We start from the raw sequence: 54973 nt of genomic DNA on the forward strand, positions 1-54973 counted from the left end.
CGTTCGCGGTGCGCACGACGGGGCTGGTCACGGTGGTCACTTGGCGGCCTCCTCGTAGTGCACCCACTTCTTCTGCGACCAGAACAGGACCGCCGTGACCAGCGCCACCGCGACCACCAGCGTCCAGGCCATCGCGGCCGCGAAGCCCATCTGGGCCTCCTTGAAGCCCTTCTGGTAGAGGTAGCAGGTGTAGACGAGGGTGGCGTCGGCGGGCCCGCACCGGGTGTCGGAGACGACGTACGCGGAGCCGAACACCTGGAACGCGTGGATGGACTCCAGCAGCACGTTGAAGAACAGCACCGGGGAGATCATCGGCAGCGTGATGTTCCAGAACCTGCGGAAGGGGCCGGCCCCGTCCACCTCGGCGGCCTCGTACAGCTCCCGCGGGACCTGCTTGAGACCGGCCAGGAAGATCACCATCGGCGCCCCGAACTGCCAGATGCTCAGGGCCACCAGGGAGTAAAGGACGTAGTCCGGGTTGCCGATCCAGCCGCCCACGTCGACACCGAAGATCTTCTGTGTACGGTCCACGATCGCGTCGTCGGAGAACAGCGCCCGCCACACGAAGCCCACGGAGACGCTGGCGCCGATGAGCGAGGGCATGTAGAACGCGGCCCGGTACAGGCCCTGCCCGCGCCGGCTCTGCGCGAGCAGCAGCGCGACGCCGAGCGCCAGCAGCAGCTTCAGCGGGGTGGCCACGACGACGTACTTGAGCGTGACCTCCACCGACTTCTGCCAGCGCGGGTCCTGGAACATCGTGGTGAAGTTGTCGAAGCCCACCCACTCGGGCGGGGTGAACAGGTTGTACCGGGTGAACGCGTAGTACAGCGACGCGATCATCGGCCCCGCCGTGAGCAGCAGGAATCCCGCGATCCACGGCGACATGAAGAGGTAGCCGGCGAGGTTCTCGCGGCGCCGCCCGCGCCGCCCGGCGACGGGAGCGGCGGGCCGCTTCCCGGCCGGGCGCACGGGCGCTTCCTTGACGAGCGTCATGGTGGTACGTCCCCTCAGCCCGCGAACGCGGCCTTGGCCTCGCTGAACAGCGACTTGGCGGCGTCGGCCGGCTTGGACTTGCCCTGGGCGACCTCACCGCCGAGGCGCAGGAACGCCGCCTCGATGACATCGGCACCGGACGGGTGCGGGGTGATCTTCCCAAGCACCCCGGCCTGGGCGACCTCGTCCTCGTAGGCCGCGACACCCTTGTTGTTGGCGTCGGTCGGCTTGAAGGCGTCGTACTGCTCGGTCGTGGCGAGGATGCCGCGGTCGTAGCCCATGATCTTGCCGACCTCGGGGTCGTGGACCATGAAGGAGATGAACTGCGCCGCCTCCTTGGGGTGCTTGGTCCCGGAGAAGGCGCTCAGCATCAGCGAACCGAGGTACTGGCCGGTGTTCTTGCCGTCCGTGGTGGGGATCGGCGCGAGCCCGTAGTCCGACTCGCCCTCGCCCTCGTAGCGGATGGAGAAGTTGTCCCAGGTGAACTCGGACGCGGCGAGGCCCGCCGAGAGACCGGACTTGGGCTTGACCTGCTCGATCTTCTTCGGGTCGGCGACCAGCCCGGACTTGACGCGCTTGTAGCCGTCCGTCCACCACTGCGTCAGATCGTCCTCGGTGAAGCCGAGAGCGGAGTCGGTGAAGAAGGCCTTGCCGTTCTGACGGAGATACAGGTCGTAGAGGTACATGATGCTGAAGTAGCCGGTGTCACCGGCGATCTTCAGCTTGTCCTGGATCGTCTGGAGGGCGGCGAAGTACTCGTCCCACGTCCAGCCGAACTTCGCCTCCACGCCCGCCTTCTCGAAGGCCTTGAGGTCGATGACGAGCGACATGGTGTTGGCACCGACCGGAACGGCTATCTGCTTGCCGTCGACCTGACCGTTCGCCAGAACGCCGTTGCGGAAGTTGTCGAGGCTCAGATTCCCGGCGTCCGCCTGCTGCTTGAGATCCAGCAGAACACCGCGCTGGTCGTACTTGCGGAGGAAACCGACCGCATTCTGGAAAACGTCCGGCGGATTACCACCGGAGGCCTGGGTCTGGAACTTCTCCCAGAACGCCTCGTAGTCGGTGAATTCAGACTTGATCTTGATCTTCGGGTACTTCTTCTCGAAGAGCGCGATCGTCTTCTTGATGGCGATGGTGCGCGGCTCGCCACCCCACCACGCATAACGGAGTGTCACGGTCCCGTCTCCGGAACTCCCGCTGTCACCACCGCATCCGGTCGTCGCGGCCAGCCCCAGCGTCGCCGCTGTAGCCCCGGCCGCCTTCAGGATGGTTCGCCTCTCAACATTCCTGCTGGTTCCCACAGTCGGGTCCCTCCCCGCAGCGTCGCCGCCTGCATGAATCGTTTCAAGTAAGCGCTTGCTGGCACAAGCTACGGAGGCCCCGGAGGTGCGTCAATGATTCGGACAGGAATTTATTGAGAGTGTGGTGAGAGAACGGTGCGCCTCCAACCGGCGCACGCCACCGGAGAACTGACGACACCCCAGGTGAGAGCCGCGGGATCGACCGATCGAACAGCACGCAGGCAGTCGTACGACATCTGCGGACGGCCGGAAAAGGACGGGCGGCGAGGAGGGGCTCCGCGGACCGTCACGCGCGGCGGGACCCGCGACGCCCGGGTCGCACACCGGTCCGCGCACACGCCGACGGCCCGTCCGCGAGATCGCGGACGGGCCGTCGGTCCGGGTGGGCGATACTGGGTTCGAACCAGTGACCTCTTCGGTGTGAACGAAGCGCTCTCCCACTGAGCTAATCGCCCGGACGCAGGAAGAACATTACCCCATGTCAGCCGGTGCCCCGCGCCATGTCCCACGGCGTGACACAGAGGATCCGAACGCTCTGGGCCGCCGGTGAGGGCCACGGGTCTCCCGATGGACGCGACCGCCCGCGAGGGTCCCGGAGAGGCGGGCCGGACACCTCCCCCGACGTGACCGGGAACCGCCCGTCGGGATCAGCCCCCGGTGCCGGATGTCACCGCACCCGTGACCAGCAGTGACAGGTGCGGCACCCGCACCCGGTCCTCACTGGTCCTTGATGTTCCAGGGCATCTCGAAGCCGAACTTCCACAGGTAGACCCCGAGGATCACGCCGATGATCACCAGGCCGATCGAGGTCAGGATGATGTTGCGCCGGCGGACCCTCGGATCGAGGGCGCGGTGGGCCGCCTCGGTCACCTTCCGCTTGGTCCAGCGGAGCACGAGCTGGGCCCAGACGAACTCCGTCGCCCAGATCGCCATACCGCCGAAGATCACGACCCAGCCGGGTCCCGGCAGCGGCAGCATGATGATGCCGACGACCACGACCGCGAGGCCGATCACGAAGACCAGGACCTGCCAGCTCAGGTGCAGCAGCCGCCGCGACTTGATGAATTCCGGCGCTCTCGACCCGAGTCCCTGCTCGTCGTGCGCCCCGTCCGACTTCTCGCCGGTCTGCCCGTCAGGTGCCACGGCGACCTCGCGCGCCTCGTCACTCCCCGTATTCATACAGCCGAACCCTACCGGAGAGAAACCGGTCACCGGAATGGTCGTACCTCCGCAAGGGACCCTCGGCCGGAAGAGTTACGTAAACACACGCAAAACACTCAGAGGGGTTTACAACGGCACCGTAGGTGGCATGTCGATTTCGCCGACGTGCGAATCCCCGAGCGCACACTGAGCGAAAGGCCCTGGCGCTTATGAACACCACGGTCAGCTGCGAGCTGCACCTGCGCCTCGTTGTGTCGAGCGAGTCCTCCCTGCCTGTCCCCGCAGGCCTGCGGTACGACACGGCCGACCCCTACGCCGTGCACGCCACCTTCCACACCGGAGCCGAGGAGACCGTCGAGTGGGTGTTCGCCCGCGACCTCCTCGCGGAGGGCCTCCACCGGCCCACCGGAACCGGCGACGTCCGAGTCTGGCCGTCGCGCAGCCACGGTCAGGGCGTCGTCTGCATCGCCCTGAGCTCCCCGGAGGGAGAAGCACTGCTCGAGGCCCCGGCGCGGGCCCTGGAGTCCTTCCTGAAGCGGACGGACGCCGCCGTGCCCCCGGGCACGGAGCACCGACACTTCGATCTGGATCAGGAGCTCTCGCACATCCTGGCGGAAAGCTAGGGCGAGGGCGCACAGAGCCGCCCGGCGCCGTCCACTCGGGGAGACGGCTCGGGCAGGTACAACCGCATAGGGAACGACAGGCGCCGTGGCTGCGGAGCGCTCCGCAGCCACGGCGCCTGTCGTGCGGCCCGGCACCGAGGCCCGACGAGCCATTACCATCGGCCAGCATCGGCGGGCGTCCGCCCGACCCCCAGGCCAGGGAGCGAATCGTGCTGATCACCCACGACACCCGGTGCGCACTCGACACCGTGGTCGATCTGGTGAACACCGCACCGGAGGACGACGCGTCGCCGGACGCGCTGCCGGATGTAGCGGCGCTCGCGGAGTTCGTGCGAAACCACGAGATCAGCGATGTCGGGGTGCTCTCGGAGTTCGACCTGTCGGCCGTGCGCAAGATCCGCGGGCGGTTCGCCTCCGTGTTCGCCGCCCCGGACGCCCGGGCCGCCGCCACGCTGATCAACGACCTGGTCGCCGCCGCGGGGACCACGCCCCAGCTCACGGACCACGACGGCTACGAGTGGCATGTGCACTACTTCGCGCCGGGCGCCTCCGTCGCCGACCACCTGGCGGCCGACTGCGGGATGGCGCTGGCGTTCTTCGTGGTGGCCGGGGAGCAGGAGCGGCTGCGGCGCTGCGAGGCGCCCGACTGCCGACGGGCCTTCGTCGATCTGTCCCGCAACCGCTCGCGGCGCTACTGCGACAGCAGGACCTGCGGAAACCGCCTCCACGTGGCCGCCTACCGGGCGCGGCGCAAGGAGGCCGCCGGCTGAGGCCGAGCTGGCTGTGAACGTGGTCCCCGGCGGGTGGCGCCGGGGACCCACGGGTACGGCTCAGAGCAGCAGCAGATCGTGCAGCGCAGCCATGAGCAGCAGACACCCGATCACCGCAAGGAAGATCATCAGCGGTGGCTGGGAAAGGGCGAAGAGGCATCCACGCGGCTCGTCCTGAGGCGGCGCGGTATCGCTCTGTGTCGTGTCCAGCATCTCGCGGCGATGATGGCGCAGTCCGCGCCCCCTGCGCGATCAACACGCCCGGAATGAGCGGGAGTTCGCCGGATTCCGTGATGTCCGTTTCGAGTCGTGATCACTTGGGGTCCGGTGCCGGTCTCCCTGCGAACGTTTCAGTTCGCCGCCCGACCGTCAGATGCCGTGCTTCTTGAGGATGGCCTCGATGTCGCTGAAGTCGTCCCCTGCGGACTCGGTGGTCCTGGGCTTGGCCGCGGGGCGGGTGGCCGGGGTCCGCGCGGCCGGGCCGAGGGAGGGCGCCGAGGCCGTGGGAGCCACCGCGTCCTGCTGGGCGCCACGGGCCGCCGCCCTGCGCTCCTTGCGGGTGCCGCCGCGACGGCGCTCCACCGCGCGGGTGGTCGAGAACAGCACCCACGACAGGCCCAGCACGCCGAAGCCGGCCCACGCGGTCGGGCTGAAGGCGGTGTCCGCGAGCCAGTCCACGACGCCGGTCATCACCAGACCGAGCGGGACGAGGGAGTAGGCGGCGATACGGGTGGCCGCGAGAAAACGCTTGCGGTACGCGGTGACCGCCGCGATGCCCAGGCCGGCCGCGGCGACGGCGGAACAGACGGTCTCGGCAATCATCCGGTCCTCCAGGCAGGCTTCGATCGGCAACGTACCGCTTCGTCCCTGTCCATCCTGCACCTCGCGACCCCCACCGGGCCATGCCCCGGCAGGACATCAGGGACATCTCCGGGTCGCCTCCTCCGCAGGTGCCGGTCGGGGGGAGGGGTGAGGCGGACTCCGCGGGGCGGGCCGGTGAGGCGGTCCGACAGGGGGCGTGCCGGTGAGGCGGCCGGTGTGAGGCGTGGTGCGGAGGTGGCGGGCGTGGGGTGTCGGGGAGGTGACCGGCATGGGGTGTCGAGGAGGCGGCCGACGTGGGGCATACCGGTGAGGGGGCCGGCGTGGGGCGTGCCGGTGAGTGGCCGGGGTGGGACGTACGGGTGCGGCCGCCGACGTGGGCCGTATCGGTAAAGCAGCCGGTGTGGGCCGTACCGGTGCGGCTGCCGGTGTGGGCCGTACCGGTGCGGCTGCCGGTGTGGGCCGTACCGATGAAGCGGCCGGCGCAGGACGTACCGATCGAGCGGCCGGCGTAAGGCGTACCGGTGCGGCGGCCGCCGTAGGACGCGTCGGTGGCGCAGGTCATGCCCGGTGCAGAAGCGTGCCGGTAAGGGCCGCCGGGGGCCGATTCGGGTCGGGTGGTCGTGGGCTGGGAGACTGGGGGCATGAGCGACCCCTCCCCTGTCCGTCCCGCCGTGCCCGTCCTCGACGTCTGGTGCGAGTTGCAGTGCCCGGACTGCCGTGACGCGCTGGACGACGTCCGGGCCCTGCGTGCCCGTTACGGCGACCGTCTGGAGCTGCGGCTGCGGCACTTCCCGCTGGAGAAGCACAAGCACTCCTTCGCCGCCGCGCAGGCGGCCGAGGAGGCGCTGGAGCAGGGCAGGGGCTGGGAGTACGTCGAGGCCGTGCTGGGGCGCGTCGGGGAGCTGGACCGCGAGGGGGAACCCCTCCTGGTCGAGGTGGCCCGTGAACTGGGGCTCGACGCCGAGGAGTTCGACACCGCGCTGATCGACGGCCGGCACATCCTGATCGTGGACGCCGACCTGGCCGAGGGCAAGGCGATCGGGGTGAGCGGGACACCGACGTACGTCATCGGCGGTGAGCGTCTCGACGGCGGCACGTCCCAGGACGGGCTGCGCGGGCGGATCGAGGAGATCGCCGACCGGCTGCTCGCCGGCCAGGAGTGAGCGGGCCTCAGAGCAGGCTCTTGTACATCGAGTAACCCACCGTCGCGTACCCCAGCGACTCGTACAGCCGCTCGGCCGGGGTGTTGCCCGCGAAGACGTTGAGGCCCAGGACCCGTCTGCCGGAGGCGATGGCCTGGGCTTCGGCCAGCAGCATCAGGGAGCGGCCGTGCCCGCGGCCCCGGAAGGCCGCCTCGGTCTCGACGTCGTAGACGAACGCCTTGGCGTCGACGAACTCCACCCACAGGACACCGACCCGCACGCCGTCGTGCTCCAGAACGCTGAACAGCGCCTCCGGCGTCCTGAGGCCGCGCTGCACCAGCTTCTCGTGGTCCTTGAGCGACCTCGCCCGGGCCTCGGCCTCGGGCACCCCGCGCTCGCTCCAGTCGCCGGCGTACTCGGTGATGCCGCGCTCCGCCCAGGGCCAGAACTCGTCCTCCGTCATGGGCCGGCCCCGGGTGCCCGCGGGCAGTTCGGGCGCGTCGGCGCCGAGCGGCTTCTCCATGCCGCGGTTGCGGTGGACGTACCCGAGCACGGTGGCGAGCCGCAGCGCGGGTCCGGCGTCGGCGGGGACCCGGATCTCGACCTGTCCGCAGCCCCAGCCCCGCGCCACCTCCTCGGCGGCGAGCGCGGCGACGGTGCCCCGGCCGCGCCCGCGGTCCGGCTCGTCGATCCGCAGCTCCCGGATCTGGGCGACGGCAGGGCCGAAGGCGGGATGGGTCGCGAGGTGTATCGCCCCGACGGGACGGCTGTTCACGCACACCGTGAAGTGGCGGGACAGCGCCCCGTCGGCGCCGCGCTGGAGCGGCTCGGTCGGCCGCAGAGTGGTGGTCATCACCCGGAGTTCTACCCGCTGCCGCGTGCCGGAGCAGCTCAATATTCCCCGGCTTTACGGTTCGAGGTCGTCCCCGGCCCGCTCCTCGAAGATCCGCATGGCCTTGGCGGTCACCGGGCCGGGCGCGCCCGGCAGTTCGCGGGCGTCGACGCGGTGGACGGCCTGGACGTCCCGGAGGGTCGAGGTGAGGAAGATCTCGTCGGCCCGCTCCAGGACGTCGAAGGGCAGGTCGGTCTCCTTGGCCCCGGTCCATTCGACGGTCAACGCGCGCGTGATGCCCGCGAGGCAGCCGGAGGTGAGCGGCGGGGTGTGGATCTCCCCGTCCAGCACGACGAAGACGTTGGACCCGGTGCCCTCGCACAACTGCCCGACCGTGTTGGCGAACAGCGCCTCGGAGGCCCCGTCCTCACGCGCGCGTGCGAGTGCGACGACGTTCTCGGCGTACGAGGTGGTCTTGAGCCCGGTGAGGGCGCCCCGCTCGTTTCGGGTCCACGGGACGGTGATCACGGCCGTGGAGTCGGGCCGCGGGGCGGACTCGCCGAGGGCGACCACCAGGGTCGGCCCGTGCTCGCCCCGGTCGGAGCCTAGGGGGCCGTGGCCGCCGGTGTAGGTGATGCGCAGCCGCCCGAGCGGCATCGGGTTCGCCTCGAGCACGGCGGCGCAGGCCCGGCGGACCTCGTCGTGGTCGGGGTCGGGCAGTCCGAGACCCCGGGCGGACAGCGTCAGCCGGTCCAGGTGCCGGGTGAGGGCGAAGGGGCGGCCGTCCACCGCCTTCACCGTCTCGAAGATGCCGTCGCCCACGGTCAGTCCGTGGTCGAAGACGGAGACGCGGGCGGTCTCCGTGTCCTGGAGCCTGCCGTCGAGCCAGATCTTCACGTAAGGGTCCCTCCACTCACCTCGTACGCCCCCGACGCTACCGCGAGCAGCCGGGACGCCTTCAGCTCGGTCTCCCGCCACTCCCCCTCGGGGTCCGAACCCCAGGTGATGCCGGCGCCGGTGCCGAAGCGCAGCACTCCCCCGGCGCGGTCGATCCAGAAGGTGCGGATGCCGACGGCCAGCTCCCCGGTGTCCCGGTCGGCGTCGACCCAGCCGACGCCTCCGCAGTACGGCCCGCGGGGCGTCGTCTCCAGGGCCTCGATGATCCGCAGGGCACTGGACTTGGGCGCGCCGGTGACCGAGCCGGGCGGGAAGGCGGCGCCGAACAGCTCGGCCCAGCCCGTGCCCTCGCGCAGTTCGCCGCGCACGGTCGACACGAGGTGGACGAGACCGGGGTGCTTCTCCACGGCGCACAGGTCGGGGACGGTGACGCTGCCCGTGGCGCACACCCGTCCCAGGTCGTTGCGCACCAGGTCGACGATCATCACGTTCTCGGCGTAGTCCTTGGCGAGCAGGTCGTCCTCGGTCCGCCCGGTGCCCTTGATCGGCCCGGACTCCACGACCCGCCCCGCCCTGCGCAGGAACAGCTCGGGGGACGCGGTGGCGATCTCCACCCCGTGCCCCGGCAGCCGAATCGTTCCTGCGTACGGCGCCGGATTGCCACGGGCCAGCAGTGCGGTCAGCGCGTCCACGTCGGCGCCGGGGGCGAGGGGCGCGGTCAGGACCCGGCAGAGATTCGCCTGGTAGACCTCGCCTGCGGCGATGTGCGCGCGGATCCGCCGTACGCCCGCCGTGTACGCCTCGCGGTCAAGCGATGACGTCCAGTCACCGGCGGCCGGACCCTGCCAGGCCCCCGGCACCGGCGCGGGCACCGGCTCATGGCGTACGTCGGCGAAGCGGGCGCAGGTCAGACCGCCCTCGAAGTCCGCGGCGACGGCCCAGAAACCGGTGGAGTCCAGCGCCGCGGGGTCGCTGGTGACGTCGAGGAGACCGGTGGCGACGCGGTCGCCGAAGCGGGCGAGAGGAGGGAGGTCGGGCACGCTGTCGAGTCTATGGCGGGTGTCCCGCGGGTGACCTGGGCATGTCCTTGTGGCCGCCCTGACCACGGACGTCGACATGCGCACCGCAGCACGCTGCGCAAACGCGTTTTTGTACTGGCACCGGAATCCGCTAGAGTTCAACTCGTCGCCGGGCCGCGAGAGCGGAACGAAACGACAAGCGGACGTAGCTCAGTTGGTAGAGCGCAACCTTGCCAAGGTTGAGGTCGCGAGTTCGAGCCTCGTCGTCCGCTCGATGGAACCAGGGGATCTTCCCGAGCCCCTGCACTCCTGGTGGAGTGGCCGAGAGGCGAGGCAACGGCCTGCAAAGCCGTCTACACGGGTTCAAATCCCGTCTCCACCTCCAAGGACGATTAGCTCAGCGGGAGAGCGCTTCCCTGACACGGAAGAGGTCACTGGTTCAATCCCAGTATCGTCCACTGGATCTTCGCTCGTCGAAGGTCTGACCCGCGCGATTAGCTCAGCGGGAGAGCGCTTCCCTGACACGGAAGAGGTCACTGGTTCAATCCCAGTATCGCGCACGCAGCACACACGATCACGATCGTGGTTCCCGCGCGATTAGCTCAGCGGGAGAGCGCTTCCCTGACACGGAAGAGGTCACTGGTTCAATCCCAGTATCGCGCACACACCGAAGCCCCCGGCCCTGCGGCCGGGGGCTTCCTCGTTCCTCGCGTCAGCTCGAGAACAGCATGTGGCCGAAGCCGCGGTTGCGGTGGTGGCCGCCGTGATGACCGCCGTGGCCGCCGTAGTGACCGCCGCCGTGCTGCGGGGCGCCCCACGCCGGTGCGCCGGGCGCGGCGGGGTACTGCGGAGCGGCCGGTGGCGGGGGAACTACGGGGCCGCCGCCGTACTGGCCCTCCAGGCGGGTCAGCGCCTCCAGCTCGCCGTAGTCGAGAAAGATCCCGCGGCAGCCGCTGCACTGCTCGATCTGGACACCGTTGCGGTTGTACGTGTGCATCGGGGCGTGGCACTTCGGACACTGCATCGTCGGCTCAACTCCTCGCCGGTTGATCCTGCTTAGCGTTACGCCAGGACAGACTCTGTCCGGCTCTGGTCGGTTGCACCCTACTTCGCGAAACCGTCCGCCAACTGCGGCGGGGTGGAACCCATTCGGTCACAGGCGTCGACGACCGCTTCTTCCACGTCGTCCAGCGCCCGCTCCGCGTCGACCGCCTTGGCGACCGCCCGGGCCGCGGTCTGCACGGTGAGGGCGCGGGCGGGGACGTCCAGGGCGGGCCAGGGGTCGCCGTCCGCGGGCACCGCCGGTCCGCCGGCCGCGCGGTAGGCACCGAGGAAGCGGGACCAGTCCTCGGGTGACAGCAGGCCGCAGGCGTACCAGGCGGCGGGGCGGGCGAGGTCCCAGGCGGGCTCCCCCACGCCGAGGTCGTCCACGTCGATGAGGCGCCAGGGGCCGTCGGGGGCGGGGTGGTGGACGAGCTGCCCGAGGTGCAGGTCGCCGTGGCAGAGGGTCGTGGTGTCGGACATGGGCGCCTCGGCGCGGGCCCAGGCCGGGAGGGTGGCCCAGGCGCGGAGCACGGGAGCGGCGGCCGGGTGCGGTCTGCGCCGGGCGGCCTGGAGAAGGCGGGCCACGGCGAGGGCGGCCTTGACCGGCCCCCTCATGGCCGGCAGGCCGGGCGGGGCGGGGGTGCGGTGGAGCCGGGCGAGGAGGGTGGCGGCCGGTTCCCAGGGGGCGGCGTCGGGGTTCTCCGGGTCCACGGGTTCGCCGTACGGCCAGAAGGTGACGAGTCGGCCGTGCAGGTCCACGGGGGTTTCACCGAGCGGGGGCAGCAGGATGCCGGGGAGGCGGGCGGCCGTGGCGAGGCGGGGGGCCAGGTCGGCGGGGGTGGTGCCGGGGGCGTGCGCCTTCGCGACGGTGTCCGCGTGCCGTACGACGGTGGCGTCGGGGCGGTCGGCGAGCGTGGCCGCGCCGCAGGGACAGGCCGACGCCCTCCTGAGGTGAGCCTCGTCCCTCGCCCTGAGGGTGAGCTCGGCGAGGAGGGGGTGGGTGGTCACGGGGCTCCCTGGGCGACGGGGTGGTCTGTCGGCGACAGTATTGCTGCGGTGGGCTTGGGCGAGGTGCCTGTGGGGGGTGCCGGGTTCGGTTGTGTGGCGGGTGCGGGTGCGTTGTGGCTGGTCGCGCAGTTCCCCGCGGGGGCGCTGCGCTGGGCTTGGGCCGGGCGCCCAGGAGAGTGCCGCGGAGGGTTGTGGGCGGGTGCGGGTCGGTGGGGGCTGGTCGCGCAGTTCCCCGCGCCCCTAAGGGGGTTGCAGTCCTCTGCGTCACGAAGGGCCGTGTGCCACCGTGGGCTGTTTACCGCGTACGGCGGTGAGGGGACGGGGTGGGGGGTGTCCGCCCGCAGCGGCCGGCGTCCGTTGCAGAGCAACAGTGAAAGGGGCCGAGGCGCCGGACCGAGGACGGATGCCCCCGCCCCGGCACCGGCCCACCCACCGGACCCGAGGCGCTGCACGAGCCCCCACCGAACCGGCGGCTGCGCCGCAGGCATCAGGGGCGCGGGGAACTGCGCAAAAGACGCCCGCCCCCACCCAGCCGCACCGAGCCGAACCGCGCCAAACCCCCGGAGGTAAAAGCAATGCCGGCGTAGCTCCCCAGCTACGCCGGCATTTTGCCGTCCGCCGCACCCCCGTCCCCACGGGGTTTCATGGGTTGATGTCCCCGCCCGGACCGCTCTTCCGGGCCTGGGGTCGCCGCTCAGCGCCCCAGCATCACTCCCACGGACGACGCCTGTGTGGTCACTGTCTCCCAGCCGTCGAAGACGACGAGGAGCAGGACCGCCAGAGGAAGGGCCATCAGCGTCGCCACCAGTGGGTGGCGACGGCCCGTACGGCGGGGCTGGCGTGTGCGGGACAGTGTCCGCGGTGCCGTAAGAGCCATGGTCCCTCTCCTGACCGTTCTGTTGTCGTTGGCAGCGGCGGGTGTCTGACCTCGGGGGACGAGTGCTGCACCCGCCGCTTGACCTCAAATCTAGGCGTCACGGGTCCACCGCACGTCATGCCCTCGTACCGATTGCCGGGCCTCCCCGAGGATGAGCCATGACCAGCGGAGTACTCCCATGGGTGGAGACGGGGACCTAGGTCTCCGGGTCTTCCCGGAGGGGGCGTCCGCTCTGCCCCGCTTTCTCCGAGCTGTCCTCGCGCGGCACCGGCTGCTCCACCAGCGCCAGCACCCGGGTCGCCATGAACCGGGCCGTCCGCACCACCGATCCGTTTCGCGTGACTTCGCTCACTTCCACCACACCTCGACGGACCGCCGTCTCCACTCGTCGGCCCGCCCTGCTCGCCACCACCTCATAGGTGCGCGTCGTGTCCCCTGCGTCCACGACTATCTCCACGCGATCACCCTTCACGGGTTCAATCCCCCTTCTGCGACGGGTGGTTGGGATCACATCCGAACCGAAGTCCGTCCGCCCTCCGGCTCCCTGACCACCCCTCAATTCTCCCACCCGGCACTGACAATCGATCGGGACGAGAGGGCGCGGCCTCTGCGCGCGGCGGCCCGCGGAAACGTAAGCTGTGGCTCGTCACACGGACCGGGCAGCGGGGATGAACATGGCGATGATGCGCCTGAGGCGCGAGGACCCGCGCGTCGTCGGCTCGTTCAGGCTTCACAGACGGCTCGGCGCGGGGGGCATGGGGGTCGTCTACCTGGGCTCCGACCGCAAGGGGCAGCGGGTCGCACTGAAGGTCATCCGGCCTGATCTGGCCGAGGACCAGGAGTTCCGGTCCCGGTTCGCGCGCGAGGTCTCCGCGGCCCGGCGGATCCGTGGCGGCTGCACCGCCCGGCTCGTCGCGGCCGACCTGGACGCGGACCGTCCGTGGTTCGCCACTCAGTACGTGCCCGGCCCCTCCCTCCACGACAAGGTCGCCGACGAGGGGTCCCTCGGCGCCGCCGAGGTGGCCTCCATCGGGGCCGCCCTGTCGGAGGGGCTCGTCGCCGTGCACGAGGCGGGGGTCGTGCACCGCGATCTCAAGCCGTCGAACATCCTCCTGTCCCCCAAGGGCCCCCGGATCATCGACTTCGGCATCGCCTGGGCGACCGGGGCCTCCACCCTCACCCATGTCGGCACCGCCGTCGGCTCCCCCGGCTTCCTCGCGCCGGAGCAGGTGCGCGGCGCCGCGGTGACTCCGGCCACGGACGTGTTCTCGCTGGGCGCGACCCTGGCGTACGCGTCGATGGGCGACTCGCCCTTCGGGCACGGCAGTTCCGAGGTGATGCTGTACCGCGTGGTGCACGAGGAGGCCCAACTGCACGGTGTGCCCGACGCGGTCGCTCCCCTCATCCGCGCGTGTCTGGCCAAGGACCCCGAGGAGCGCCCGAGCACCCTGCAGTTGTCGCTGCGGCTCAAGGAGATCGCGGCCCGCGAGACCCAGGGTCTGCCGGATCTGCGTCCGCCCGCCCCGCGGGCCGGTGAGGCGGACCGGCCCACCGGACGCATCGCCGACACCTACCCGGAGCGGGCCTCCCAGCGCCGGCCGCAGGGACCGTCGGGCACGTCCGGTTCCCAGGGGGCTTCCTCGGGCCGCGGTTCCGGACCGGCGCGGGGCCAGGGCCCGGCGCGAGGCGGGGTCCCGTCACGTGGCGGCAGCACTCCGCGCGGCAACGGCGTGCCCTCGTCCCGCTCCGGCTCCCGGCCCACTCCCGCCTCGCGGAACACGACCCGCTCCGGCAGTGGCAGCCGGCCCGCGCCGCGCAGCGGTACCGGCCGCCCGCCCGCCAGGAACACCAAGACGGGGCTGCGTCCCGCGAACCCCCGCCTCCTGCGCCAGCGGCTGTTCGTGTTCGTCGTGGTGACCCTGCTCGTGGCACTCGGCATCGCCGCGGCCCAGGGCTGCCAGGGCCCGTCGAGGGGGCTGGGCGTGCACCGGGATGTCGTACGGCAGCAGGTGCAGGAGGCACCGGGCCACGATTGAGGCCGGCCGAGGGCGCTCAGCCGTCGGTCACTCCGGGGCTTCGATCCAGTGCACGCAGACGAGTTCCTGTCCACGCAGTTCCTGCTTGAGGCAGAGGCGGGCCCGGATCACCGCGGGTTCCTTGTCCCGGTCCCGGTACTCGGTCAGGACCCGGCCGTCCTCGATCCAGGAGAATCCGTACTTGCGGGTGTAGTCGACGTCCAGCCTGCGCTCGATCTCACGGCTCGCGAGTGTGTAGTTCTGGGCGGCCTCGGGGTGCTTCCTGAACACCTCGGTGATCTCGGCGAGGAACGCGGCGTCCAACCTGGTGTCGTAATCAGAAGTGGTCACGGCCGTCTCCCTGAGGGGCATGGTCGGGAACGTCCCCCTGTCTCCAGCCTGCTCCGCGCCTCAGGCGCCCGCCAGTCGGCCCGACGGGGGCGTGTTCAGGACTGCGGACGCCCCGTCGCCACCGCGTAGAAGGCGACCGCGGCCGCCGCGCCCACGTTGAGGGAGTCGACGCCGTGGGCCATCGGGATGCGGACCCATTCGTCGGCGGCGACCAGGGCCTGGGTGGTCAGGCCGTCGCCCTCGGCGCCGAGCATCAGCGCGACCCGGTCCATCCTGTGCGGGGCGGCCTCGTCGAGGGTCTTGGCCTTGGCGTCCGGGGTGAGGGCGAGGAGGGTGAAGCCGGCCTCGCGGACCGAGTCCAGGCCCTTGGGCCAGGTGTCGAGACGGGCGTAGGGGACGGAGAAGACCGCGCCCATCGAGACCTTGACGCTGCGGCGGTACAGGGGGTCGGCGCAGTCCGGGGAGAGCAGGACCGCGTCCATGCCGAGGGCGGCCGCCGAGCGGAAGATGGCGCCGATGTTGGTGTGGTCGTTGACGGACTCCATGACCACCACGCGGCGGGCGGTCTGGAGCAACTCGCCCGCGGTGGGCAGCGGTTTGCGCTGCATGGAGGCGAGCGCGCCGCGGTGCACGTGATAGCCGGTGACCTGTTCGGCGAGCTCGGGGCTGACGGCGTACACCGGGGCGGGGAGTTCGTCGATGACGTCGCGCATGACGTCGACCCACTTGGCGGACAGCAGCATGGAGCGCATCTCGTAGCCGGCGTCCTTGGCCCGGCGGATGACCTTCTCGCCCTCGGCGATGAACAGGCCCTCGGCCGGCTCGCGTTTGCGGCGCAGTTCGACGTCGGTCAGGCCCGTGTAGTCGTGCAGGCGCGGGTCGTCGGGATCCTCGACGGTGATGAGATCGGCCACAGGGTGATACTGCCTTGTCCTGGGTGCGGTGCCAACGGCTGGGAACGGGTTGGGTTACCCCGGGTTACGTCAGGCCCGCGGCCCCACGCCGACGACCTCGCCGACGACGATCACGGCCGGGGGCTTCACGTCCTCGGCGACGACCACCTCACCGACCGTCGCCAGGGTCGCGTCGACCCGGCGCTGGGCGGCCGTCGTCCCCTCCTGGACCAGGGCGACCGGGGTGTCGGGCGACTTGCCGTGCGCCACCAGGGTCTCGGCGATCCTGCCGATCTTGTCGACGCCCATGAGGATCACGAGCGTGCCGGTGAGCCGGGCGAGCGCCGGCCAGTCGACCAGCGAGCGGTCGTCGTCCGGCGCCACATGACCGCTGACCACGGTGAACTCGTGGGCCACGCCCCTGTGGGTGACCGGGATGCCGGCCGCGCCCGGGACCGAGATCGAGCTGGAGATGCCCGGCACGACCGTGCAGGGGATGCCGGCCTCGGCGAGGGCATGCAGCTCCTCCATCCCGCGGCCGAAGACATAGGGGTCGCCGCCCTTGAGCCGTACGACCGACTTGCCCTGCTTGGCATGCTCGATCAGGGCGTTGTTGATGGCCTCCTGGGCCATGAAACGGCCGTACGGGATCTTCGCCGCGTCGATGACCTCGACGTGCGGCGGGAGTTCGGCGAGGAGGTCGCGGGGCCCGAGGCGGTCGGCGATGACGACGTCCGCCTCGGCGAGCAGGCGACGGCCGCGGACCGTGATCAGGTCGGGGTCGCCGGGGCCGCCGCCGACGAGGGCGACGCCGGGGGTGCGGGTGCGGTGGTGCGGCGCGACGAGGGTGCCGTCGCGCAGGCCCTCGACGACCGCGTCCCTGATGGCCGCCGTGTGGCGGGGGTCGCGGCCCCTGGCGTTCGTGGTGAGCACGGCGACCGTGACGCCCTCGCTGTGGCCCGTCGCCGGGGTCCAGGCGGTGGCGGCGTCGGCGTCGTCGGAGCGGACGCACCAGACGCGGTGCCGCTCCGCCTCGGCGGAGGCGCGGGTGTTCGCCTCGGTGTCGCTGGTGGCGATCAGGGCGTACCAGGCGTCTTCCAGGTCGCCTTCCCGGTACGGCCGCCTTTCCCAGGTGATCTCGCCCGCGTCCGCCATCGCCTCCACGGAGGGGGTCGCCGCCGGGGACACGAGGAGGACGTGCGCGCCTGCCGCGATCAGGGCCGGGAGGCGGCGCTGGGCCACCTGGCCGCCGCCGAGGACGACGACCTTGCGGTCGGTGAGGCGGAGGCCTACGGGGTAGGCGGGGTTCTCGGCCATGAGGGGCGACTCCTCTTTACGGCTGTGCAGTGGCCCTGACGTGCGGATTTTACGGGGTGGCGGGATGAGGCGGCTCAGGTGTCCGGTGGCTGGGCTTCGCGGCCGGGTGCGGGTCCGCGGGCCGGGAAGGAGCGCGTGGACACCGTCCGTGGACCTACCTACGCGAGGGGGACGCGTGGACACCGTCCGTGGACCCACGCGAGGGGAACGCGCGGACACCGTCCCCGCGTCCCCCTCTCGCACGCCTACTTCTCGGTGACCCCCGCGGAGTCGAACGTCGCCACCTCGTGCATCGCCCTCGCCGTGCTCTGGACCAGGGGCAGGGCCAGCAGGGCGCCCGTGCCCTCGCCGAGGCGGAGGTCGAGGTCGACCAGGGGGCGCAGGCCGAGCTTGTTGAGCGCGGCCACATGGCCCGGCTCGGCGCTGCGGTGGCCCGCGATGCAGGCCGCGAGGACCTCCGGGGCGATCGCGCGGGCCACCAGGGCGGCGGCGCCCGCGCTGACCCCGTCGAGGATGACCGGCGTGCGCAGCGAGGCTCCGCCCAGGAGCAGGCCGACCATCGCCGCGTGTTCGAAGCCGCCGATCGCCGCCAGAACGCCGATCGGGTCGGCGGGGTCCGGCTGGTGGAGTTCGATCGCGCGGCGGACGACCTCGGTCTTGCGGGCCAGGGTCTCGTCGTTGATGCCGGTGCCGCGGCCGGTGACCTCGGCGGGGTCGGTGCCCGTGAAGACCGAGATCAGGGCGGCGGACGCGGTGGTGTTCGCGATGCCCATCTCGCCCGTGAGGAGTGCCTTGTTGCCGGCCGCGACCAGGTCGCGCGCGGTCTCGATGCCGACCTCGATGGCCTGCTTGGCCTCCTCACGGGTCATCGCGGGACCGGTGGTCATGTCGGAGGTGCCGGCCCGGATCTTGCGGGGCAACAGGCCGGGCGTGGCCGGGAGTTCGGAGGCCACGCCGACGTCCACGACGCACACCTCGGCGCCCACCTGGCCGGCGAAGGCGTTGCAGACCGCGCCGCCGCCGAGGAAGTTGGCGACCATCTGGGCCGTCACCTCCTGCGGCCAGGGGGTGACGCCCTGGGCGTGCACGCCGTGGTCACCGGCGAAGATCGCGACGGCCGCGGGTTCCGGGATCGGCGGCGGGCACTGCCGGGACAGCCCGCAGAGCTGGGCGGAGATGATCTCCAGCATGCCGAGCGCGCCGGCGGGCTTGGTCATCCGCTTCTGCCGCTCCCAGGCCTCGCCGAGCGCCTTGGCGTCCAGCGGGCGGATCTGCGAGACGGTCTCGGCGAGCAGGTCGTGCGGCTCCTCGCCGGGCAGGGCGCGTCGGCCGTACGTCTCCTCGTGCACGACCCACGACAGCGGGCGGCGCTTGGACCAGCCGGCCTGCATCAGCTCGGGCTCGTCCGGGAACTCGTCGACGTACCCGACACACAGGTAGGCGATGACCTCCAGGTGGTCGGGCAGGCCGAGGGCGCGGACCATCTCGCGCTCGTCGAAGAAGCTGACCCAGCCGACACCGAGGCCCTCGGCGCGGGCGGCGAGCCAGAGGTTCTCGACGGCGAGCGCGGCGGAGTAGGGGGCCATCTGCGGCTGGGTGTGCCGGCCGAGGGTGTGCCGGCCGCCGCGGGTGGGGTCGGCGGTGACGACGATGTTCACCGGGGTCTCGAGGATGGCCTCGATCTTCAGTTCCTTGAACTGCTTCGCCCGGCCCTTGGGCAGCGACTTGGCGTAGGCCTCGCGCTGGCGCTGGGCCAGGTCCTGCATCGCGGCGCGCGTCTCGGCGGAGCGGATGACGACGAAGTCCCAGGGCTGCGAGTGTCCGACGGACGGGGCCGTGTGGGCGGCCTCCAGGACGCGGAGCAGCACCTCGTGCGGGATCGGGTCGCTGCGGAAGCCGTTGCGGATGTCGCGGCGCTCCCGCATGACCTTGAGGACGGCCTCGCGCTCGGCGTCGTCGTAGGCGGGCGCGGCGGGGCCCATGGACTGCTGGGCTTCTGCCACGGGAGCCGTGCTCACTTCCTGGGCTTGCTGGGCCGCCTGGGCTTCCTGGTCTTCTTGATCGGCGGCCCGGGTGTCCAGGTCGTCCGCCTGCTGGGCGGCTTGGAGGTCGCCGCCCGCCTCGCGCGGGGCCGGAACGACGGCCTGCTGTGTGTCGTCCGCGGGGAGCGAGAGGGGGTGGGGCGGGGTCGGCGCGAGGTGCGGTGTGGTCGGCACGGAACCGTCGACCGGCACGAACTCGCCCAGGGCCTGGCCGGGTTGCGGTTCCAGGGGGACACCGGCGGGCAGCACGACCGGGGCCTCGGCGGGCCCCTGAGTCGCGAACTGGGGCCGCGCTTCGGGCAGTTCCGCCGCGAGCGGCTGAGGCGCGGGCGTCTGCGGACCCTGCGGTGCCTGGCCCGGGACGGCGGCGGCCCCCTCCTGCGCCACGGGCTCCGGCTGCTGGGCGCCGACCGCCGGAACGGCCGGGTCCATCGGCGGTACGCGGGTGTCGGCGACGTCCGCCGCGACGGGCTCCGGGGCGGGCTGGACGAGGCCCGGCGCCGGTACCGGGGCGGGGACGGCCTGCGGGTCCTCGGCGGACAGGGCGGCGGGGGCGGGCTCCTGGGGCCCCTCGGCCACGGGTGCCGGCTGCTCGGCGGGGAGCGGCTCGGAGACCTCGGCGACGGAGTCGTCCTGTGCGGGCGCGGGGAGGTCCTCGGCGGCTGCGGCGACGGCGTCCACGGGCTGCGGAACCTGCGCGGCCTGTGCCGGGGCCTCAGCGGGGGCCTGGAGCGTCACGGCGTCCGGGGTGGTCGGGGCGACGGGTTCCGCGGCGGGAGATGCGGCTTCCGGAGCTGCGGGCTCCGGGGCGGGTACGGGTTCCTGGGCCACGAGGGGCTCCTGGGCGGCGAGGACTTCCTGGGGGGCGTCCGGAGCGGCCATGACTTCCGGAGCGGGGGCCGGATCGGCGGCGACCACGGCTTCCTGAACGGGGGCCGGGCCCGGAGCAACGGCTGCCTCGGCGGACGGGTCGGCTTCCCGCACCGCGACGGCTTCCGCGTCCTGGACCGCACCCGTCTCCGGAGCGACAGCCGCGGCCTCCGCCGGTACGACCTCTTCGGGCACAGCAACGGCCTGCGGAGCAACGGCGGCCACGGCCTCCGGTGCCTCCGCTTCCGCCGCGTCCGGCTCGACCGCGGCGACCTCGGGCCCGGAAACGACGGCCTCGGACACAACGCTCTCGGACACAATGCTCTCGGACGCAACGGCGTCGGACACAACCGCCTCGGCGACCGGCGCGGGCACCGACGCGGGCACCTCGGTGTCCTCCACGACCGGAGCGACCTCAGCGGCCTCGACCGCGGGCGCCTGGCCCGGCACCTGAGCCACGTCGGAAACGGGCACGTCGGGCAGGACCTGCTCCGCGAGCACGTCCGCCCCGGCAGCCGGGGCAGCCTGAACCGCCTCGGGCAGTGAACCGTCACCGAGCACCTGCTCCGCGCCGCCGTCCCCGCCCACGACAGCGGCGGGCGCGCCCTCCCCGGCGTGGGCCGGTTCACCGGCCGGCACCTGCGACGGCTCCGGCACGGCCACGGCCTCCGGCACCGGGGTCTCCGCGACCGCGTCCACCGCGACCTGCGCCGCACCCATCGGTTCCGAGGCCGGAGCCGGTTCCGGAACAACCGTTTCGGCAGCCGGGGCCACCGTGCTCACCTGCGTCTGGACGGCGGCCTGCGCCGGGGCGCCCCACGGGGCGGCGCCCTGCGGCTGCGAGGTGTCGTAGTACTCGGGGCCCGGCGCGGCCGCGGCCGGCTGCCGAACCGGTGCGCCCGCGGGACCGCGGTCGGCGAGGGAGCGGACCGGGCTCGCGGAGGCGTCGGGGATCGGCGGGCCGAGGTGCAGCGGCCGGCGGGGCGTGATGGGCGGGATCGGCACCGAGGGGGCCTGCTGCTGGGGCGTGCGGACCGCGCTCATGTCGTGCGCTCCGCTGTCCCGGCCGGACATCTCATGCGGGCCCGGCTCGTGGACGGTCTCGACGACCGGCTCCGGGGCGGGCGGGGCGACCTCGTTGCCCCAGGGGCTCTGGGCACCCGGCAGCAGCAACAGGTCTTCGTCCTCGGCGGTGGTCTCGGAGAGGTAGGTGTACGCACCCGGCGCGGGGACGCCCGGCTGTTCCACCATGCCTGCGTTCTCCGGCAGTCCCTCGCCCGGGACCTGGCCGGTGTCGGTCATGCGTACCCCTCGCCCATCGGTTAGTGCTTCTACGACCAGCTCACCGGGGACGGCGCACCGACCGCCCCCGTGGTGAAGAACGAGCGTGCGTGCCCAGCGGCACGAACGGCCCGCCGAGAAAGACGACAAAGCCATTAACTGGCATTGTCCCGGCCGTTCCCCCGTCGCGACAGGTTGATCCGCGACAGCCCGCTGTGGACTGCGCCACGTTGCGCGTCCTCCGGTTCTGCCGTACCACACCCATCCCAAAACGGGCGCGCTTTCCGGACATTGACGAACGAATGCCGGTCCACGGGGCGCGGTACAACGGTCGGCCAGCCTACCGCGCGCAGTACGACAACAGGATCACCGGGGACGGTGGACCACCGCCGGCGAGGTCAGCCGGTACGGTCCGGCAGCACCGCGCTGAGCAGGAACGCGACGCTCCGTTCCGTCTCCGTCCAGGCCCTGGTGTCGAGTTCGACGGACTGGAGGAGGGCGCACTCGACGCGGTAGCCGTGCTCGGTGAGGTCCCGGCCGACGAGTTCGGCCTCGTCGCGGGTGGCCGCGTGGGCGACGATGCGCTGCGGACGCCGGTCGGCGACCGCGGAGACCACGGCCACTCCCCCGCCGCCGACGCGGACGACGTCGGGTTCGGGAAGGTTCTCCAGGACGTGCGGGGCGGTGCCGGGGACGATCTGGACCTGGAGTCCGAAGGCGCGGGCGTTGGCCTCGGTGCGCTCGCAGGCCCTCAGGTCGCGGTCGACGGCGATGACGGCGGCCCCGGCCCGGGCGGCCTCGGTCGCGAAGGCGCCGCTGCCGCAGCCGATGTCCCACACGAGGTCGCCGACGCGCGGTCCCAGCCGGGCGAGTTGGGCCGCACGGAGCGGCTCCAGTTCGCCTTCGCCCATGAGGCCGCCGTAGGACTCGGCGGGCAGGGTCCAGCCGCGCGGGGCGGCGGCCGGGTCGCGGCCGGCGATCCAGCCGCCGTCCTCCGTGACGGCCGCGGTGCCGCCGATGACGATGACGATGTTGGGGTCGCGCCACGTGTGGTCGGCGGCCTTGTCGGAGGTGACGACGGTGACCTGTTCGTGGTCGGTGCCCAGTTCCTCACAGATGACGAAGGTGCGGTGCACGCCCTCCATCAGCAGGCCGAGTTCGGCGGGTCCGGCGCCGGGTGAGGTGAGGACGGCGACCTTGGGGTGGGCCCGGCACACGTTCACGGCGCGTCGCAGGGTGCGTCGGTGTGCGACGACCACCTGGGCGTCGTCCCAGGGCATGCCGGCCCGCGCGAAGGCGGCGGCGACCGAGGACACCCCGGGGACGACCTCGACCTCCAGGCCGAACTCGGGCGCGCGCAGGGTCCGTACGACGCCGAAGAACCCGGGGTCGCCGTCGGCGAGCACGACCGCGGTGCCGCGGTGGCCGGTGATGCGGCGGGCGGCGAGGGCGACGCTGCCGAGGCGGATGCGTTCGGCGGTGGGGGGCACCTCGGGGAGTGCCAGGTGGTGGGCGGCGCCCGCGACCAGCGTGGCGGCGCCGAGGGCGGAGCGTGCCGCGGCGGTCAGCGGCGAGCCGTCCCAGCCGATCACCGTGACCCGGTCGGCCATCGTCTCTCAGTCTCCAGGGGTGTGCGCGGGCCGTCGTCGGTGGGCAGCCCGCGGGCGGCTCCGTGAGGGTACCCGTTGCGCCTCGGAAGCGCTTTCGCCGGCCTGGGTGCGAATCCGGTCAGTTCCAGTCGGAGTACGTCGTGAAGCCGTCCGAGTCGGCGAGCTGGTCGCCCGCTCCGTCGAGGTCCTCGGGCAGCAGGCTCCACACGATGAAGTCGGTGCGGACGTCGCTCCAGGTGCCGTCGTCGGCGCGGACGTGCGCTATGCAGGCGCCGCGCAGCACGCCCTCGCTGATGCAGCCGATCTTCTGGGCGACCTGCTGGGAGGCGGTGTTGTCGGCCGCCGTGCGCAGCTCGATGCGCTCGAACTTCTGGTCGGTGAACAGCCACTGGGCGGTGGCGAGCGCGGCCTCCGAGGCGTAGCCCTCGCCGCGGGCCCAGGGGGCGATGATGTACGACAACTCGGTCGAGCGGACGTGCCAGTTGGTCTTGGCGAGCTGGATGACGCCGACCAGGCGCTGGGTGAGGAACTCCGTGACGGCGAAGTGGATCCCGCGGCCCGCTTCCCGTTCGGCCGGCGCGTACCGCGTGATCCAGCCGTGGGCCTGTTCCTCGCTGTAGGGCTGGGGGACGTCGGTCCAGGCGCCGACCTGCTCGTCGTTCATCATCTCGGCCAGGGCGGGCACGTCGTCCTCGTCGAGGGGGCGCAGCACCAACCGCTCCGTGCTGATGGAGATGTTGGGGAAGGTGCCAGTCATGCGCCACTCCGTAACCGTCGGAAGACCTGCGAGGCCTGCTGAACTGCCCAGCATGCAGCATGAAAGCGCCGAACCGCATCACGGGGTCCACACATGGTGAACGAGTGGACCCCGTGCGTGGCGATACGTCGTATACGCGCCGGTGGCGTCAGGCCGTTCAGAAGGAGGCGATGACGGAGCCGGCGTACTTGTCCTGGATGAACTTCTTGACCTCGGCGGAGGTGAGCAGCTTGGCGAGCTTCTTCACCCGCGGGTCGTCCTCGTTGCCGTCCTTGACCGCGAGGAAGTTGCCGTAGGGGTTGTTGTCGGCGGACTCCAGGACGAGGGCGTCCGAGGCGGGCTTGAGGTCGGCCTCGATGGCGTAGTTGCCGTTGATGACGGCCGCGTCGACGTCGTCCAGGGAGCGCGGGGTCTGGGCCGCCTCCAGCTCCTTGAACTTCAGGTTCTTCGGGTTCTTGGCGATGTCCGAGGGGGTCGCCTCGTTGCCCACGCCGTCCTTCAGCGTGATGATCCCGTTGGCGTCGAGGAGCTTGAGGGCGCGGGCCTCGTTGACGCTGTCGTTCGGGACGGCGACGGTCGCGCCGCTCTTGAGGGCGTCGGCGCTCTTGACCTTGTGGCTGTAGAGGCCGAGCGGCTCCAGGTGGACCGTGACGACGGGCACGATGTGGGTGCCGTTCTTCTTGTTGAAGTCGTCGAGGTAGGGCTGGTTCTGGAAGTAGTTGGCGTCGACCGAGCCGTCCTCGGTGGCCGTGTTCGGGGTCACGTAGTCCGTGAACTCCTTGACCTCCAGGTCGAGGCCCGCCTTCTTCGCCAGGTTCTCCTTGACGTAGTTCAGGATCTCGGCGTGCGGGGTGGGGCTCGCGGCGACGACCAGCGGTCCGCTGGTGTCGGAGGCGGAGTCGGAGCCGGACGAACCGCAGGCGCTGAGCCCGAGGGCGAGCGCTCCGGCGGCGAGGACGGCGGTGCTGAGCTTTGCGGTGTTACGCACGAAAAGTGCCTTTCCTTTTGGGTGCAGCGACCCCGTGAACGGGTGCACGGGAGATCGGGGAGCGCGTCAGACGGTCTTGGTGTCCGCCGTGGAGGCCTTCAGCAGACGGAGTTTGGGCGCGGGTCCGGAGCGTCCGCCCCGGCGGTGCAGGGAGCGGGCCGCGTAGTCGCCGGCGAACTGGATGAGCGAGATGACGACGGCGAGGATCGCGACGGTGATCCACATGAGCTGGGTCTCGAAGCGCTGGTAGCCGTAGCGGATGGCGATGTCGCCGAGGCCGCCGGCGCCGACCGTGCCGGCCATCGCGGAGTAGCCGATGAGGGCGACGACCGTGGTGGTGGTGCTGGCGATCAGCGAGGGCAGGGCCTCGGGGACGAGGACCTTGCGCACGATCGTCCAGGTGTTGCCGCCCATCGACTGCACGGCCTCGACCAGGCCGCCGTCCACCTCGCGGACGGCCGTCTCGACCAGGCGCGCGAAGAACGGGATCGCACCGATGGCGAGCGGCACGATGGCGGCCTCACGGCCGATGGTCGTGCCGGTGATCGAGCGGGTGAAGCCCATCAGCGCCACCATCAGGATGATGAACGGCATCGAGCGGGCGACGTTCACGACCTGTCCGATGACCTTGTTGGCCACGATGTTCTGGAGGAGTCCGCCCCGGTCGGTGACGACGAGCAGGACTCCGAGCGGGAGGCCCCCCACGACGGCGATGAGCGTGGACCAGCCGACCATGTAGAGGGTGTCCCAACACGCCTGCTCCAGCAGGGGCTGCATCTCGGACCAGGTCACTTGGCACCTTCCTTCACCAGCTCGTGCTCACCGACGACATCGATCTGCAGGCCCTGCTCGCGCAGGAAGCCGACCGGCACGACGTTGTCCTCGTAGCGGCCGGGCAGTTCGATGCGCATCCGGCCGACCTGGAGGCCGCCGACGGTGTCGATGGCGGCGCCGAGGATCGATATGTCGATGTTGTAGGTGCGCGAGAGCTGGGAGATGACGGGCTGGGTGGCCGCCTCGCCGTGGAAGGTGACGTCGACGACGGTCCGGTCCGCGCCGGTGGCGGCGCCGCCGACGGGGAAGAGCGCGGCGGCCAGCTCGGAGCCGGGGGTCGCGAGCAGTTCGCTGACCGTGCCGGACTCGACGATGCGGCCGTTGTCCATCAGGGCCGCCGAGTCGCAGATCGACTTCACGACGTCCATCTCGTGGGTGATGAGCAGGACGGTGAGGCCGAGCTGGCGGTTCAGGTCGCGCAGCAGTTGGAGGATCGAGCGGGTGGTCTCGGGGTCGAGGGCGCTGGTGGCCTCGTCGGACAGCAGCACCTTGGGGTCGCCGGCCAGGGCGCGGGCGATGCCGACGCGCTGCTTCTGGCCGCCGGAGAGCTGGGCCGGGTAGGCGCCCGCCTTGTCGGCGAGTCCGACGAGGTCCAGCAGTTCGAGTGCCTTGCGGGAGCGCTCCTTGCCGGACGTGCCGAGGATCTCCAGAGGGAGCTCGACGTTGTCGCGGACCGTCCGGGTGGAGAGCAGGTTGAAGTGCTGGAAGACCATGCCGATACGGCTGCGCGCCTGCCGCAGCTCCTTGCCGGCGCGCGGACCGCGGCCGGCGAGGGCAGTGAGGTCCTGTCCGTCGACGGTCACGGTGCCGGCGGTGGGGCGCTCCAGCAGGTTGACGCAGCGGATGAGGGAGGACTTGCCGGCGCCGGACTGGCCGATGACGCCGTACACCTCGCCCTCGCGGACGTGCAGATCGACGCCGTCCAGGGCGGTGACCTCACGGCCGCGCGAGCGGTAGACCTTGGTCAGGCCTGTTGTCGTGATCACTGGGTTTCCGTCACTGTCGAGTACGCGGGCGTGGGTGTGCCCTGGTACGGGAGAGAAGTCGTGCGCGGGCGCATGGGTCACGTACGGCGTTCACGGCGTACGGACGTGCCGGGGCGGCTCGCTTCGGGGCGCGAGGCTCAAGAGGTGTGGTGCGGGGGCCCTCTAACAGGCGCACATTCGACACATACAACGAGCACCGGGCGTCATGGTCGCCTCGGTCGCAAGGGTGCGGCAGCTCGTCGTGGTCATGCGATCAGTAAAGCAGACGTATGGGAGCGACCAAGAACCCGCTGTCCGGATGGCGGACAGTCGTGGACAGGTGTCAGGGCCGGACGGAGATCTCCACGGCTGCGCCGGTGACCAGGGCCGACAAGGCCGACAGGTCCTCGACCACCAGGTCGGCGTCGAGCTCGTGGGCCTGGTGTGTTGTGGTCAACGCCACGGTGGTCATCCCGGCGGCCCGCCCGGCGCGCAGACCGGCGGGGGCGTCTTCGAAGACGACACAGCGGGCGGGGTCGACGCCGAGTTCACGGGCGGCGAGGAGATAGGGCTCGGGGTCGGGCTTGCCGCGGGTGACGTCGTCGGCGGCGATCAGGGTCTTGGGGAGGATGCCGACCGCCGCGAGCCGGGCCTCGGCGAGCCGGCGGGTGGCGGAGGTGACGACGGCCCAGCGGTCGGCGGGCAGGGAGTCCAGGAAGGCCGTGGTCCCGGGCAGCAGGTGGACCCCGCCGTTGGGCACGTCCTCCACCTCCAGGCGCTCGATCCGCGCGAGGGCCGCGGGCACGACGTCGGCGGGCAGCAGGTCGGCGGCTATCTCCACGGCCGGGCGTCCGTGCAGTTCGACCCGGGCGAACTCCTCCGCGGTGATGCCGTACTCCTCGGCCCAGCGCGTCCAGCAGCGGTGCACCGATTCCAGGGAGGAGACGAGGGTTCCGTCGTTGTCGAACAGGAGGGCTTCGGCGTGGATCTTCATGTCCTCGACCCTACGGTGCGCGGCGGGGTCGGCCGCATCAGGCCTTTTGGGCCGTAATAGGCTCGCCGCATGTTTGATGCCCTGACGCTGGTGACCGGCGTCGCCGCGCTGCTGCTGGCCGCCTGGTGCGGCTGGGCCGCCTACCGTGACGAGCCGACCAAGGACTGGCACTTCATCGGGATGGCCGCGGTGTCGGTGCTGGCGCTGGTCCAGCTCGTGATCGGCATCGTGCAGCTCGCGCGGGGTGAGAAGCCGGAGCAGGGCACGACGATCTTCGTCGCCTATCTGCTGGGGGCGTTCGCGTGCGTGCCCGCGGCGGGGTTCATGTCGCTCGCGGAGCGGACGCGGTGGGGATCGGTGACGGTCGCCGCCGGCGGTGTGGTGCTGGCCGTTCTGGAGGTGCGGCTCTATGACATCTGGGGAGGCTGAGGTGAGTCGGCGACGGCTGACCAGTGGGCCGGGGACGCTGCTCGTGTGGCTGTACGGCGTGATGGTCGTGGGAGCGGTGTCGAGGTCGGCGTACCAGATCTCCACCGAGTTCGACCGGGCGCCGCTGGCGTATTCGTTGTCCGCGGTGGCGGGGGTGGTCTACGGATTCATCACCTACACACTCGTGCGGGGTGGCGAGACGGCCCGCAAAGTGGCGTTGGCGTGCTGCGTCGCGGAGCTGGTGGGTGTACTGACCGTGGGCACGTGGACGTTGATCGAACCGTCCGCGTTTCCCGATGCGACCGTGTGGTCGGACTTCGGGATGGGGTATCTGTTCATTCCCGTGCTGCTGCCGCTGTCCGCCATCTACTGGTTGCGGAAGGGTGCGCGTGAGGGGGATGCCGCCTGAGGTTCGTCGGGCGGCATCCGGCCGCGTACGGCTGGTCGCGCAGTTCCCCGCGCCCCTAAAGACTCATGCGGTGGCCGCGTATGTTCCCGCGGGCTTCTCCAGGACGATCATCGGGACGCCGTCCGCACCCTCCGACGTGCCCACCGTCTGGTAGCCCACCTTGCGGTACAGGCGGAGGTTGCCCTCGCTGCGGTGGCCGGTGAAGAGGCGGAAGCTGGTGGCGCCGCGCTCCTCCGCGAGGGCGGATTCGGCCGCCCGCAGGAGGCGGGCCCCGATGCCGTGGCCCTGGAGGCGGGGGTGGACGCAGAGTTTGCCGATGGCGGCCGAGCCGTCCTCGGTGACATGGCCGCGCACCGAGCCGACCACCTCTTCTCCCAGGCGGGCCACGAAGACACAGTCCGAGGCCACCTCCGCGCGGACCGAGTCCAGGGTCTGGACGAGCGGATCGATGCGGTAGTTGCCGTACAGCGCCGCCTCACTCTGGAAGCACAGGTACTGCAGCCTGAAGATCTGCTCCGCGTCCTGCTCGGCCGCCGCAGAGATGGTCACGCTCATGCCCATGTGCGCACGCCTCCCGCTCACCTGATCGCCTGTTGTCCCCCACTCCTATCCCCGCACCCGGCGGGTCGCAACCTCCGGTGAGAGCAATCGGCGAAGACATCCCAGGCATCTGGAACGTTCCGGGCCGAGACTGCCCTGTGAGATACCCAACTCCCCCGCGATCTCGCGGTAGGTGAGGTCCCTCGGGGAGAGCAGGGCGGCCAGCAGTGAGGGACAGCGGCCGGGCAGCCGGCGGACCGCGTCGTGCACGGCCGAACGCCGGGCCGCGGCGAGGGTGAGCTGTTCCGGGGTGCGGTCGTCGTCGGCCACCGGCTCGGTGGCGTACGGCCGTTCGAGGCGGGTCGTACGACGGCTGCGGCGGGACTCGGAGCGGACGGCGCGGCGGAGCCAGCTCGGCGGGTCGAGGGGCGGGCCCTGGGTCTCCAGGTGCTCCAGGAGGCGGAGCCAGACCGCCTGCTCCAGGTCGGCCGGTTCCGTACCGGAGGCATGTGCCTCCGCGGAGGCCTCGGCGGTGAGCAGGGGGCGCAGGGTGGCGACCAAGTCGTGCGTCATATGCGGTACGACACGGCCGCCCGGGTCGTGGGTTGCCCGGGCGGCCGCAAGTGAGCCCGATCGGGGCCCGTCGGCTCAGCCGTTGACGAAGTCCTGGCGGGCGAGGAGGCCGGTGTCCGGGTTGTCGGTGAAGACGCCGTCGATGCCGGTGGCGAAGTACCTCTTGAACGCGCCGAAGGCGTCCCCGTAGGCGTCCGCGTCCGTGCCCCTGCGGTACTCGGCCGGCAGGAAGGGGTTCTCGTTGCGCATGGTGTAGGGGTGCAGGATCAGCCCGACCTTGTGCGCCTCGGCGACCAGGGTGGTCTCCTTGTCGAGGCTGCCGTCCGCCTTCCTGGTGACCACCAGGTCGAGGGTCGGGCCGATGCCCTGGGCGTAGCCCGCTATCTCCCGCAGACCCTTGGGGGTGACGAGGTCGGCGACCGTGCGCGGGTCGCCCGTCGCGACGAAGTCCCAGGGGCGGGTGTTCGCGGCCGACAGCAGGACGACCAGCGGGTTGTCGACGAGCTTGTTCAGGCGCTGGATGCTGGTCGGTTCGAACGACTGGAGGATGACCGGGGAGTTCCGCCGGTCCTTGCCGTGCTTGCGCAGGAGCTTGGCGACCCGCTCCTCCAGGCCCAGGCCGAGCCCCCGGAAGTAGGTGGGGTGCTTGGTCTCGGGGTAGATCCAGACCTGCTTGCCGCGCTTGCGGGTCTGCTCGTCCTGCCACCGGAGGACTTCCTCGAAGGTGGGGATCTCCCAGCGGCCGTTGTAGAGGGTGTTGTGCGGCCGGTTGGCCGGGATGCGCTCGATCGCGCGGAGCGTCTTGAGCTCGGCGAGGGTGAAGTCCTCGGTGAACCAGCCGGTCGTGGAGACCCCGTCGAGGAGCTTGGTCCTCTTCCGGTCGGCGAACTCCTTGTGGTCGGCGACGTCGGTCGTGCCGCCGATCTCCGGTTCGTGCCGGCAGACGAGGTGCCCGTCCCGGGTGGGGACGAGGTCGCCGGCCTCGACGATGTCCGCGCCCAGGTCGAGGGCGAGCTGGTAGGAGCCGAAGGTGTGCTCGGGACGGTAGCCGCTGGCACCCCGGTGACCGATGACCGTCGGCACCGGCAGGCTCCTGAGTCCGCCGCCCCCGTGCCCGGCCGCTCCCGCGGTCGCCGCTCTCGCCGTCCCGGACAGGCCCAGGACCGCTCCCCCGGCGCCGAACACCGCGGCCCCGAGAAGTGCCCGCCGTCCGGTGCCGTCCGTGTGCTCGTCCTGCGATCCCATGTGGACCCCTCCTGCCGTCGCCGCTTCGCTGCGCGCCGATCGTAGGTCCGGGTCCGTGACGGGCGGGATACCTCCGGCGGAACACGCGGGTGACGCGGGATGTCGTATGGGAACAGATGTCTGATGGTTCGTCGGCTTCATGGCCCGGAGGCGGGGTACGCGTCGGTCGGGGCGACCTCCGTCACATCGTTCCGCCCGGGTTTCCGGCAGGCAACGGGGTCCATCCGCAGGTAAACGAGTGTCAACAGTGCGTAAGACCTCGGTGAACCCCGGGCGCCCGATGTGCGCGATCCCCCGAGCCGCGAGTAATGTCCTCACCTGCACAGACTCATACAGTTTCCCTGGCCGTTCTCTTGACATCGGAGGGCCCGTTGTCCCGCTTCGCGCTCATCAAGGCAGTGCTCGGACCGATCATGCGCCTGATGTTCCGCCCACAGGTGGAGGGCGCGGAGCACATCCCGGGTGACGGTCCGGTCATCCTGGCCGGCAACCACCTCACCTTCATCGACTCGATGATCCTTCCGCTGGTCTGCGACCGGCAGGTGCTCTTCATCGGCAAGGACGAGTACGTCACCGGGAAGACCCTCAAGGGCCGCCTCATGGCGTGGTTCTTCACCGGCGTCGGCATGATCCCGGTGGACCGCGACGGCGGCCGCGGCGGCGTGGCCGCGCTGATGACCGGGCGGCGGATCCTGGAGGAGGGGAAGGTCTTCGGGATCTACCCCGAGGGGACGCGCTCGCCCGACGGCCGGCTGTACCGGGGCCGTACGGGCATCGCCCGTCTGACGTTGATGACGGGCGCGCCCGTCGTCCCCTTCGCGATGATCGGCACGGACAAGTTGCAGCCGGGGGGTTCGGGGATGCCCCGGCCCGGGCGGGTCACTGTTCGGTTCGGCGAGGCGATGGAGTTCTCCCGTTATGACGGGATGGACCGGGACCGGTATGTGCTGCGGGCTGTCACGGACTCCGTGATGACCGAGGTCATGCGGTTGTCGGGGCAGGAGTACGTAGACATGTACGCGACCAAGGCGAAGGCCGCGTAGGGGTTCTTCGGGGTTCGTTGTCGGGTGCGGGCGCATCGTGGTTGCTCGCGCGGTTCCCCGCGCCCCTAGAAGCCCTTGTCGAGCCGTTGGCCCCGCAGCATGAACCATGCTGCCACGGCCGTTGCGAGCAGGACCGCCGCTCCCGCGCCGGCCGCGATCGCGAGACCGTCGACAAAGGCCTCTCGGGCCGCCGTCAGCAGTTCCTGAGCCGTGTCCGCCTGCATCCCGGACGCCGCCTCCACCGCACCACCCAGGGACTCGTGCGCTCCGGTCGGTGTGCCCGTCGGGCCGCTGAAGCCCCGGTACACGCCCGTCACGATCGAGCCCAGTACGGCGATGCCCAGGGCCGCGCCCAGTTCGTACGCCGTTTCCGACACGGCGGATGCCGCGCCGGCCTGTTCCTTCGGGACGCTCGACAGGATCACGTCGGACGTCACCGTGAACGAGAATCCCGCGCCCACGCCGACCAGCAGCAGGGCCGCGCCCAGCATCGGGTAGCCCGTGGCCTCGTCGAGCAGGGTGAGGGAGGCCAGGGCCAGACCGATGGCCGCGAGGCCGCCGGAGACGACCGCGCGCACCGAGTAGCGGCGGGCGAAGGTGCCCGCGACGAGTCCCGCCACCACCGCTCCCACCGCCGCCGGGAGTTCCGCCAGGCCCGCCTCCAACGGGCGCCTGCCCTGGACCAGTTGCAGGTACTGGGAGAGGAAGAAGACCAGGCCGGAGAGGCCGAGGACGGTCAGCAGGTCGGCCAGGACGGCGCCGCTGAAGCCGCGGTTGCGGAAGAGGCGCATGTCGAGGAGCGGGGCCGGGAGGGTCAACTGCCGGCGGACGAAGGCCCAGAGGGCCGCCGCACCCAGCAGGCCCACCACGATCGGCTCCCAGGTGACGCCGTGCGAGGCGGCCTCCTTGACCGCGTAGACCACGGCGATCATGCCGACCAGGGACAGGATCACGCTGGTCATGTCCCAGGGGCCCGGGTTCGGGTTGCGGGACTCGGGGAGCAGCCTGATGCCGACGAGGACCAGGACCGCCATCACCGGCAGGTTGATCAGGAAGACCGAGCCCCACCAGAAGTGTTCGAGGAGGAAGCCGCCGACGATCGGGCCGATCGCCGTACCGGCGGAGGCGGTCGCGCCCCAGATGCCGACAGCGAGGCTGCGCTCGCGCGGGTCGTGGAAGATGTTGCGGATCAGGGCCAGGGTGGCGGGCATGAGGGTCGCGCCGGCGACGCCGAGCAGCGCCCGGGCCAGGATCATCAACTCCGGTGTCGACGCGTAGGCGTTGAGGACCGACACCGCGCCGAACGCCGTCGCGCCGAGGAGCAGGATCCGCTTGCGGCCGATGCGGTCGCCGAGGCTGCCCATCGACACCAGCAGGCCCGCGATGACGAACGAGTAGACGTCGCCGATCCACAGGAGCTGGGTCCCGGTCGGCTGGAGGTCCTCGCTGATGTAGGGGGTCGCGAGGCCGAGGACGGTCGCGTCGACGGCCACCAGCAGCACGGCGAGCACCAGGACGGACAGCGCGAGCCAGCGGCCCGGGCGCTTCACCGCCTCGGTCGTGGTCGCCGGCTGCAGGGTGCTGGTCATGATTCCTCTCTCCGTAGAGCGCCACCGAGCAACAGCTCGGTGACCATGTGGGTGAAGTCGTTGGGGGCCACGCGGCCCGCCTGGGTGGCCCAGGCGCACGAGGCGATCAGTCCGTAGAGCGCCTCGGTGAGCCAGGCCGGGGTGAGGTCGATGCGGAACTCGCCGTTGCCCTGGCCGCGTGCGAACAGGGCGGCGATCCGTTGGTCGAGTCGGGACCACGGGTCGCTGCCGCCGTCCTCCCAGAGTTCGTTCTCGCCGTAGAGGAAGGCCAGCAGCCCCGCGGCCGGCTCGATCTCCCGCACGAGCCGGCGCACGGCGTCGCTCGCGGAGCCCTCGTCGAGCCGGGCGGCGTCCAGAGCCGCCTCGCACTCGGCGATGCCGTGCTCCTCCAGCGCCCGGACGAGGGCGTCCCGGCCCGCGAAGTGGCGGTGCAGGGTGGCCCGGCTGATCCCGGCGGCCTTGGCGACCTCGTCCATGGTCGAGGTGGACTTGCGGGTCAGCAGGGCCGCGGCACTGCGCAGCACATGGTCACGATCGACAGCCATGAGACAACCATAACCCATGTGAGACATTGATGTCTCACTCCAGCCATGACTGTCTCACCTGTCGTGGGTCAGGGTCCTGGTCAGTGCCAGGGAAGCCGAGCCCGGTGCGCCCAGTAGGCGGCCGGCTCCTCGGCCAGGGCCGCGAGCCGGGAGAGCTGCTCCTCGTCCAGGTCCACGACGGCCGCGTGCAGGTTGGAGGCGAGCTGGCGGGTCGTCGCGGCGCCGGACAGGACCACTCCGGCCCAGGGCTGCCTGAGGACGAGGGCGAGCGCCACCGCGTCGCAGCCGAGAGACGTCTCCTCGGCCACGGCCTTCAGGGCGTCCGGTGCGTGCGGTCCGGCGAGCCTGCCGTTGGCCATGCCCTCCTTGACGATCACCGTCAGCCCGGCGTCATGGGCCTCCGCGAGGGCGGGGGCGGCCGAGGTCTCCAGGGCGTTGTACGTCGACTGGACGGTACGGAAGAGGGGTTCGCCGTCGACCCGCACGGCGAGGGCGGCGCGGATGGCGTCCGCCTGGGCGGGACCACTGGTGGAGAAGCCGACGGTGGTGCCCCGGGCGGCCGCCTCCGCGAGCCTCGCGTGCAGTTCCCTGTCGGTGAGGGCCGGGCTCTCGGGGGTCACCGAGTGGATCTGGTAGAGGTCGAGGCGGTCGCCGAGCAGTTCGGCGGTCTCGGCGCGCTGACGGTCGTACGTCCGGACCCCGTGGTCCTTGACCTCGTGGTGCTCGGCGTCGGTGGACCAGTCGGCGGTGTAGGTGTAGCCCCACTTGCTGCCGACGACCACGTCGTCGATGTGGGGGTTCCTGCCGAGCCAGTCGGCGAGGAACTCCTCGGAGCGGCCGTAGGAGCGGGCCGCGTCGAAGTAGCGGACGCCCTGGGCGTAGGCGGCGTCGAGGAGTTCGTGGGTGCGGGCGCGGAGCGTCTCGACGCTGCGGTCGGCTCCCAGGTCCTCGTCGCGGCCCAGGTTGATGTAGCCGGGGCGGCCGACCGCGGCCAGGCCGAGGCCGATGTGGGCGGTGGGGGTGGTGGCGGTGGCGAGGCGTGCGAAGGGCATACCCGACAACGTAGCTCGGGATGCCCTTCGCTTCAGGGGGTGGGTCGTGCGGTGCTTCGCCGAGTGCGGCGCCCTCGTGGCCGGTCGCGTCCGCGCGGCGGAGCCGCAGACCGATACCGCCCCGCGCCCCTAGCGGCGCTCGGCCCACTGGTGTTGCGCAGCCACGTTCGCCTTCACCTCGGCCAGTTGGATCGCCACCGCGCTCGGGGCCGTGCCGCCCCTGCCGTCGCGGGAGGCCAGGGCGCCCGGGACGTTGAGCACCGAGCGGACCTCCGGGGTCAGGTGGGCGCTGATCTTGGCGAACTGGTCGTCCGTCAGGTCGTTCAGCTCCTTGCCCTCGGCCTCGGCCGCCTTGACGCACTCGCCGGCGACCTCGTGGGCCACCCGGAACGGGACGCCCTGCTTGACCAGCCACTCGGCGATGTCGGTGGCGAGGGAGAAGCCCGCCGGGGCCAGTTCCTCCATGCGCTCGCGGTTGACCGTGAGGGTGGCCATCATGCCGGTGAAGGCGGGGAGCAGGACCTCCAGTTGGTCGCAGGAGTCGAAGACGGGCTCCTTGTCCTCCTGGAGGTCGCGGTTGTAGGCGAGGGGCAGGGCCTTGAGCGTGGCCATCAGGCCCGTCAGGTTGCCGATCATGCGGCCGGACTTGCCGCGCGCCAGCTCCGCGATGTCCGGGTTCTTCTTCTGCGGCATGATCGACGAGCCCGTGGAGAAGGCGTCGTGCAGGGTCACGAAGGAGAACTCCTTCGTGTTCCAGATGATGATCTCCTCGGCGATCCGGGAGAGGTTGACGCCGATCATCGCGGTGATGAAGGCGAACTCGGCGACGAAGTCACGGGAGGCCGTGCCGTCGATGGAGTTGCCGACGCTGCCGTGCTCGAAGCCGAGGTCCTTCGCGACCGCCTCCGGGTCCAGGCCCAGGGAGGAACCGGCCAGGGCGCCCGAGCCGTACGGCGAGACGGCGGTGCGCTCGTCCCACTGGCGCAGCCGCTCCGCGTCCCGGGACAGGGACTGGACGTGGGCCAGGACGTGGTGGGCGAACAGCACCGGCTGGGCGTGCTGGAGGTGGGTGCGGCCGGGCATCGCCACGTCCGGGTGGGCCTCCGCCAGGCCGACCAGCGCGTCCTGCAGCTCGGCGATCAGACCGCCGATGATCCGGGCGTGGTCTCGCAGGTACATGCGGAAGAGGGTGGCGATCTGGTCGTTGCGGGAGCGGCCGGCGCGCAGCTTGCCGCCGAGGTCGGGGCCGACGCGCTCCAGCAGACCCCGCTCCAGGGCGGTGTGGCAGTCCTCGTCGGCGACGGTGCCCACGAAGGAGCCGTCGGCCACGTCGGCCTCGAGCCGGTCGAGCCCGGCGAGCATGCTCCGGAGCTCGTCCTCGCTCAGCAGGCCCGCCTTGTGCAGCACGCGCGCGTGGGCACGCGAACCGGCGATGTCGTACGGCGCGAGCCGCCAGTCGAAGTGGACGGACGCGGACAGCTTCGCCAGCGCCTCGGCGGGACCGTCGGCGAAACGACCGCCCCAGAGCCGGACGTCACCGCTGTTGCTGCTCACTTGCGTTGCTCCTCACCGCTGCACTCCATCGTCATGCATGATTATGCAGACCCCTGCATGATTCGTCAATCCGGGCTCGGAGTGCCCTCCCCAGGATCCGGGAGCGGCGGGGAATTCGCGGTCCCTTTGAACACCAGAAACCGCTTGCTCGTATTCCACGCCGAACGCAGGCGCCGCGTTTGTCAACGAAGACCACTCCCGACCCCGAGTGAGGCATCCGCATGTCCAGGGCTCTTCCGAAGTACAACAAGCGCCGCGTGGCGATCATCGGCGGCGCCGCCGCCGTGGCACTGACCGGCGCGATCGTCGCCGGTACCGCCCTCGCCGGGGAGACCTCCAAGAACAGCACCGCCACCGCCCGCACGCTGGCCGACCCGGGCAGCATCACGTGCCCGGACGTGGCCTCGCAGCTCCCCGCGATCCCGGCCACCGCGCAGGCCGAGGTGGACCGCAACCTCGCGCTGCTCGACACGCAGCTCGCCGAGGCCAACAAGCGGCTCGTCGACACGGTCGGCCAGGGCGGTCCCAACTTCGTGCAGAACGCCATCCTGGGCCCGCTGGAGGACAAGCGGATCGCCACCGTCAACCGCATCGCCACCGCCATCGGCCGCACGGCCGACAAGCCGCAGGGCCTGGACGCGCTGGCCCCCTGCACGCTCAACGCGGGCGGCGCCGCCGGCACCGGCGAGGAGGCGGGCGCGGGCGAGGAGGCCGGGGCCGGCGAGGAGAACGGGGCCACTCCGAGCGAGGCGGCCGGCGCCGAGGACCCGGGGAACGCGGGAGACGCGGGCGAGGCCGCCGGGGCGGGCGCCATCACCTGCCCGGACGTGGCCTCGCAGCTCCCGGCCATCCCGGCCACCGCACAGGCCGAGGTGGACCGCAACCTCGCGCTGCTCCAGACCCAGATCGCCGAGGCCGACAAGCGGCTCGTCGACACGGTCGGCCAGGGCGGACCGAACTTCGTCCAGAACGCGATCCTCGGCCCGCTGGCCGACAAGCGGAAGTCGACCATCGACCGCATCGCCATCTCGATCGGCCGAACCGCGGAGAAGCCGCAGGGCCTCGACTCCCTGGCCGCCTGCACGCTCACCCAGTGACGTGACAGGCGCTGTGGCCGCCCCGTGTGAGCGCCGGCCGGGGCGGCCACGGGCGTTCCCCCGCGAGGGACGTCCGAAATCCTTAGACAGGCGAAAGAATTACCCCCATAATGCCTGTACATGGGAAAGACGTATGAGCGCATAGACGGCCGGCTCCGCTCCTTCATCGAGGCGCAGCCCCTCTTCTTCACCGCGACCGCTCCCCTCTCCGGCGACGGCACGGTCAACCTCTCCCCCAAGGGGCTGCGTGGCTCCTTCGTGATCCTCGACGAACTCACCGTGGCCTACCTCGACTTCGCCGGCTCCAACGCCGAGACGGTCGCGCACCTGCGGGAGAACGGCCGGATCACCCTCATGTGGTGCGCGTTCCAGGGACCGCCGAACATCGTGCGGGTGCACGGACGCGGCGAGCCGGTCTTCCGGGACGACCCGCGCTTCGGCGAACTGCTCGCCCACTTCCCCGACATCGACCCGACCGCGCACGGACTGCGGGCGATCATCGTCGTGCGGGCCGAACTGGTCCGGGACTCCTGCGGTTACGCGGTGCCGTACATGGCGTACGAGAGCGACCGCGAGCTGCACGCGAGGCGGTTCTCGCGCGACGACGACGTGTCGCTCAGTGAGTACTTCACGAAGAAGGAGCACATCGCCACGAGCCTGGACGGCCTGCCCGGGCTGCCCCTGCCGTTGCCGCCGTCCCCGGTGTGAGCGGGGCCGGCGCGCTCCCCTGGATCGGCCCCCCGCTCCCCTAGGTCGGTCCCGCTGCCCCCAGTCGGACCGTGAAGGTCGTCGAGCCCGGTCCGCTCTCCACCGCCACGCTTCCCCCGTGCGCCTCCACCACCGCCGCGACGATCGACAGGCCGAGGCCGGCGCCGCCGGTCTCCGCCTTGGTGCTGCGGTCGGCACGGGTGAAGCGTTCGAAGACGCCGGGCTGGATCTCCTCGGGGATGCCGGGGCCGTCGTCGTGGACCCGCACGAGGGCCGAGCCGCCGTCGGTCTCCAGGGTCACCGTCACCCTGGTGCCGGGCGGGGTGTGCAGGCGGGCGTTGGACAGGAGGTTGGCCAGCACCTGGTGGAGACGGTGTTCGTCGCCCCGCACCATGACCGGCTCCTCCGGGAGGTCCAGCTCCCAGTGGTGCCCGGAGCCCGTGGCCCGCGCGTCCGTCAGCGCGTCGAGGACCAGGCGGGTGAGGTCGACGGGGGCGGCCTCCAGCGGGCGGCCCGCGTCGAGGCGGGCCAGCAGCAGCAGGTCGTCGACCATGGCGCCCATGCGGGTCGACTCGGCGGCGATGCGCTCCAGGGCACGGGTGACCTCGGGCGGGACCGGGCCGGGGTGCAGCAGGGCGAGTTCGGCGTGGCCGCGGACGGTGGCGACCGGGGTGCGCAGTTCATGGCTCGCGTCGGCGGCGAAGCTGCGCAGCCGCTCCTCGCTCGCGTGGCGCTTGGTGAGGGCGTCCTCGACATGGCCGAGCATGCGGTTGAAGGCGCCCGAGAGCCGACCCACCTCACTGCGCGGGTCGGCTTCCGGGGCGCGTGGCGGCAGGGCCACCTCCCCGCTGGCGAGCGGGAGTTCGCCGACCCGGGCGGCGGTCGCGGCGACCCGGCTGAGCGGGCGCAGGGACCAGCGCACCCACAGGGCGCCCGCGACACCGGCGGCGGTGAGGGCGGCGCCGAAGACGATCCCGGCGACCAGTTCCAGGCGGTGGACGGTGGCCTCGACGGGCTCCAGGGGCAGTCCGGTGATCAGGACGTCTCCGTCCAGGCCCTGCGTGGCGATCACCCGGTAGTCGGACAGGGCGGAGAGGTCGACGCCATGGCCGCGGCCGTCGGGCGGGACCGCCGCGAGCCTGTGCCGGTCACCGGGGCTCAGGTCGACGTTCAGGGTGCCGCTGGTGCGGACGACGGCCGCGTTGGTGACCGTGCCGTCCACCAGTCGGGCGCCGAACGTGCCGGTGGCCTGGCGCCGGGTGTCGGCGCGCTCGTCGCCATCGTGATCGTTCTTCTGCGGTTGGCCTTGGTGCTCCAGGCTGACCGCGAAACGGTTCCCCGCCTCGGTGAGCTGCTCGTCGAGGCGGCTGGTGAGGAAGCCCTTCAGCCCGAGGACCGCGGCGACGCCGACCGCGGCGCAGCTCACCGCCAGCAGCACCACCAGGCCGAGGGTGAGCCTGGCCCGCAGGGTGTGCGGCCTGAGGTCCCTCACGCCGGCACCGGCTTGATCACGTACCCCGCGCCGCGCACGGTGTGGATCATGGGCTCGCGGCCCGCGTCGACCTTCTTGCGCAGGTAGGAGATGTACAGCTCGACGACGTGGGCGCGGCCGCCGAAGTCGTAGGACCACACCCGGTCGAGGATCTGCGCCTTGCTCAGCACGCGGCGCGGGTTGCGCATGAGGAACCGCAGCAGCTCGAACTCGGTCGGTGACAGTTCGACCAGCTCGCCGCCGCGGGTGACCTCGCGGGCCTCCTCGTCCATGACCAGGTCGCCCACGGTCAGCCGCGGCCCCTCGTCGAGCTGCCGGGCCATGCCCGCGCGGCGGAGCAGTCCGCGCAGCCGGGCGACGACCTCCTCCAGGCTGAACGGCTTCGTCACGTAGTCGTCGCCGCCCGCCGTGATGCCCTTGATGCGGTCCTCGACGGCGTCCCGGGCGGTCAGGAAGAGCACGCAGACGTCCGACTTCACGGTGTGCAGGGCGCGCAGGACGGCGAAGCCGTCGGTGTCCGGGAGCATCACGTCCAGGACCACGGCGTCGGGCAGCAGCTCCCGGGCGGCCGTCACGGCCGAGGCGCCGTCGCCGGCCGTGCGGACCTGCCAGCCCTCGTAGCGCAGGGCGCCGGAGAGGACCTCGGCGAGATCCGGGTCGTCGTCGACGACGAGGACGCGCAGCGGGGTGCCGTCGGGGCGGGTGAGGGCGGGGCGGCCGGAGCGTGCGGTGTTCATGTCCTCTCCAGCATCACCCCTGGCCGGAGCGGCGGGGGCCCCGGGCGGCTCTGAGTTTCCTCTGAGTGCGCTCTGCGGGGGCCGTTTTCAGAGCGGGCTGAGAGCTTCGGCCCGCACAGTTGCGTCCCGGACGGCAGAGAGGACGTACTCATGACCACCCTGTACGAGCGGCAGGCACCGCCCGTGCCGCTCGCGGCCCGGCGCTCCCCGGCCGGCCCGCTGCTCACCCTGCTGTGGGCCGGGGCGGCGGCCGTGCTCGCGCTGTGGTGGGCGGACACCGGTGCGGTGGTCGGTACGGCCGGATGGCTGACCGGGGCCGGGCGGATCGCCGGGCTGCTGTGCGGGTACTCCTGCGCGGTGCTGGTGGGCCTGATGGCGCGGGTCCCGCTGCTGGAGGAGCGGATCGGCTCGGACCGGGTGGCGCGCTGGCACGCGACGGCCGGCCGGTACACCGTCTGCCTGCTGCTCGCGCACATCGGGCTGATCGTCGCCGGGTACGCCGCCCAGGACGGCGCCTCGCTGTGGCACGAGGCCGTGACCGTGGTCCTGGACTACCCGGAGATGCTCAAGGCGACCGCCGGCACGGTGCTCCTCCTCGCGGTGGGCGTCACCTCCGCGCGCGCGGTGCGCCGCCGCACCGGCCACGAGTTCTGGTACCACGTCCATCTCCTCACCTACGCGGCCGTGTTCCTCGCCTTCGGCCACCAACTCGCCCTGGGCGACGACCTGAGCGGGAACGCCGTGGCCACGGCCGCGTGGTACGTGCTCTACCTGGGCGTGGCCGCCCTGGTCCTGTGGTTCCGGATCCTCGGCCCGGTGCGGCTGAACCTGCGGCACCGGCTGCGGGTGGAGTCGGTGCACCAGGAGGCGCCGGGGGTGTGGTCCGTCGTCGTGCACGGGCGGGAGCTGGATCAACTGGGCGCGCGGGCGGGGCAGTTCTTCCGCTGGCGGTTCCTCGCGGACGGTCTGCGGTGGACGTCGACGCCGTACTCCCTGTCGGCGCCGCCGCGCCCCGACCGCATGCGGATCACGGTGAAGGCACTCGGCGACCACAGCACGGCGGTGGCGTTGCTGCGGCCCGGCACCCGGGTGTGGGCGGAGGGGCCGTACGGCTCGCTGACCGGGGACCGGCAGACCTCCTCCAGGGCGCTGCTGATCGCGGGCGGGGTCGGCATCACCCCGCTGCGGGCCCTGTTCGAGACGCTGCCGGGCGAGGTCACCCTCCTCTACCGGGCGCGCACGGTCGAGGACCTCGCGCTGGGCGGGGAGTTGGAGGCCCTCGCGCGGTGGCGCGGGGCGACGGTGCACTACCTGCTCAACGGCCCGCGGGGAGAACGACCGCGGATCACCGCCGACTCGCTGCGGGCGGCCTTCCCCGACCTGCCCGGCCACGACGTCTGGCTCTGCGGCCCGCACGGCTTCGCCCGGGACGTGTACGAGGAACTGCGCGCCGCCGGAGTCCCGGACCGCCGGATCCACCACGAGTCGTTCGAACTCTGAGAGCTGTGAGGCCGTAGGTATGCACGCCCTGAAGAAGAACCGCCCCCTGCGCCGGATCGTACTGGCGAGCGCCGCCACCGTGTCCGGCATGGTGATGCTGCTGTCGCTGAAGCCGCACAGCACGCCGGCGGTCGCGGTGACCGCCCGGTCGTCCGCCCCCGCCGTCGCGGGAACCCGGACCGTCACCGGCGACTCGGTGCAGACCCGCTGGGGCCCGGTCCAGGTCCGCGTCACGATCGAGGACGGCAGGCTCACCGAGGTCACGGCGATCAGCTATCCCACGGACAACCCGCGGGACCAGGAGATCAACGCCTACGCCCTGCCCAAGCTGCGGACCGAGGCGTTGCAGGCCCAGAGCGCGGACATCGACACGGTCTCGGGAGCCACGTACACGAGCGAGGGTTACCGCCAGTCACTCCAGTCCGCGCTGGACTCCGCGGACGGCTGAACACACCGGCGTCACGGCACGTATCCAAGGGCCAAGGGACCACGCCCACCCCCCTTGCCCCCGTCCCCGGAGGAAACGTGACCAGCACGCTCGCCGGCGGCCGCGCCGCCCGCCGTCAGACGATGCGCCGCATCCGCCCGCGCCGTTCCCCGGCGACCGTCCTGCTGATCGCCGTATGGGCGGGCGCGGCCGGGGTGTTGTGGCTGTGGTGGCACAACACCCCGGCCGTGGCGGACGACAACAGCAGGATCCTCAACGCGGGCCGGATCACCGGTCTGCTGGCCGGCTACCTGATGGCGCTCGTGGTGCTCCAGATGGCCCGGGTGCCCGCGCTGGAGCGCCGGGTGGGCTCGGACCGGGTCGCCCGCTGGCACGCGATGACGGGCCGCTACACGCTCTGCCTGGTCGTCGCCCACGTCTTCCTGATCATGTGGGGCTACGCCCTGCAGGCCGGCAAGGGGCTCGGCGACATCGTCCAGCAGACGACGGACTCCATCAACCAGCTCCCGGACATGGGCAAGGCGGCCATCGGCACCGGTCTGCTGTTCCTCATCGGGCTGATCTCGATCGGCGGGGTGCGCAAGAGGATCCCGTACGACACCTGGTACCACGTGCACCTGCTCACCTACGCGGCGGTCTTCCTGACGTTCTGGCACCAGCTCACCACCGGCAACGACTTCGCGGTCGAGCCGGTCGCCAAGACCGTCTGGTACGCCCTGTACGGCTCGGTCACCGCGCTGGTGCTCTGGTACCGGATCCTCACGCCGATCCGGCTGAACCTGCGCCACCGCATGTACGTCGAGGCGGTCGTCGAGGAGACGCCGGGCGTGGTGTCGGTGCTGATCGGCGGGCGCAAGCTGCACCGGATGGGCGCGGAGGCGGGCCAGTTCTTCCGCTGGCGGTTCCTCGCGCCGGGGATGCGGTTCTCCTCCCACCCGTACTCGCTGTCGGCGGCGCCCCGGCCGGGGATGCTGCGGATCACGGTGAAGGCGATCGGCGACCACAGCGAGCGGCTGCGCGAGCTGGTGCCCGGCACCAAGGTGTGGGCCGAGGGGCCGTACGGCGCCCTGACGGCCCAGCGCCGCAGCCGCGGCAAGGTGCTGCTGGTGGCCGGCGGAGTCGGCATCACGCCGATGCGCGCCCTGTTCGAGACGCTGCCGGGTGCGGCCGGTGACATCACCCTCCTGTACCGGGCCAACACCACCCAGGACCTGGCCCTGTGGGACGAGCTCGCCACCATCGCGGACGAGCGCGGCGCCCGGCTGATGTACGCGGTGAACAGTCCGGACGGGGAGCGCCCGGACATCTCCGCGGAGTCCCTCCAGCGCAAGCTGCCCGACATCGACAAGCACGACGTGTTCATGTGCGGGCCGAACGGTTTCGCGCAGTCCGTGTACGAAGCACTGCGCGGCGCGGGTGTGCCCGCCCGCCGCATCCATCACGAGTCGTTCGAGATGTGACGACGGGAATTCAGGAGCTGTTGAAGCGATGAGGAAGTCTCACCCCGTCCGTCGAGTCGTGCTCGCGACCGCCGCCACCGTCTCCGGTGTCGTGCTGATGCTGTCGCTGAAGCCGTCCTCGGACCCGGCGTCCGCCCAGGCGGGCGGAACGATCCCGCAGCAGACGGCGGCGGCACAGGAGTCGGCCCAGGGCGGCACCGGGGCGACCGCCGGCGGCGCGGTCACCGGGGACGTGGTCCAGACCCAGTACGGCCCGGTCCAGGTCCGGATCACCGTCAGCGGCAACAAGATCACCAAGTCCGAGGCGGTCCAGGCGCCCAAGGGCGGCGAGAGCGACCAGAAGACCGCCCTGTCCGTGCCGAAGCTCAACCAGGACGTGGTCACCAAGCAGAGCCCGCAGATCGACACGGTCTCCGGGGCCACCTACACCAGCGAGGGCTACAGGAAGTCGCTCCAGTCGGCGATCGACAAGGCGAACGCGGCCGCCTCCCAGGCGCAGCCCTCGGCCCAGCCGTCCCAGTCGGCGGGCGGCGCGGGCACCGCCGCGAAGACCGTCACCGGTGCCGTCTCCCAGACGCAGTACGGCCCGGTGCAGGTCCGGATCACGGTCAGCGGCGGAAAGATCACCAAGGCGGAGGCCGTACAGGCGCCGAAGGGCGGGACCAGCGACCAGAAGACGGCGCTGTCCGTGCCGAAGCTCAACCAGGCGGCCGTGGCGGCCGGCAGCGCGGACATCGACTCCGTCTCCGGTGCCACCTACACCAGCGAGGGCTACAAGAAGTCGCTCCAGTCCGCGCTGGACCAGGCCGGTGGCTGACACGGTGGCCGAGTCGGCACAAGCTCCCGCCGCGGTACGTCACGCGGAGGAGGTCATGGGGACGGTCTTCTCCTTCGACGTCCGCGGCGGGGAACCGGCTGCCGTGCGGGAGGCACTGCGGGAGGCGGTGGCGGGCCTGCACCGCGTGAACGAGGTGTTCAGCACCTACCGCGACGACAGCCAGGTCTCCCGGCTGGCACGCGGGGAGCTGACGCTCGACGAGTGCGATCCCGAGGTCGCCGAGGTCCTCGAACTCGGCGCCGAGGCCGAGCGGTTGAGCGACGGCTGGTTCAGCACGCGCTACGAGGGCCGCCTGGACCCCACCGGCATCGTCAAGGGCTGGGCGGTGGAAGCCGCGGCCCGTCGGGTCGCCGCGTCGGGGGCGACGGGCGTCAGCGTCAACGGCGGCGGGGACGTGCAGCTCCTCGGCGTACCGGGCCCCGAACGCCCGTGGCGGGTGGGCGTCTCGGACCCCCTGCGCCCGGGCGGTCTGGCGGCGGTGGTCTCGGCGGCGGGCGCGACCGAACTGGCGGTGGCCACGTCCGGCACGGCCGAACGCGGCGCCCACATCGTCGACCCCCGCACCGGCCGCTCCGCGGTCACGGACCTGCTCTCGGTGACGGTGGTGGCCCCGATCATCACCTGGGCCGACTGCTGGGCGACGGCGGCCTTCGCGATGGGCTCCCGGGAGGGCCTGGCCTGGATGGAGAGCCTGCCGGACACGGAGGCCCTGCTGATCACGGCGGGCGACGAGGTGCTGATCACGGGGGGCCTCGCAGCCAGGCTCGGGTGAGCGCTTTCAGGGGCGCGGGGAACTGCGCGACCAGCCCCGCTCACCCGCACCCGACCGACAACCCTCAGTGCCCGTTCTGAGCCAACCGCAACAAGTGCTCGGCGAGCGCCTGACCCCCGGTCGGGTTCCGGCTGATCAACATCAGCGTGTCGTCACCGGCGATCGTCCCGAGAATGTCGTGCAGCTCAGCCTGATCAATCGCCGAGGCAAGGAACTGAGCCGCGCCCGGAGGCGTACGCAGGACCACGAGGTTCGCCGAAGCCTCCGCGGAGATCAGCAGCTCCTGGGAGAGCCGCCGCATCCGCTCCTCCTTCGCCGACTCCCCCAGCGGCGCGCGGGGAGTCCGGAAACCCCCCTCGCTCGGCACCGCGTAGATCAGGTCGCCGTCGGTGTTGCGGATCTTCACCGCGTTCAGCTCGTCGAGGTCCCGGGAGAGCGTCGCCTGCGTGACGCTCAGCCCGTCGTCGGACAGCAGCTTGGCCAACTGGCTCTGCGACCGCACCGGTTGCCGGTTGAGGATGTCCACGATCCGGCGGTGGCGCGCGGTACGCGTCTGCGGCACCGCGGGCCCCGCGCCCCCGTTGTGCTCGTGATCCTGCGCATGGCTCATCGTCGTCTCATTCTCCGGATCATCCGTCTCCCTCGGCGGCACCCAGGATGCCGGGGAGGGCCTGAAGAAGCGCGTCCACTTCGTCGTCGCCGAGGTTCAGCGGCGGCATCAGTCGTACGACATCGGGGGCGGGCGCGTTCACCAGGAGACCGGCGTCCTGAGCCGCCTGCTGCACCTGCGGCGCGAGCGGCTCGGTGAGCACGATACCCAGGAGGAGTCCCGCACCCCGGACGCGGGCGACCAGCGGGTGTCCCAGGGACTCGATTCCGTCCCGCAACCGCTCGCTCTGCCGCTTGACGTTCTCCAGCAACCCGTCGTTCTCGATGGTGTCGAGAACGGCGAGTCCCGCGGCGCACGCGACCGGGTTCCCGCCGAAGGTCGTCCCGTGCTGCCCCGGCTGGAGCAGTTCCGCGGCCCGTCCGAAGGCGACGGTGGCGCCGAGCGGCAGTCCGCCGCCGAGCTGCTTGGCGAGGGTGACCACGTCCGGCAGCACGCCCTCGTGGGCCTGGTACTCGAACCAGTGGCCGGTACGGCCGATGCCGGTCTGCACCTCGTCCAGGACGAGCAGCGCGCCCTTGGCCGCGGTGATCGCCCGGGCGGCCTTGAGGTAGCCGGCCGGGGGCACCACGACGCCGTTCTCGCCCTGGATCGGCTCGATGACGACGAGTGCGGTGTCCTCGGTGACCGCGGCGGCCAGGGCCTGGGCGTCGCCGTACGGCACATGCGTGACGTCGGCGGGCAGCGGCAGGAACGGGGTCTGCTTGGCGGGCTGGCCGGTGAGCGCGAGGGCGCCCATCGTGCGGCCGTGGAAGCCGCCCTCGGTGGCGACCATGTGGGTGCGCCCGGTCAGCCGCCCGATCTTGAAGGCGGCCTCGATCGACTCGGCGCCGGAGTTGCAGAAGAAGACCTTGCCGTCCCGGCCGAAGAGCCGGAGCAGCCGCTCGGCGAGGGCGACGGTGGGCTCCGCCATGAAGAAGTTGGAGATGTGGCCGAGGGAGGCGATCTGCCGGCTCACCGCTTCGACGATCGCCGGGTGGGCGTGGCCGAGCGCGTTGGTGGCGATCCCGCCGACGAAGTCGAGGTACTGCCGGCCCTCGCTGTCCCAGACCCTGAGGCCCTCGCCGCGGACGAGCGGGAGCCGCGGGGTGCCGTAGTTGTTCATGAGCGAGCCCTGCCAGCGCTGGGCGAGCTCCTGATTGTCGGTCATACGGCATCCCCCTCTTGCGCGTCCGGCACGACCATCGTGCCGATGCCCTCGTCGGTGAAGATCTCCAGCAGGATCGAGTGCTGGACCCGCCCGTCGATGACCCGGGCGGTGTTGACGCCGTTGCGCACGGCGTGCAGACAGCCCTCCATCTTCGGGACCATGCCGGAGCTCAACTCCGGCAGCAGCTTCTCCAGTTGGGAAGCCGTGAGGCGGCTGATCACCTCGTCGCTGTGCGGCCAGTCCTCGTAGAGACCCTCGACATCCGTGAGAACCATGAGAGTCTCCGCTCCAAGAGCAGCAGCGAGTGCCGCAGCCGCCGTGTCAGCATTGACGTTGTAGACATGTCCGTCGTCCTGGCTCCGGGCGATCGACGAGACGACCGGGATCCGGCCGTCGGCGAGCAGTGCCTCGATCGCGCCCGTGTCGATCGCGGTGATCTCGCCCACCCGCCCGATGTCGACCAACTCGCCGTCGATCTCGGGCTGGTGCTTGGTGGCGGTGATGGTGTGCGCGTCCTCGCCGGTCAGTCCGACGGCGAGCGGCCCGTGTTCGTTGAGCAGGTTCACCAGCTCGCGCTGCACCTGCCCGGCCAGCACCATCCGTACGACGTCCATGGCGTTCTCGGTGGTGACGCGCAGGCCGGCCTTGAACTCGCTGACGATGCCGTGCTTGTCGAGGGCGGCGCTGATCTGCGGGCCGCCGCCGTGCACGACGACCGGCTTGAGCCCGGCGTGGTGCAGGAAGACGACGTCCTGGGCGAAGGCGGCCTTGAGGTCCTCGTCGATCATGGCGTTGCCGCCGAACTTGATGACGACGGTCCTGCCGTTGTGGCGGACCAGCCAGGGCAGCGCCTCGATGAGGATCTGGGCCTTGGGCAGGGCGGTGTGCTTCCGCGTCTGGTTGCTCATGAGGAGTAGGCGCTGTTCTCGTGGACGTAGTCGGCGGTGAGGTCGTTGGTCCAGATGGTGGCGGTCTCGGACCCGGCGGCCAGGTCGGCGACGATGTGCACCTCGCGGTAGCGCATGTCGACCTTGTCGCGGTCCTCGCCGACGCCGCCGTTCTTGCAGACCCAGACGCCGTTGATGGCGACGTTGAGCTGGTCGGGCTCGAAGGCGGCCTTCGTGGTGCCGATCGCGGAGAGCACCCGGCCCCAGTTGGGGTCCTCGCCGTGGATGGCGCACTTGAGGAGGTTGTTGCGGGCGATGGAGCGGCCCACCTCGACGGCGTCGTCCTCGCTGGCCGCGTTCACGACCTCGACCTTGATGTCCTTGCTGGCGCCCTCGGCGTCCCGGATGAGCTGCTGGCCGAGGTCGTCGCAGACCTGCCGTACGGCTTCCGCGAACTCCTCGTGGGCCGGGGTGACTTCGGAGGCGCCCGAGGCGAGCAGCAGCACGGTGTCGTTGGTGGACATGCAGCCGTCGGAGTCGACGCGGTCGAAGGTGGTCCGGGTCGCGGCCCGCAGGGCCCTGTCCAGGCCGGCGCTGTCGAGGTCGGCGTCGGTGGTGAGGACGACCAGCATGGTGGCGAGGCCGGGGGCGAGCATGCCCGCGCCCTTGGCCATGCCGCCGACGGTCCAGCCGTCCTTCGTGACGACGGACGTCTTGTGGACGGTGTCGGTGGTCTTGATGGCGATGGCGGCCTTCTCGCCGCCGTGCTCGGAGAGTTGGGCCGCGGCGGCCTCGACTCCCGGGAGCAGTTGCTCCATCGGGAGCAGGACGCCGATGAGTCCGGTGGAGGCGACGGCGACCTCGCCCGCGCCGATCTCCAGGACCTCGGCGACCTTCTCGGCGGTGGCGTGCGTGTCCTGGAAGCCCTTGGGGCCGGTGCAGGCGTTGGCGCCACCGGAGTTGAGGACGACGGCGGTCAGCTCGCCGCTCTTGAGGACCTGCTCGGACCACAGCACGGGCGCGGCCTTCACACGGTTGGAGGTGAAAACGCCGGCGGCGGCGCGGCGGGGCCCGGAGTTGACCACGAGGGCCAGGTCCGGGTTGCCGTTCTCCTTGATTCCGGCGGCGATGCCCGCCGCCTGGAACCCCTTTGCTGCCGTGACGCTCACGGTGCGACTCCGATCGTGGAAAGACCGAGCTCCTCGGGGAGACCGAGGGCGATGTTCATGCTCTGGACGGCACCGCCCGCGGTGCCCTTGGCCAGGTTGTCGATGGCGCTGATCGCGATGATGCGGCCCACGGCCTCGTCGAGGGCGACCTGCACCTGAACGCCGTTCGAACCGTAGACGGACGCCGTGGCGGGCCACTGGCCCTCGGGCAGCAGGTGCACGAAGGGCTCGTCGGCGAAGGCCTTCTCGTAGGTGGCGCGGACGGACTCGGCGGTGACGCCGGGCTTCGCGGACGCGCTGCACGTGGCGAGGATGCCGCGGGGCATCGGCGCGAGGGTCGGCGTGAAGGAGACGCTCACCTTCGCACCGGCCACCGCGCTGAGGTTCTGGATCATCTCGGGCGTGTGCCGGTGGCCGCCGCCGACGCCGTACGGCGACATGGAGCCCATGACCTCGCTGCCCAGCAGGTTCGGCTTGGGCGCCTTGCCCGCGCCGGAGGTGCCGGAGGCGGCGACGATCACGGCCTCGTGCTCGGCGAGACCGGCGGCGTAGGCCGGGAAGAGGGCGAGCGTGACGGCGGTGGGGTAGCAGCCGGGGACCGCGATACGCCTGGACCCCTCCAGCGCGGTGCGGGCACCCGGCAGTTCGGGCAGGCCGTAGGGCCAGGTGCCGGCGTGCGCGGAGCCGTAGAACCGCTCCCACTCGGCCGCGTCCTTCAGCCGGAAGTCGGCGCCCATGTCGACGACGAGGACGTCCGGGCCGAGTTGCTCGGCGACGGCGGCGGACTGGCCGTGGGGCAGGGCGAGGAAGACGACGTCGTGTCCTGCGAGGACGTCGGCCGTGGTCTCCTGGAGCACCCGGTCGGCCAGCGGCAGCAGGTGGGGCTGGAGCGCGCCCAGTCGCTGCCCGGCGTTGGAGTTGCCGGTCAGCGCGCCGACCTCGACCTCGGGGTGCGCGAGGAGCAGTCGCAGGACCTCACCGCCCGCGTATCCGCTCGCTCCGGCCACCGCCGCCCGTACCGCCATGTCATCCTCCTCCTGGATGGCATGACTATACGTTTCGCTGCACGTTTATGCAACCACATGCATACTCACGCCCTGCGCCGGCGCACCGCCCCGAACACGCCGAGCCCCGCGAGCGCGGCCAGGGAACCGCCCCCGACCGCCGTGCCCAGGCGCAGCCCGGGCGGGCGGAAGGCGCAGGTGACGTGGGTCGAGGTGCCGTCCAGGGGCACGGCGATCAGTCCGTGGTACTGCCGCGCGGGGGCGAGGGCCGCGTCACCGGCGGCGCAGCGCCAGCCGGCGATCCGGGGCGCGGCCACGACGGCGACGCCCTCGCTGCCCGTCGGGAGCTCGGCCCGGATCGTGCCGCCGGAGCCGGAGACGGTCACCTTCGTGGCGCCGGTGGCCCGGAGCCGTCGTACGACGGTGTGCAGACGCCCGGTGTCCAGGCAGCCGACCGCCTGGTCGGGCACGACGCCCATGCGGTTCGCGGACAGCTCGATGGTGAGGCGCCCGGAGTCCGGGACCGTGCCGAGCCGCTGCATCGCGGCGATCTTGGTCAGGGGTCGCCAGTCGGCCCGGAACCGACCCGTCAAGCCGTGGGCGGAGGGCCCGGAGAGCCGCGCGGTGCCCGCGAAGTGCGGCGCCCAGAGGTAGACCTCGCTGCCCGCCCGGCACCGGGCGGTGATCGTCGCCCTCCCTCCGGTGCGCACGCCCTGCCGCCGGTCGGTGCTGCGGTCCGCCGGCTTCCCGGCACTGTTGCGGACGGTGATGCGGGGCAGCGTGTAGACGCGGGCGCCCAGCAGGAGTTCCTGGTTGCGGTACGGCGACGGGCCGAAGGCACCGGTCGCGGCGGCCGGCCGGACCGTCACCAGCGGCGGGACGTCCTCCCGGGTCACGGTCTCCACGGTGCCGTCCTGCGGGAACCAGTTCTGGTGCGGGTCCGGCGGGGAGTGCACCCGGGCGCCCACCGAGAAGAGGACGTCCGTGACGGCGTTGTCCAGGCTCTGGAGACTGCGGCCGCCCGAGGTCCAGCCGCCGCCGAGGGCGGTGAGCGTGCTGCTGAGCACGGCCGAGGTGTGGCTGCTGTAGTACTGGGCGCCCTGCCCGCCGACCTCCAGCGGGTCGTTGCCGACGGTCTGCTCCCGGCCCGGGTCGGTGCGGTAGCGGGGCCAGCCGTCGGCCCGGGCGATGGCGTCCGCCTGGTCCTGCTGCCGGTCGCCCCAGGGCGCGTAGTCGTCCATGTGCCCCAGCCGCATCCGGGTGGCCACCGCGTCGGTGGCGGTGGCCTCGCCGAGCTGCGCGCCGACGAGCAGGACGGCGGCGAGCGCGGCCGGCGCCATGCGCAGTACGGGTCGCTCGCGGCCCAGCAGGGCCAGCCCGAGCAGCGCGCCCACGGTCGCCGCCAGGAACACCGGCCAGGCGAAGGGACGGACGAGCGGACTGTCGCCGGCGACGACCGCGATCAGCGCGAGCAGCCCGGCCGCCGCGCCGAGGGCCCGGCGGTCGAGGGGGCCGTGGGAGAGCGTGTGCCAGGCCGCGATGACCAGCAGGGCGCACACCACGAAGGTCTGGCGGTAGGAACTGCCCTGCGGGGCGGCGAAGGCGTGCCAGAGCAGATGGGTCGGTTCCCACTGCATCGACAGGGTCACCCCGACCACGAGCAGCGTCCACCCGGCCCGCACCCGGCGGGGAGCCGCCCGGTGGAAGGGCAGGGCGAGGGCGAGCAGCAGCGCGGTGGTGCCGACGTAGAGCGCCGGGGAGCCGAAGCTGTACGTCGTCGGCAGCAGCCGGGCCAGGAGGTCCTGGGTGTCCGCGGGCGCGAACCCGGTGAAGCGGCCCTCGGAGGCGTGCGCGCTGCCGAAGTACACGACCGTCACCAGGGGCGCGGCCAGGCCCGTGCCGAGTCCGAAGGTGCGGACGGCCCGGCCCGCCGCGGTGAGCCTCGCGCGGCGGGGCAGGCCGGCCAGCCCCAGCCGCAGCAGGAACACCAGCGCGGCGGCGAGGGTGGCCATGTAGGCGGTGTAGAAGTTGGCGGTCCAGGCGGCCGCCACCACCAGCACCCCGAGAAGCGGGCGCCGGCCGCTCAGGACCCACTCGCCCACCAGGCACAGCAGCGGCAGGGCGATCAGCCCGTCGAGCCACATGAGGTTGTACGAGGCGGTCGCCACGGTCCAGCCGCACAGGGCGTAGGACGCGCCCAGCAGACCCGCCGCCCACCACGGGCCGGGGCGCAGCCGCAGCAGCAGCCAGGTCATGGCGGCCGCGGCGCACGCGATCTTCAGCACGGTGATCACGTACACGGCGAGGTCGATGTGGTCCCGCGGGAACAGGGCTACGAGCAGGGCGAACGGACTGGTGAGATAAGTGCCGAGGTCGGGCAGGAAGCTCGCGCCGTACCCCGACTGCCAGTTGACGAGGAGACCGCCGGTGCCCCGGCCGTGCAGCAGGTCCCACAGGTGCGCGTGGAACGGGACGTACTGGTTTCCCAGGTCGTTGACGTTACGGGTGCGCGGCCCGAAGGGGTAGCTGCGGGCTACGGCGTCGGCCGCGCAGAGCACGACGACCGTGATCGTCGCCGCGAGCAGGGCCGCCTGCCCCGGTCCGGCGGGCGGCGGCCGCTCTCCCGTGAGGTCGTCCAGGGTCTTCGGCTCGGGCGGGACGGTCGGTCGCACGCCCTGGTCGCTGGTCAATTCAGGCCCCCGTCCGGGGCCTTCGCCCCAGCGCGTTGTTTTCTGCGCCGAATTAGACGGGGGGTGAATTCGCTTGGTTGTGCTCCCGACGATGGCGGTGGGGTGAATTCGGCGCTATCCGAAAGCGAACGAAAAGTGCCGCTCCACCCCACCGCCCACCAGCTACCTCTGCCTGATCCTCAGGAAGGTGACCGAGTTCGCCGGGAAGGTGTACGAGAACTTCCCGGCGACCCCGTCGAAGGTGGACGTCACCGGGGCGACCGCGGTGGACGTCTCGCTGTTCACCGCGTCCTGGGCGGCCGCCAGGGTGGTCACCCGGGCCCTGGACGCCACCTTGGCGCCGCCCAGGTCGACGGCCGTGCGGGCCGCCGCGTTCTGGGCGTTGACGACCTTCACGATCAGGTCACCGGTCTTCCGGTCCTTGGTGACGACCTGGCGGAACGGCTCGGCCGGCTTGTCGTCGGTGAAGCTGCCCCACTCCTGCCCGTCGAGGTACAGGGTCACCTGGCGGCCGCGCACCTTGACGTCGATGTCATAGGCGCGGCCGGTCTCGACCGAGCCGGCCTTGCTGATCAGCGTCGACTTGCCGCCGTCCACGGCCTGTTCGACAGCGGACTGGGTGTTGTTCCAGCCGCCGATGTTCCACCAGTAGTAGTTGCCGGTGTCCTTGACGCCGAAGGCGACGAGGAAGCCCTCCTTGCCGGCCTTCTTGGTGGCCTTCACCTTCAGGTCGTAGTCGTGCCAGGCCGGGTCGCCGGCCGAGACCATGGTGTTCTCGGCGTTCACGTCCGTCTGCACGTACTGCCCGTCCTGGACGCTCCACTCCCCCGCGCCGGTGTGCGTCCACTGCGAGGCACCGCCGCTGAAGTCGTCGGTGAGCAGGCTGGTCCCGTCGGCGCCGGTGACCCGCACGTCGTCGTACGCCGCCGTCGTCGCCCAGGTCGACAGGCCCACGGCGCCGGTGATCGGGGCGGTCAGCGAGGGCGTGCCGGTGGCCGTGGAGGGCACCACGCGGTCGCCGACGTTGTTCATGAAGAGCTTCTGGACCTCGTAGTTGGCGGAGCTCCAGGAGGCGTGGTTGTTGAACCAGATCAGGTCCGGACGCCACTGGACGTAGTCCTCGTTGGCGAACAGCGGTGCGTAGGAGGCGAGTTTGACGACGTCGGCGTTGCGCTCCAGGCCGGTCATGAAGGCGGCCTCGGTCAGGGCGTTCCTGAAGGTGTTGCCCTGGGAGGCGTACTCGCCGAGGAAGACCTTCGGGCCGCCGCGGTCGTAGGAGTCGTAGCGGTCGTTGTTCTGCAGGAACCACTGGGGGCTGTTGTAGTAGTGCTCGTCGACCATGTCGACCTGGGCGTCCCTGTTGAGCTGCCAGGCCGTGTCGAAGGTCGTCCCGGAGTCGTCCGGGCCGGAGTTGGAGATCACCTGGATGTCCGGGTACTTCGCCTGGACGGCGGCGCGGAACTCCTTGAAGCGGGCGAAGAACTCGTTCGGCAGGTTCTCCTCGTTGCCGACCTCGATGTGGGTCAGGTGGAAGGGCTTGGGATGCCCCATCCGGGCACGCTTGTTGCCCCAGGTCGAACTCACCGGTCCGTTGGCGAACTCGATCAGGTCGAGGGTGTCCTGGATGTGCCGCTTGAGCAGGGCCTCGTCGACGACGGCCTTGTTCTGGCCGCAGCCGGTCACCAGGGCGGGCACCACGGGCAGCGGCATGGCGCCGATGTCCTCGGAGAGGCGGAAGTACTCGTAGTAGCCGAGGCCGTAACTCTGGTTGTAGCCCCAGAAGTTGGCGTTGGCGGCGCGCTGCTCGACCGGTCCGATGGTGTCCTTCCACTGGTAGGACCGCGTGCGCTGGAAGCCGGAGGCCTCGCTGTAGTCCTCCATCGAACCGGTGTTGACGAGACAGCCGCCGGGGAAGCGCACGAAGCCCGGGTGCAGGGCGGCGACCTTCTCGGCGAGGTCCTTGCGC

54 protein-coding genes and 6 tRNA genes (2 of these 60 only partly in view) are annotated in these 54973 nt (G+C 71.6%); 20 read left to right on the plus strand and 40 right to left on the minus strand.

Annotated features, from left to right (window positions below; translation table 11 throughout):
* The 5 genes from ACZ66S_RS24250 to ACZ66S_RS24270 form a co-directional block, all read right to left on the minus strand.
* Positions 1–40, minus strand: partial view of a carbohydrate ABC transporter permease gene (locus tag ACZ66S_RS24250; RefSeq protein WP_469903615.1) — the 5' end (the start) only. It extends 833 nt beyond the left edge of the window; 40 of the gene's 873 nt are visible here — the first part of the coding sequence; the start codon lies at positions 38–40; its stop codon lies off the left edge, out of view.
* The gene (locus tag ACZ66S_RS24255; RefSeq protein ID WP_469903616.1) at positions 37–993 is read right to left on the minus strand and encodes a carbohydrate ABC transporter permease; all 957 of its coding nucleotides are present in this window, start codon (positions 991–993) and stop codon (positions 37–39) included. Before ACZ66S_RS24255 ends, ACZ66S_RS24250 begins: the two co-directional genes overlap by 4 nt.
* A gap of 14 nt (positions 994–1007) precedes the next feature.
* Positions 1008–2297 (minus strand): extracellular solute-binding protein, encoded by a 1290-nt coding sequence (locus ACZ66S_RS24260; RefSeq protein WP_469903617.1) that lies wholly within the window; start codon positions 2295–2297, stop codon positions 1008–1010.
* Positions 2298–2680: 383 nt separating this feature from the next.
* Positions 2681–2752 (minus strand) — tRNA-Val (locus ACZ66S_RS24265).
* 262 nt (positions 2753–3014) lie between these two features.
* A complete protein-coding gene (locus ACZ66S_RS24270; protein WP_469903618.1) occupies positions 3015–3476 on the minus strand; it encodes a TIGR02611 family protein in 462 nt (153 codons plus the stop codon).
* 191 nt (positions 3477–3667) lie between these two features.
* Here ACZ66S_RS24270 and ACZ66S_RS24275 point away from each other — a divergent pair, with 191 nt between their 5' ends.
* Positions 3668–4081, plus strand: coding sequence for an SsgA family sporulation/cell division regulator (locus tag ACZ66S_RS24275; protein WP_004002642.1), 414 nt, complete (start codon positions 3668–3670; stop codon positions 4079–4081).
* A gap of 209 nt (positions 4082–4290) precedes the next feature.
* Positions 4291–4851, plus strand: coding sequence for a CGNR zinc finger domain-containing protein (locus tag ACZ66S_RS24280; protein WP_469903619.1), 561 nt, complete (start codon positions 4291–4293; stop codon positions 4849–4851).
* 60 nt (positions 4852–4911) lie between these two features.
* Here ACZ66S_RS24280 and ACZ66S_RS24285 read toward each other — a convergent pair whose 3' ends face one another.
* Positions 4912–5064 (minus strand): hypothetical protein, encoded by a 153-nt coding sequence (locus ACZ66S_RS24285; protein ID WP_170068264.1) that lies wholly within the window; start codon positions 5062–5064, stop codon positions 4912–4914.
* A gap of 156 nt (positions 5065–5220) precedes the next feature.
* The gene (locus ACZ66S_RS24290; protein ID WP_469903620.1) at positions 5221–5673 is read right to left on the minus strand and encodes a hypothetical protein; all 453 of its coding nucleotides are present in this window, start codon (positions 5671–5673) and stop codon (positions 5221–5223) included.
* A gap of 293 nt (positions 5674–5966) precedes the next feature.
* Between ACZ66S_RS24290 and ACZ66S_RS24295 the strand changes: the two genes are divergently transcribed.
* Positions 5967–6185, plus strand: coding sequence for a hypothetical protein (locus ACZ66S_RS24295; RefSeq protein ID WP_469903621.1), 219 nt, complete (start codon positions 5967–5969; stop codon positions 6183–6185).
* 129 nt (positions 6186–6314) lie between these two features.
* On the plus strand, positions 6315–6836 hold the full coding sequence (locus ACZ66S_RS24300) for a DsbA family protein (protein WP_469903622.1): 522 nt from the start codon (positions 6315–6317) through the stop codon (positions 6834–6836).
* A 7-nt stretch (positions 6837–6843) separates the two neighbouring features.
* Here ACZ66S_RS24300 and ACZ66S_RS24305 read toward each other — a convergent pair whose 3' ends face one another.
* The 3 genes from ACZ66S_RS24305 to ACZ66S_RS24315 are packed head-to-tail and all read right to left on the minus strand — an operon-like array spanning position 6844 to position 9584.
* The gene (locus tag ACZ66S_RS24305; protein ID WP_469903623.1) at positions 6844–7671 is read right to left on the minus strand and encodes a GNAT family N-acetyltransferase; all 828 of its coding nucleotides are present in this window, start codon (positions 7669–7671) and stop codon (positions 6844–6846) included.
* Between the two features lie 51 nt (positions 7672–7722).
* The gene (locus ACZ66S_RS24310) at positions 7723–8544 is read right to left on the minus strand and encodes an aminotransferase class IV (RefSeq protein ID WP_469903624.1); all 822 of its coding nucleotides are present in this window, start codon (positions 8542–8544) and stop codon (positions 7723–7725) included.
* Positions 8541–9584 (minus strand): chorismate-binding protein, encoded by a 1044-nt coding sequence (locus ACZ66S_RS24315; protein ID WP_469903625.1) that lies wholly within the window; start codon positions 9582–9584, stop codon positions 8541–8543. The genes ACZ66S_RS24310 and ACZ66S_RS24315 overlap by 4 nt, the downstream gene beginning before the upstream one ends.
* 178 nt (positions 9585–9762) lie before the next feature.
* On the opposite strand from ACZ66S_RS24315, the gene ACZ66S_RS24320 reads away from it, so the two are divergent.
* From ACZ66S_RS24320 to ACZ66S_RS24340, 5 genes are all read left to right on the plus strand, one after another.
* A tRNA-Gly gene (locus ACZ66S_RS24320) sits at positions 9763–9835 on the plus strand.
* A gap of 39 nt (positions 9836–9874) precedes the next feature.
* A tRNA-Cys gene (locus ACZ66S_RS24325) sits at positions 9875–9948 on the plus strand.
* A gap of 1 nt (position 9949) precedes the next feature.
* Positions 9950–10021 (plus strand) — tRNA-Val (locus ACZ66S_RS24330).
* 30 nt (positions 10022–10051) lie between these two features.
* Positions 10052–10123: transfer RNA gene (locus ACZ66S_RS24335), tRNA-Val, on the plus strand.
* Between the two features lie 31 nt (positions 10124–10154).
* Positions 10155–10226 (plus strand) — tRNA-Val (locus tag ACZ66S_RS24340).
* Positions 10227–10275: 49 nt separating this feature from the next.
* Here ACZ66S_RS24340 and ACZ66S_RS24345 read toward each other — a convergent pair.
* The 4 genes from ACZ66S_RS24345 to ACZ66S_RS24360 form a co-directional block, all read right to left on the minus strand.
* The gene (locus ACZ66S_RS24345; RefSeq protein WP_031054045.1) at positions 10276–10587 is read right to left on the minus strand and encodes a TFIIB-type zinc ribbon-containing protein; all 312 of its coding nucleotides are present in this window, start codon (positions 10585–10587) and stop codon (positions 10276–10278) included.
* Positions 10588–10667: 80 nt separating this feature from the next.
* A complete protein-coding gene (locus tag ACZ66S_RS24350) occupies positions 10668–11615 on the minus strand; it encodes an aminoglycoside phosphotransferase family protein (protein ID WP_469903626.1) in 948 nt (315 codons plus the stop codon).
* Between the two features lie 694 nt (positions 11616–12309).
* Complete coding sequence (locus ACZ66S_RS24355) at positions 12310–12492, minus strand: hypothetical protein (RefSeq protein WP_356020120.1); 183 nt, start codon at positions 12490–12492, stop codon at positions 12310–12312.
* A gap of 196 nt (positions 12493–12688) precedes the next feature.
* Positions 12689–12964 (minus strand): hypothetical protein, encoded by a 276-nt coding sequence (locus tag ACZ66S_RS24360; RefSeq protein WP_383459162.1) that lies wholly within the window; start codon positions 12962–12964, stop codon positions 12689–12691.
* 196 nt (positions 12965–13160) lie between these two features.
* Between ACZ66S_RS24360 and ACZ66S_RS24365 the strand changes: the two genes are divergently transcribed.
* Positions 13161–14528, plus strand: coding sequence for a serine/threonine-protein kinase (locus ACZ66S_RS24365; RefSeq protein ID WP_469903894.1), 1368 nt, complete (start codon positions 13161–13163; stop codon positions 14526–14528).
* A gap of 27 nt (positions 14529–14555) precedes the next feature.
* Here the strand turns inward: ACZ66S_RS24365 and ACZ66S_RS24370 are convergent, their stop codons facing one another.
* From ACZ66S_RS24370 to ACZ66S_RS24415, 10 genes are all read right to left on the minus strand, one after another.
* Complete coding sequence (locus ACZ66S_RS24370; RefSeq protein ID WP_469903627.1) at positions 14556–14858, minus strand: hypothetical protein; 303 nt, start codon at positions 14856–14858, stop codon at positions 14556–14558.
* Between the two features lie 95 nt (positions 14859–14953).
* A complete protein-coding gene (locus ACZ66S_RS24375; RefSeq protein ID WP_469903628.1) occupies positions 14954–15772 on the minus strand; it encodes a TrmH family RNA methyltransferase in 819 nt (272 codons plus the stop codon).
* Positions 15773–15841: 69 nt separating this feature from the next.
* Positions 15842–17068, minus strand: coding sequence for a uroporphyrinogen-III C-methyltransferase (cobA, locus tag ACZ66S_RS24380; protein ID WP_469903629.1), 1227 nt, complete (start codon positions 17066–17068; stop codon positions 15842–15844).
* Between the two features lie 245 nt (positions 17069–17313).
* A complete protein-coding gene (gene cobT, locus ACZ66S_RS24385) occupies positions 17314–21282 on the minus strand; it encodes a nicotinate-nucleotide--dimethylbenzimidazole phosphoribosyltransferase (protein WP_469903630.1) in 3969 nt (1322 codons plus the stop codon).
* A gap of 377 nt (positions 21283–21659) precedes the next feature.
* Positions 21660–22871, minus strand: a complete 1212-nt coding sequence (cbiE, locus tag ACZ66S_RS24390; protein WP_469903631.1) for a precorrin-6y C5,15-methyltransferase (decarboxylating) subunit CbiE — start codon at positions 22869–22871, stop codon at positions 21660–21662.
* 118 nt (positions 22872–22989) lie between these two features.
* The gene (locus ACZ66S_RS24395; protein WP_469903632.1) at positions 22990–23628 is read right to left on the minus strand and encodes a GNAT family N-acetyltransferase; all 639 of its coding nucleotides are present in this window, start codon (positions 23626–23628) and stop codon (positions 22990–22992) included.
* Positions 23629–23785: 157 nt separating this feature from the next.
* Positions 23786–24616, minus strand: coding sequence for a MetQ/NlpA family ABC transporter substrate-binding protein (locus ACZ66S_RS24400; protein WP_469903633.1), 831 nt, complete (start codon positions 24614–24616; stop codon positions 23786–23788).
* Positions 24617–24682: 66 nt separating this feature from the next.
* Positions 24683–25408 carry a methionine ABC transporter permease gene (locus ACZ66S_RS24405; protein WP_469903634.1) on the minus strand — a complete coding sequence of 242 codons (726 nt, stop codon included), beginning with the start codon at positions 25406–25408 and terminating at the stop codon, positions 24683–24685.
* A complete protein-coding gene (locus ACZ66S_RS24410; RefSeq protein ID WP_469903635.1) occupies positions 25405–26436 on the minus strand; it encodes a methionine ABC transporter ATP-binding protein in 1032 nt (343 codons plus the stop codon). The genes ACZ66S_RS24405 and ACZ66S_RS24410 overlap by 4 nt, the downstream gene beginning before the upstream one ends.
* A 322-nt stretch (positions 26437–26758) precedes the next feature.
* Positions 26759–27409 (minus strand): HAD family hydrolase, encoded by a 651-nt coding sequence (locus ACZ66S_RS24415; RefSeq protein ID WP_469903636.1) that lies wholly within the window; start codon positions 27407–27409, stop codon positions 26759–26761.
* A gap of 69 nt (positions 27410–27478) precedes the next feature.
* Here ACZ66S_RS24415 and ACZ66S_RS24420 point away from each other — a divergent pair, with 69 nt between their 5' ends.
* Positions 27479–27838, plus strand: a complete 360-nt coding sequence (locus ACZ66S_RS24420) for a hypothetical protein (protein WP_469903637.1) — start codon at positions 27479–27481, stop codon at positions 27836–27838.
* A complete protein-coding gene (locus tag ACZ66S_RS24425) occupies positions 27819–28247 on the plus strand; it encodes a hypothetical protein (RefSeq protein ID WP_469903638.1) in 429 nt (142 codons plus the stop codon). Before ACZ66S_RS24420 ends, ACZ66S_RS24425 begins: the two co-directional genes overlap by 20 nt.
* Before the next feature lie 63 nt (positions 28248–28310).
* Here the strand turns inward: ACZ66S_RS24425 and ACZ66S_RS24430 are convergent, their stop codons facing one another.
* The 3 genes from ACZ66S_RS24430 to ACZ66S_RS24440 form a co-directional block, all read right to left on the minus strand.
* Positions 28311–28808 carry a GNAT family N-acetyltransferase gene (locus ACZ66S_RS24430; protein WP_469903639.1) on the minus strand — a complete coding sequence of 166 codons (498 nt, stop codon included), beginning with the start codon at positions 28806–28808 and terminating at the stop codon, positions 28311–28313.
* Between the two features lie 45 nt (positions 28809–28853).
* Positions 28854–29360 (minus strand): sigma-70 family RNA polymerase sigma factor, encoded by a 507-nt coding sequence (locus ACZ66S_RS24435; protein ID WP_469903640.1) that lies wholly within the window; start codon positions 29358–29360, stop codon positions 28854–28856.
* 75 nt (positions 29361–29435) lie between these two features.
* A complete protein-coding gene (locus ACZ66S_RS24440; RefSeq protein ID WP_469903641.1) occupies positions 29436–30605 on the minus strand; it encodes a glycerophosphodiester phosphodiesterase in 1170 nt (389 codons plus the stop codon).
* Positions 30606–30976: 371 nt separating this feature from the next.
* Here ACZ66S_RS24440 and ACZ66S_RS24445 point away from each other — a divergent pair, with 371 nt between their 5' ends.
* Complete coding sequence (locus ACZ66S_RS24445; protein WP_469903642.1) at positions 30977–31648, plus strand: lysophospholipid acyltransferase family protein; 672 nt, start codon at positions 30977–30979, stop codon at positions 31646–31648.
* 65 nt (positions 31649–31713) lie between these two features.
* Here ACZ66S_RS24445 and ACZ66S_RS24450 read toward each other — a convergent pair whose 3' ends face one another.
* The 4 genes from ACZ66S_RS24450 to argH form a co-directional block, all read right to left on the minus strand.
* On the minus strand, positions 31714–33237 hold the full coding sequence (locus ACZ66S_RS24450; protein ID WP_469903643.1) for an MFS transporter: 1524 nt from the start codon (positions 33235–33237) through the stop codon (positions 31714–31716).
* Positions 33234–33782: a TetR/AcrR family transcriptional regulator gene (locus tag ACZ66S_RS24455; RefSeq protein WP_469903644.1), complete on the minus strand. Its 549-nt coding sequence runs from the start codon at positions 33780–33782 to the stop codon at positions 33234–33236. Before ACZ66S_RS24455 ends, ACZ66S_RS24450 begins: the two co-directional genes overlap by 4 nt.
* Before the next feature lie 80 nt (positions 33783–33862).
* Positions 33863–34834 carry an aldo/keto reductase gene (locus ACZ66S_RS24460; RefSeq protein WP_469903645.1) on the minus strand — a complete coding sequence of 324 codons (972 nt, stop codon included), beginning with the start codon at positions 34832–34834 and terminating at the stop codon, positions 33863–33865.
* A gap of 129 nt (positions 34835–34963) precedes the next feature.
* A complete protein-coding gene (gene argH, locus ACZ66S_RS24465; RefSeq protein WP_469903646.1) occupies positions 34964–36388 on the minus strand; it encodes an argininosuccinate lyase in 1425 nt (474 codons plus the stop codon).
* 221 nt (positions 36389–36609) lie between these two features.
* Between argH and ACZ66S_RS24470 the strand changes: the two genes are divergently transcribed.
* On the plus strand, positions 36610–37485 hold the full coding sequence (locus ACZ66S_RS24470; protein ID WP_469903647.1) for a hypothetical protein: 876 nt from the start codon (positions 36610–36612) through the stop codon (positions 37483–37485).
* A gap of 120 nt (positions 37486–37605) precedes the next feature.
* Entirely contained in the window at positions 37606–38193 is a 588-nt protein-coding gene (locus tag ACZ66S_RS24475; RefSeq protein ID WP_469903648.1) for a pyridoxamine 5'-phosphate oxidase family protein, read from the plus strand.
* Between the two features lie 40 nt (positions 38194–38233).
* Here ACZ66S_RS24475 and ACZ66S_RS24480 read toward each other — a convergent pair whose 3' ends face one another.
* Entirely contained in the window at positions 38234–39685 is a 1452-nt protein-coding gene (locus ACZ66S_RS24480; protein ID WP_469903649.1) for a sensor histidine kinase, read from the minus strand.
* Complete coding sequence (locus tag ACZ66S_RS24485) at positions 39682–40422, minus strand: response regulator transcription factor (RefSeq protein WP_469903650.1); 741 nt, start codon at positions 40420–40422, stop codon at positions 39682–39684. The genes ACZ66S_RS24480 and ACZ66S_RS24485 overlap by 4 nt, the downstream gene beginning before the upstream one ends.
* Before the next feature lie 150 nt (positions 40423–40572).
* On the opposite strand from ACZ66S_RS24485, the gene ACZ66S_RS24490 reads away from it, so the two are divergent.
* The 5 genes from ACZ66S_RS24490 (at position 40573) to ACZ66S_RS24510 (ending at position 45440) form a co-directional block, all read left to right on the plus strand.
* A complete protein-coding gene (locus ACZ66S_RS24490) occupies positions 40573–41922 on the plus strand; it encodes a ferredoxin reductase family protein (protein ID WP_469903651.1) in 1350 nt (449 codons plus the stop codon).
* Positions 41923–41941: 19 nt separating this feature from the next.
* Positions 41942–42370, plus strand: a complete 429-nt coding sequence (locus ACZ66S_RS24495) for an FMN-binding protein (RefSeq protein ID WP_469903652.1) — start codon at positions 41942–41944, stop codon at positions 42368–42370.
* Positions 42371–42447: 77 nt separating this feature from the next.
* Entirely contained in the window at positions 42448–43830 is a 1383-nt protein-coding gene (locus ACZ66S_RS24500) for a ferredoxin reductase family protein (RefSeq protein WP_469903653.1), read from the plus strand.
* Positions 43831–43858: 28 nt separating this feature from the next.
* Positions 43859–44647 carry an FMN-binding protein gene (locus ACZ66S_RS24505; protein WP_469903654.1) on the plus strand — a complete coding sequence of 263 codons (789 nt, stop codon included), beginning with the start codon at positions 43859–43861 and terminating at the stop codon, positions 44645–44647.
* Positions 44640–45440: an FAD:protein FMN transferase gene (locus tag ACZ66S_RS24510; protein ID WP_469903655.1), complete on the plus strand. Its 801-nt coding sequence runs from the start codon at positions 44640–44642 to the stop codon at positions 45438–45440. Before ACZ66S_RS24505 ends, ACZ66S_RS24510 begins: the two co-directional genes overlap by 8 nt.
* A gap of 64 nt (positions 45441–45504) precedes the next feature.
* Here ACZ66S_RS24510 and ACZ66S_RS24515 read toward each other — a convergent pair whose 3' ends face one another.
* The 7 genes from ACZ66S_RS24515 to ACZ66S_RS24545 form a co-directional block, all read right to left on the minus strand.
* The gene (locus ACZ66S_RS24515; protein ID WP_053848933.1) at positions 45505–46050 is read right to left on the minus strand and encodes an arginine repressor; all 546 of its coding nucleotides are present in this window, start codon (positions 46048–46050) and stop codon (positions 45505–45507) included.
* A 19-nt stretch (positions 46051–46069) separates the two neighbouring features.
* Positions 46070–47257, minus strand: a complete 1188-nt coding sequence (locus ACZ66S_RS24520; RefSeq protein ID WP_469903656.1) for an acetylornithine transaminase — start codon at positions 47255–47257, stop codon at positions 46070–46072.
* Positions 47254–48165: an acetylglutamate kinase gene (gene argB, locus ACZ66S_RS24525; RefSeq protein WP_469903657.1), complete on the minus strand. Its 912-nt coding sequence runs from the start codon at positions 48163–48165 to the stop codon at positions 47254–47256. The genes ACZ66S_RS24520 and argB overlap by 4 nt, the downstream gene beginning before the upstream one ends.
* A complete protein-coding gene (argJ, locus tag ACZ66S_RS24530) occupies positions 48162–49313 on the minus strand; it encodes a bifunctional glutamate N-acetyltransferase/amino-acid acetyltransferase ArgJ (RefSeq protein WP_469903658.1) in 1152 nt (383 codons plus the stop codon). The genes argB and argJ overlap by 4 nt, the downstream gene beginning before the upstream one ends.
* Complete coding sequence (argC, locus tag ACZ66S_RS24535; protein ID WP_469903659.1) at positions 49310–50338, minus strand: N-acetyl-gamma-glutamyl-phosphate reductase; 1029 nt, start codon at positions 50336–50338, stop codon at positions 49310–49312. Before argC ends, argJ begins: the two co-directional genes overlap by 4 nt.
* Before the next feature lie 65 nt (positions 50339–50403).
* Positions 50404–52989 (minus strand): YfhO family protein, encoded by a 2586-nt coding sequence (locus tag ACZ66S_RS24540; RefSeq protein ID WP_469903660.1) that lies wholly within the window; start codon positions 52987–52989, stop codon positions 50404–50406.
* 180 nt (positions 52990–53169) lie between these two features.
* Positions 53170–54973 carry the 3' portion of an alpha-L-arabinofuranosidase C-terminal domain-containing protein gene (locus tag ACZ66S_RS24545; protein WP_469903661.1) on the minus strand. The gene runs 674 nt beyond the window's last position, so 1804 of the gene's 2478 nt are visible here — the last part of the coding sequence; its start codon lies beyond the right edge, outside the window; its stop codon occupies positions 53170–53172.

The organism is Streptomyces sp. NPDC107471 (assembly GCF_055582845.1).

Excerpts from the sequence above, each read along its gene's own strand:
- argB (WP_469903657.1), bottom strand. The coding sequence starts at position 48,165 with ATGAGCAACCAGACGCGGAAGCACACCGCCCTGCCCAAGGCCCAGATC.
- ACZ66S_RS24425 (WP_469903638.1), top strand. The coding sequence starts at position 27,819 with ATGACATCTGGGGAGGCTGAGGTGAGTCGGCGACGGCTGACCAGTGGG.
- ACZ66S_RS24255 (WP_469903616.1), bottom strand. The coding sequence starts at position 993 with ATGACGCTCGTCAAGGAAGCGCCCGTGCGCCCGGCCGGGAAGCGGCCC.
- ACZ66S_RS24395 (WP_469903632.1), bottom strand. The coding sequence starts at position 23,628 with ATGACTGGCACCTTCCCCAACATCTCCATCAGCACGGAGCGGTTGGTG.
- ACZ66S_RS24290 (WP_469903620.1), bottom strand. The coding sequence starts at position 5,673 with ATGATTGCCGAGACCGTCTGTTCCGCCGTCGCCGCGGCCGGCCTGGGC.
- ACZ66S_RS24505 (WP_469903654.1), top strand. The coding sequence starts at position 43,859 with ATGAGGAAGTCTCACCCCGTCCGTCGAGTCGTGCTCGCGACCGCCGCC.
- ACZ66S_RS24490 (WP_469903651.1), top strand. The coding sequence starts at position 40,573 with ATGACCACCCTGTACGAGCGGCAGGCACCGCCCGTGCCGCTCGCGGCC.
- ACZ66S_RS24455 (WP_469903644.1), bottom strand. The coding sequence starts at position 33,782 with ATGGCTGTCGATCGTGACCATGTGCTGCGCAGTGCCGCGGCCCTGCTG.
- argC (WP_469903659.1), bottom strand. The coding sequence starts at position 50,338 with ATGGCGGTACGGGCGGCGGTGGCCGGAGCGAGCGGATACGCGGGCGGT.
- ACZ66S_RS24460 (WP_469903645.1), bottom strand. The coding sequence starts at position 34,834 with ATGCCCTTCGCACGCCTCGCCACCGCCACCACCCCCACCGCCCACATC.
- ACZ66S_RS24365 (WP_469903894.1), top strand. The coding sequence starts at position 13,161 with ATGAACATGGCGATGATGCGCCTGAGGCGCGAGGACCCGCGCGTCGTC.
- ACZ66S_RS24420 (WP_469903637.1), top strand. The coding sequence starts at position 27,479 with ATGTTTGATGCCCTGACGCTGGTGACCGGCGTCGCCGCGCTGCTGCTG.
- ACZ66S_RS24285 (WP_170068264.1), bottom strand. The coding sequence starts at position 5,064 with ATGCTGGACACGACACAGAGCGATACCGCGCCGCCTCAGGACGAGCCG.
- ACZ66S_RS24435 (WP_469903640.1), bottom strand. The coding sequence starts at position 29,360 with ATGACGCACGACTTGGTCGCCACCCTGCGCCCCCTGCTCACCGCCGAG.
- ACZ66S_RS24430 (WP_469903639.1), bottom strand. The coding sequence starts at position 28,808 with ATGGGCATGAGCGTGACCATCTCTGCGGCGGCCGAGCAGGACGCGGAG.
- ACZ66S_RS24440 (WP_469903641.1), bottom strand. The coding sequence starts at position 30,605 with ATGGGATCGCAGGACGAGCACACGGACGGCACCGGACGGCGGGCACTT.
- ACZ66S_RS24270 (WP_469903618.1), bottom strand. The coding sequence starts at position 3,476 with ATGAATACGGGGAGTGACGAGGCGCGCGAGGTCGCCGTGGCACCTGAC.
- ACZ66S_RS24470 (WP_469903647.1), top strand. The coding sequence starts at position 36,610 with ATGTCCAGGGCTCTTCCGAAGTACAACAAGCGCCGCGTGGCGATCATC.
- ACZ66S_RS24520 (WP_469903656.1), bottom strand. The coding sequence starts at position 47,257 with ATGACCGACAATCAGGAGCTCGCCCAGCGCTGGCAGGGCTCGCTCATG.
- ACZ66S_RS24275 (WP_004002642.1), top strand. The coding sequence starts at position 3,668 with ATGAACACCACGGTCAGCTGCGAGCTGCACCTGCGCCTCGTTGTGTCG.
- cobT (WP_469903630.1), bottom strand. The coding sequence starts at position 21,282 with ATGACCGACACCGGCCAGGTCCCGGGCGAGGGACTGCCGGAGAACGCA.
- cbiE (WP_469903631.1), bottom strand. The coding sequence starts at position 22,871 with ATGGCCGACCGGGTCACGGTGATCGGCTGGGACGGCTCGCCGCTGACC.
- ACZ66S_RS24415 (WP_469903636.1), bottom strand. The coding sequence starts at position 27,409 with ATGAAGATCCACGCCGAAGCCCTCCTGTTCGACAACGACGGAACCCTC.
- ACZ66S_RS24495 (WP_469903652.1), top strand. The coding sequence starts at position 41,942 with ATGCACGCCCTGAAGAAGAACCGCCCCCTGCGCCGGATCGTACTGGCG.
- ACZ66S_RS24450 (WP_469903643.1), bottom strand. The coding sequence starts at position 33,237 with ATGACCAGCACCCTGCAGCCGGCGACCACGACCGAGGCGGTGAAGCGC.
- ACZ66S_RS24300 (WP_469903622.1), top strand. The coding sequence starts at position 6,315 with ATGAGCGACCCCTCCCCTGTCCGTCCCGCCGTGCCCGTCCTCGACGTC.
- ACZ66S_RS24475 (WP_469903648.1), top strand. The coding sequence starts at position 37,606 with ATGGGAAAGACGTATGAGCGCATAGACGGCCGGCTCCGCTCCTTCATC.
- ACZ66S_RS24355 (WP_356020120.1), bottom strand. The coding sequence starts at position 12,492 with ATGGCTCTTACGGCACCGCGGACACTGTCCCGCACACGCCAGCCCCGC.
- ACZ66S_RS24345 (WP_031054045.1), bottom strand. The coding sequence starts at position 10,587 with ATGCAGTGTCCGAAGTGCCACGCCCCGATGCACACGTACAACCGCAAC.
- ACZ66S_RS24485 (WP_469903650.1), bottom strand. The coding sequence starts at position 40,422 with ATGAACACCGCACGCTCCGGCCGCCCCGCCCTCACCCGCCCCGACGGC.
- cobA (WP_469903629.1), bottom strand. The coding sequence starts at position 17,068 with ATGGCCGAGAACCCCGCCTACCCCGTAGGCCTCCGCCTCACCGACCGC.
- ACZ66S_RS24515 (WP_053848933.1), bottom strand. The coding sequence starts at position 46,050 with ATGAGCCATGCGCAGGATCACGAGCACAACGGGGGCGCGGGGCCCGCG.